This is a genomic window from Isoptericola sp. NPDC019693, from assembly GCF_044389085.1.
Lineage (GTDB): Bacteria > Actinomycetota > Actinomycetes > Actinomycetales > Cellulomonadaceae > Isoptericola.
This window is the reverse complement of the sequence record NZ_JBIRXP010000003.1, coordinates 592,345-649,323: the sequence shown is the minus strand read 5'-3', so window position 1 is coordinate 649,323 and position 56,979 is coordinate 592,345. Positions and strand designations below refer to the sequence as shown.

Below are 56,979 nucleotides of genomic sequence, written 5' to 3'. Positions count from 1 at the left end.
CGACCTGCGGCTTGCCGACGGTGAGCTCGAAGCCCTCGCGGCGCATCTGCTCGACGAGGATCGCCAGGGCGAGCTCGCCGCGGCCCTGCACCTCCCACGCGTCCGGGCGCTCGGTCGGGAGCACCTTGAGCGACACGTTGCCGATGAGCTCGGAGTCGAGGCGGTCCTTGACCTGGCGCGCGGTGACCTTGTGGCCCTTGCCGCCCTTGCCCGCCAGCGGCGAGGTGTTGATCCCGATGGTCATCGAGATGGCCGGGTCGTCGACCGTGATGAGCGGCAGCGGGCGCGGGTCGTCCACGTCGGTGAGGGTCTCGCCGATCATGATGTCCGCGATGCCGGCGACGGCCACGATCTCGCCGGGGCCGGCGGACTCGGTGGGCACGCGGTCGAGCGCCTTGGTCTCGAGCAGCTCGGTGATGCGGACGCTCGTCAGGGTGCCGTCGTGGCGGGCCCAGGCGACCGTCTGCCCCTTGCGCAGGGTGCCGTTGAAGATGCGCAGCAGCGCGAGACGGCCGAGGAACGGCGACGCGTCGAGGTTGGTGACGTGCGCCTGCAGCGGCATGTCCGCGTCGTAGGTCGGCGCCGGGATCTTCTCGAGGATCGTGCCGAACAGCGGCTCGAGGTCCTCGTTCGCGGGCAGCGAGCCGTCGGCGGGCTGGTCGATGGACGCGCGGCCGGCCTTGGCCGACGCGTACACGACGGGCACGTCGAGGATGGCGTCCAGGTCGAGGTCGGGCACCTCGTCGGACAGGTCGCTGGCCAGGCCGAGCAGCAGGTCGGTGGTCTCCCCCACGACCTCGGTGATGCGCGCGTCCGGCCGGTCGACCTTGTTCACGACGACGATCACCGGCAGCTTGGCGGCGAGCGCCTTGCGCAGGACGAAGCGGGTCTGGGGCAGCGGGCCCTCCGACGCGTCCACCAGCAGCACGACGCCGTCGACCATCGACAGGCCGCGCTCGACCTCGCCGCCGAAGTCGGCGTGGCCGGGGGTGTCGATGACGTTGATGGTGATGCCGCCGGGCTCGCCCGCCTCCGCCGCCGACGGGCCGGCGTACCGGACCGCGGTGTTCTTCGCGAGGATGGTGATGCCCTTCTCGCGCTCCAGGTCACCGGAGTCCATCACGCGGTCGTCCACGTGCTGGTGGGCGGAGAAGGCGCCTGCCTGGCGCAGCATGGCGTCCACGAGGGTCGTCTTGCCGTGGTCGACGTGGGCGACGATCGCCACGTTGCGCAGGTCGGAGCGCACAGACATCTACGGGTCTCATTTCCTGGGGGGAGGGAGCGACCCGTCAATCGGGCCGCCGCTATCTTACCCGCCCCGTCCAGACTCTCCGTCCGCCCCCGTCCCGGGTGCGCTGCCCGACCCCTCCGGGGGTGCCGCTCCTGGGGGTTTTCCGCCCGGCTGCGCTCCCGGTTGTGCTCCGGGCTGGCCCTTGGACTCCCGCCGGCGCGGCACCCGCAGCCGCAGCGCCCCCGGGGCGGGTGGCAGGACGTTCTCCCACCGGCCGGCCAGGGTGGTCGCCACCTCCTGGGTGACGTGCTCGGTCAGCCGCTCCCGCGCCGCACGGCGCTCCGCGCGCACGATCTGCCGGTGCTCCACGCTCAGCTCCCGGACGATCGAGACCGCCATCCCGATGAGGACCAGGGAGAACGGGAGCGCGATGAGGATCGCGGCCGTCTGGAGGGCCTGGAGGCCGCCGGCCAGCAGCAGCGCCGCCGCGACGAGCCCCTGCAGCACGGCCCAGAACAGCCGGCTCCACAGCGGCGGGTTCGGGTTGCCGCCGTTCGCCAGCATGTCGACGACGAACGACCCGGAGTCCGACGAGGTGACGAAGAAGACGACCACCAGGACGATGCCGGCCACCGCCAGCCATGTGCCCGCCCCCGGCAGGGACGCGAAGAGCTGGAACATGGCCGTGTCGGTGTTCACCTCGCCGGTCACGGGGTCCAGCATGCTTCCGGGCTGGGTCATCTCCTGGTGCAGGCCCGCTCCCCCGAACACGCTGAACCAGATGGTCGCGACGGCCATCGGCACCGCGAGGGTGCCGAGCACGAACTCCCGGACGGTGCGCCCGCGCGAGATGCGCGCGATGAACACGCCGACGAAGGGCGCCCAGGACATCCACCAGCCCCAGTAGAAGATCGTCCAGCTCGACTCCCACTCCAGCCCCGCCTCGCCCCGGAACGCGAGCGTGTCGAACGTCATCTGCACGACGTTGGCGAAGTAGTACCCGAACGACTGCACCCAGCTGCGCAGCAGGAACAGGGTGGGGCCGAGGACCAGCACGACGGCGAGCACCACCCCGGCCAGCACCATGTTGCCGTTGGACAGCCACTTGATGCCCCGGGACAGGCCAGAGGCCACGGACATCGCCGCGATCGCCGTGATCACGGCGATCAGCCCGATCTCGAGCCCGACGGACGGTTCGACGACGTCCAGGTAGCCCAGCCCGTGCGCGACCTGCAGCACGCCCAGCCCCAGTGACGTCGCCACGCCGAAGACGGTGCCGATGATCGCCACCACGTCGATCACGTGGCCCCACGCGCCCTTGACGCGGTCGCCGAGGAGCGGTTCGAGCGCCCAGCGGATCGACACCGGGCGACCCTTGCGGTGGATCGCGTAGGCGAGCGCCAGGCCCGCGACCACGTAGATCGCCCAGGCGTGGAACCCCCAGTGCACGTAGGTCTGGGAGATCGCCGCCTGGGCGAGGGTCGCGTCGTCGCCGGTCACTCCCGGCTTCGGGCTCACGAAGTGGGACAGCGGCTCGGAGACGCCGTAGTAGACGAGCCCGATGCCCATCCCGGTGGCGAACAGCATCGAGAACCACACCGGCAGCTTGAAGTCCGGCTCGGCGTCGTCGGGGCCCAGCACGATGTCGCCGAACCGGCTCAGCCCCATCCAGACCGCGAAGATGACGAACGCGGCCACCAGGAGCACGTAGTACCAGCCGAAGGCGCCGATCACCTCGCCCTGGAGCGTGTTCATGACGGCCGTCGTGGCGTCTGTGGCGACGACCGCGAGCAGGACGAAGAGCAGGATGATGCCCGCTGCCGGATAGAAGACCCCACGGGTCAGCGTCGACGCCCCTGCCATGCCCCTCACCCTGACGCCGCGCCCGGGCATCGGCAAACGGAGGGAACGGCGCGGGCCGGCGCACGACCAGGGGTCGTGCGCCGGCCCGTCCGGGGCGTGCCTCGGGCGTCAGCCCGCGATCGCCGCGCCCTCCAGCCCCGCGCCGGGGATGGCGGCGAGCAGGTCGCGCGTGTACTGCTGACGCGGGTTGTCGAACACCTCGTCGGTGCTGGCCTGCTCCACGACGCGGCCGTTCTGCATCACGACCACCGAGTCGGCGATCTGCCGCACGACCGCGAGGTCGTGCGTGATGAACAGGTAGGACAGCCCCAGCTCCTCCTGCAGGGTGCCGAGGAGCTCGAGGATCTGCGCCTGGACGAGCACGTCGAGGGCGGAGACGGCCTCGTCGAGCACGATGACCTCGGGGCGCAGGGCGAGCGCTCGCGCGATGGCGATGCGCTGCCGCTGGCCGCCCGAGAGCTCGTTCGGGAAGCGGCGCATCGCCGACTGGGGCAGCGCCACCATGTCGAGGAGCTCGCGCACCCGCTTCTCGCGCTCCTTCTTGCCACCGACCTTGTGGAGGGCCAGCGGCTCCTCGATCGAGCGGTAGATGGAGAACGTCGGGTCGAGCGAGCCGTACGGGTTCTGGAACACCGGCTGGATGCGGCGCCGGAAGGCGAAGGCCTCCTTGGGCGACTGCTTCGCGATGTCCACGCCGTCGAACTCGACGACGCCCGACGTCACGTCCAGCAGCCCCAGCACCATGTTCGCCGCGGTGGACTTGCCCGAGCCGGACTCCCCCACCAGCGCGAGCGTGTGACCGCGCTTGAGGGTGAAGCTCACGTCGTCGACGGCCTTGAAGTCCGTCGACGCCCCGGGACGGCCGCCCCGGATGGTGAAGACCTTCGTGAGGTTCTTCGCCACGACGATGTCCACCTGCGCCGCCTTGGCGGTGGGCAGCGCGACCGTCGCGTCGGCGTCGGGGGCCAGCAGCTCGTCCGACTCCTGGCCCTGCTCGTGGGCCACCTGGATACGGCGGGACGCGAGCGACGGGGCCGAGGCGACCAGGCGCTGCGTGTACGGGTGCTGCGGGTTCGCGAGGATCTGCTGCGCCGGGCCGGACTCCACGACGCGGCCCTTGAACATCACCACGAGGTGCTCGGCGCGCTCCGCCGCCAGGCCCAGGTCGTGGGTGATGAACAGGACGGCGGTGCCGAGCTCCTGCGTGAGCACCTCGAGGTGGTCGAGGATCTGCCGCTGGACCGTGACGTCGAGGGCCGACGTCGGCTCGTCCGCGATGAGGAGCTTCGGCCGCGCGGCCAGCCCGATCGCGATGAGGGACCGCTGGCGCATACCGCCCGAGAACTCGTGCGGGAACTGGCGCGCCCGCCGCTCGGCGTCGGGCAGGCCGGCCTCCTGGAGCAGGCCCGCGACGCGGTCCTTGCGCTCCTTCTTGCCGCCCTCGAACCCGTTGGCCTTGAGGGCCTCCTCGATCTGGGTGCCGATGCGCCACACCGGGTTGAGGTTCGACATCGGGTCCTGCGGGACGAGGCCGATGTCGCGACCGCGCATCGCCTCCATCTCCCCGCGGGGCAGGCCCACGATCTCGCGGCCGTCGAACATGATGCTGCCGCCGGTCACCTTGCCGGTGCCGGGCAGCAGGTCGATGACGGCGTGCGCGGTGGTCGACTTGCCCGAGCCGGACTCACCGACGATCGCGACCGACTGGCCGGGGTACACGGTGATGTCGGCACCGCGGACGGCGTGCACGACGCCCTCGGAGGTGGTGAACGAGACCTCGAGGTCGCGGATCTCGAGCAGGGGCTTGTCCGTCCCTGCCTCGTAGCTGCGGCCGTCGCCCTCACCGACGGGCTGGTTGCCGTTCGTCACTGGGAACTGTGTCGTCATCGCTTCCGTGCCTTCGGGTCGAGGGCGTCGCGCACGACGTCGCCCATCATGAGGAAGCCGAGCACCGTGAGGGCCAGGCCGCCTGCCGGGTAGAACAGGATCTCGGGAGCCTGGCGGATGGACGCCTGGGCCTGCGAGATGTCCCCGCCCCACGAGACCGTGCTCGGCGGGAGGCCGATGCCGAGGAAGCTCAGCGTGGCCTCGGCGACGATGAACGTGCCCAGCGCGACCGTCGCGTACACGATGATCGGCGCGGCCGAGTTGGGCAGCACGTGCCTGAGCAGGATCTGGCCGCGTCCCATGCCGAGCGACCGTGCCGCGGTGACGAACTCGTTGTTCTTCACGGACATCACGGTGCCTCGCGTGATGCGGGCGATGGAGGTCCATCCGAACGAGGCGAGCACCAGGGCCACCGTGAAGCTCGTGCGGTTCGTCGTGATCGACATGATGACGATGGCGGCGAGCACCAGCGGGATCGCGAAGAAGATGTCGGTGATGCGCGAGAGGATCGAGTCCCACCAGCCGCCGTAGTAGCCGGCGATGGCACCCATGAGCGTCCCGAGGATCACGACCATCACGGTGGACATGACGCCCACGAGGACGGACGCGCGCGCGCCGTAGATGGTGCGGGCGAAGATGTCGCAACCCTGCCGGTCGAAGCCGAACGGGTGGCCCGGCTCCGGCCCGGAGAGCGACTTCGGGAGCTCGCACTCGAAGCGCGGGTGGATGTCCGTGAACCACTGCGGGAACGCCGCGACGGTCACGACCAGCACGATGATCGCGCCGGCCACCCAGAACATCGGGCGGCGGCGCATCTCGCGCCAGGCGTCACGCCACAGGCTCGACGGCGCCTCTCCGTCCTTGACGGCGTCGACGGCGCCGAGGCCGCCCTCGTCGACCTCCGCGGCGAAGTGTTCCTGCCCCGGGCGCGGTCGGCGCCCGCCGGGCACGGTCTCGAAACGGTTCTCAGGCATAGCGGATCCTCGGGTCGAGGGCGGCGTAGAGGAGGTCGACGAGCAGGTTCGCCAGGATGTAGACGATGACCAGCACGGTCGTGAGCGAGACCACGGTGATGTTCTCGCCGCGGATGATCGACTGGTAGAGCGTGCCCCCGACGCCGTTGATGTTGAAGATGCCCTCCGTCACGATCGCGCCACCCATGAGGTTGCCCAGGTCGGCGCCCAGGAACGTGACGACGGGGATGAGGGAGTTGCGCAGCACGTGACGGCCGGTGACCTGCGAGCGGCTCAGGCCCTTGGCGCGCGCGGTGCGGACGTAGTCGGCGCTGAGGTTCTCGGTGACCGAGGTGCGGGTCAGGCGGAGCACGTACGCGAAGGACGTCGCCGCCAGCACGATGGCTGGTAGCAGCAGGCTGTAGAAGTTCGGGTCTCGTCCCACCGTCACGGGGAACCAGCCGAGCTTGACGCCCATGACGAACTGCAGCACGAAGCCGATGACGAACGTCGGCACGGAGATCACCAGGAGGCTGATCACCAGGACGGTGCCGTCGAAGATCCCGCCCTTGCGCATCCCGGCGATGAGGCCGAAGGCGATGCCGAAGACGGCCTCGATGACGAGCGCCATGAGCGCGAGCTGGAAGGTGACGGGCAGCGCCTGCGCGATCACGTCCAGGATGTCGCGGCCGCGGAAGTCGACGCCGAAGTCGAGCGTGAAGACGCCCTTGAGGAAGAGCAGGTACTGGACGATGAACGGCTCGTCCAGGTTGTACTGCTGACGAATCTGTTCCTGCACGGCCTCGGGGAGCCCACGCTCCCCACCCAGGCCGGCCACGGGGTCACCGGGCCGCAGGAACACGAGCGCATAGAGCAGGAGGGTCGCCCCCAGGAACACAGGGATCACCTGCAGGAGCCTGCGTCCGAGATACCAGAGCATGCGTGTTTTTCTCCTCGTTCGCTCCGGGGGGTTCCCCGGGCTACGGGTCGTTGTCCGGCCGCCTTTGCCCGGACAGGGGCGGGGGCGGAGCGTGCTTCGTCAGCACGCCCCGCCCCCCTCACAGTCGGGTGGCCGCCCGCGACGCTACAGGACGCGGACGGGAGCCTCCGAATCGGACGACCGGCCCGGGGAGAGCGTCACGGGCGTGCGCCCCACCGTCCCCGGGCCGGTTGACCGGCACAGACCGAGTATCACTCAGCCTTCGTGACCTGGTACAGCAGCGGGTCGCTGTCCCAGCCGAACACCACGTTGTCGACGTCCTCGCCGTAGCCGGCCGTGACGTTCTGGTACCAGAGCGGGATACCCGGCATGTCCTTGAACAGGATCGTCTGGGCCTCCTTGTAGAGCTCGATGGCGGCCTCGGGCGTGTCCGCCCCGTTGGCCTCCTTGAGCTTGGCGTCGAACTCCTTGCTCGAGTAGCCCATGTCGTTCGAGCCGGCGCCCGTGCCGTAGATCGGGCCGAGGAAGTTGCTCATGGCCGGGTAGTCGGCCTGCCAGCCGCCACGGAAGAGGCCCGTCAGGGTCTCCTTGTCACGGGCGTCGAGGAACTCGTCGAACGTCGGGAACGGCGCGAACTCGCACTCGACGCCGAGCACCGAACGGACGTTGTTGCAGACGGCGTCCACCCAGGTCTGGTGGTCGGAGTCGGCGTTCGAGGCGATCGTGATGGGCTTGTCGCCCCACGCCTCGATGTCCTCGGCCTGGGCCCAGAGCTTCTTGGCCTCGTCCGGGTTGTAGGACAGCACCTCGTTGCCCGGGATGTCGTCCGACCAACCGTCGATGACCGGCGACGTGAAGTCGGTCGCCGGGGTGCGCGAGCCGTTGTAGATCGTCTCGGTGATCTGGTCGCGGTCGATCGCCATCGAGATGGCCTGGCGACGCAGGTGGCCGGCCTCGCCGCCGTACTCCGGCAGGTACTCCGGCACGTTGACGACCTGGATGACGGCCGAGGCCTGGTTCACCGCACGGTCGCCCAGGTCGTCCTCGAACGTGGCGAAGGCCGACGACGGGACGTTGGTGACGATGTCCAGGTTGCCCGAGAGGAGGTCGTTGTACGCGGTGTCCTCCTCCGTGTAGGCGATCAGGTCGATGCCACCGTTCTGGACCTTGCGCTCACCCTGGTAGTCCTCGTTCGGGCGCAGCGAGATCTGCTGGTTGTGCTCCCACGAGTCCAGCTGGTAGGGGCCGTTGCCGACCGGCGTCTCGCCGAAGGCCTCCGGGTCGTCGAAGAACGACTCGGGCAGCGGCATGAACGCCGCGTAGCCCAGACGGGTCGGGAAGTCGGACTCCGGCTGCGACAGCTTCACCGTGAACTCGGTGTCGGAGACGACCTTGAGGCCGGTGAGCTCCGAGTCCTCGTCGTACGAGAAGCCCTCGATGGGCTCGAAGAAGTACGACAGGTTCTGCGCGTTCGACAGCTTGGCGCCGTAGTTCCACGCGTCGACGTAGCTCTGCGCCGTGACGGGCGTACCGTCAGTGAACGTCCAGCCGTCCTTGATCGTGATCGTGTACGTCTGCTGGTCGTCCGTGTCGATGGACTCGGCCATCTCGTTGTGCACGGCGCCCTCGGCGTCGTAGTACACCAGGCCGGCGAAAAGGTTGTTGATGACCTTGGACCCGTAGGTCTCGTTGGTCATCGTGGGGATGAGCGGGTTCTGCGGCTCGCCGTTGCTGACGGTCACGATGCCGGTCGTCGAACCGTTCTCGCCCGTGGCCTCGGGGCTGTCGCCCGAGCCCCCTCCGCACGCGGACAGCAGCAGGGCCGAGGCGAGGGTGAAGGCCCCGATGCCTGCAAGTCGTCGTCGAGGTGTCACGTGTCCTCCTGAGTTGAGTCGCTCACCGGCGGGGATCACCCCTCGGTGAGGTGCAGGCGCGTGTGCCCGCGCACTGCACTGTGCGCGGGAGACTCTAGTCACGTTCGGGACCCGCACATACCCTTCGCCCGCTTTGAGCCCGGAACCGTGACCAATCCGGTATCTGGGCGCAACGTCAGGGACACCACCTGTGGCCGGGGCCGGACACCGTCATACCGTCACCGACCTGGCGTCATGGCTGGTCCTCAGCGTCGCCACTCGTACGGGGTGGTGGTGGACACCTTCACCAGGCCCGAGCGCTCCAGGATGGGCCGGGAGAACTCGGTCGAGTCGCTGTGCAGGTAGAGCTTGCCGCGCTCGACGGCGGACCGTGCGCGCGCCGCGGTCAGCGCCCGGTAGATCCCGCGGCCCCGCCACTCGGGCCGCGTCGAGCCGCCCCACAGCCCCGCGAACTCGGTGCCGGGCACGGGCTCGAGGCGGCCGGCGCTGATCACCTGCCCGTCCGCCTCGGCGACCCACAGCTCCATGTCCGGGTCGCGCTCCTGGCGGTGGAGGATCTGGTCGGCGTGCCCGGAGGTCGCCGGGTCGTCGCCGAACACCTCGTCGGCCATCGCGGACATCGCGCGGACGTCCGCCTCCGCGCTGACGCGGCGCAGGGTGACGCCGTCCGGCAGCGGGACGTCCGCGACGAGGAGCCGCGCGTCGCCGATCATGATCGACTCCGGCTCCTGCGGCGCGAAGCCGTGGTCGACCAGCGCCTCGTGCAGGCCGGGAGCGACGTCGTGCCCGCGGGTCTTCCACTCGACGTCCGTGATCGTCGCGTCCTCGTGGAAGTGCGCGAGCGCCGACGCGACGAACCCGCGGACGGTCGCGGCGTCGGCGCCGTCGAGGTCGCGGTAGGTGACGAACCCGCGACCGCCGGTGAACGTGACCAGGCGCAGCGGCCCCAGCCGGGTCACGGCGAGGGCGCCCGGCGTCTCGGCGTCGGTCCGGAGCTGGTCGTCGTAGGCCGCGAGGAGGCGAGCCGGGTCGCCGTCGGCGGAAGGTGCGTTCACGGCGGCCACCCTTGCAGTGCGTGACGTCGCGGGACAACGGATTTCCTGGAGGCGCGAGGCCCACGCGGGCAGAGGTGCGGCCAGAGGTGCGGTCAGAGGTGCGGTCAGAGGTGCCGGGCGACGACGTCCCGTCGGGGCCGGGGCCGCCACCCGAGCCGGTCCGCCTCGACGAGGAGGCGCAGCAGCAGGCCGCCGACGAGCAGCCCGCCCACCAGGTCGCTGATCCAGTGCCAGCCGAGGTAGTAGGACACGGCGACGGCGTTGAGCGCGATCAGGCCGACACCGAGCCGCAGGGCCGCCATGGTGCGCGACGACGCGCTCGTCCAGCGCCCGACCAGGTAGACGGCCGTGCCGTAGATCAGCACCGCCTCGGCCGCGTGCCCCGACGGGAAGCTGATCCCGCTCCAGCCGAGCTCGCGGAGCCCGCCGCCGAACAGGTCGGCGTCGTCCGTCGTGGGGGCCGGCCGCGCGAGGACGACCTTGAGGAGCCCCACTCCCCCGTAGAACGCCAGCTCGGCCATGGCGGCGCACCACAGCGGGCGCCAGGTGCGGTGCCGCCACGACAGGGTGACCGCCACGGCCAGGAGGACGGGCAGGCAGACCGCCTGCCCGGCGATCGGGTCGAGCACGTGCTGGATGAAGGGCTGCAGCCCCGGGGTCAGCGTCCTGGCCCAGTACCCGTGCGCGGCCTCGTCGACCCCCTGGAACGGGCCGGCCGCCAGGAGCGTCACGACGACCAGGCCGGCCAGGAGCACCGGGGCCGACGTGAGCCGGGCGAGGGGGTCGCCCGCCCGCCGCCGCGCACGCACCCCGGGGGTGCCGCGGCGCGAGCCTTCGAGGGCGCGCGCGGGCGCGGTGGGAGCCTGGAGCAACATCGGGCCCAGGGTAAGCAGCCCGGCTGGACCTTGCCTGACCGCTCCCGTGTGGTGTCGCGCACCTCGCCCCGCGCGGCGCTCAGGCGCGCGAGGAGAGCGACGACGCGAGCCACTCGTTGCGGGTGCGCAGCAGCCGCGTCATGTAGCGCGTCAGCACCCACCACTCCACCAGACGGCCCAGCGGGCCCGCGGGGGCGACGAACTCCACCCTGTCCGTCATCCGCGTGCCGCCGGGTACCGGCTCGAACCGGTGCTCGTGCCACCACCGGCGGAACGGGCCGGCCACCTGCTCGTCGACGAACCGGTGCGGCGCGTCGTGAGCGCTGATCCGCGACGTCATGCGGAAGGTGACGCCGAAGTGCCGTGCGCGCCAGGTGACGGTGTCGCCGAGGCCCATCTCCCCGGACGTCACGCCCGCCACCGCGCGCTCCCCCGACCGGCGCATCGACGCCGTGTGCGCGTCGACCGACAGGCTGGCGGCGAAGCACGCCTCCGGCGGCGCGGGGATCTCGGTGGTCAGCACGATCGTCGGCACCCGGCGATCGTAGGCCTGCGCCACCGACGTGAATCATCGTTCACAAGAACCGTGACTTCCGGCCCGTGCGCTGCCACACTCGGGCACGACGACGATCGTGACGAGGCGAGGGAGCCCGAGATGCCGACACCGGTACCGACGACCGCGGCGGTGGCCGCCCTGGTGCGCGAGGCCGGCGAGCCCGCGACCCTCACGGACATCGAGCTGGACGGGCCCGGCGACGGCGAGATCCTGGTGCGCGTCGCGGCGTCCGGCGTCTGCCCCACGGACCTCTTCGGCATGGCGGGGGGCGCCGGCGACAGGTTCCCCGCGGTCTTCGGGCACGAGGGCGCCGGGGTCGTGGAGGCGGTCGGGCCAGGGGTGGCGACGCTGCGCCCCGGCGACCGGGTCGTGCTCAGCTTCGACTCGTGCGGCGCGTGCGAGGCCTGCGCGGACGGCCACCCCGCCTCGTGCGCGCGCTTCGCCGACCTCAACTACCGCCCCCGGTCCCGCGCCGTCGTGGCCGGCGCGGCGGCGACGACCGGCTGGATGGGCCAGTCGTCCTGGGCGACGCACGCCCTCGCCCGCGCGTCCAACGCCGTGCGCGTCGACGACGACGTGCCCTGGCAGGTCGCGGCGCCGCTCGGCTGCGGGATCCTCACCGGCGCGGGCACCGTCCTCAACGTGCTGTCTCCCGGCCCTCGCGACACCGTCCTCGTCGTCGGCGCGGGCACGACCGGGCTCGCGGGCGTCATGGCGGCGCGGCACCGGGGCGTGGGCAAGGTCGTCGTCAGCGACCCGGACCCCGACCGCCGCGCCCTGGCGCTCGCGCTCGGCGCGACCGTGGCCTTCGCCCCGCAGGACGTGCCGGCCCGCACGCTCGCCGCCACGCACGTGCTCGACACCGTCGGGCGGCAGGAGACGATCGACCTCGCGCTGGCCGCGCTGGCTCCGGGTGGCGTGTGCGCGACCGTGGCGCTGCACGCCGGGCCGAACCGCGTCACGGTGTCGCAGACGCAGGTGCTGTGGGGGCGCACGCTGACCGGCGTCATCGAGGGCGACGCCGTCGTGCCCCGCGACGTCCCCACCCTGGTCGCGCTGTGGCGCGCCGGGCGGCTCCCGGTCGAGCGGCTCGTGCGCACCTACCCGTTCTCCGAGGTGGCGACGGCGGTCGACGACGTCCGTGCCGGGCGCACGATCAAGCCGGTGCTGCTGATGGACGAGCACGCCGCCGACGCCCCGGCGCACGACGTCCGCGAGGACGGGGACGACGCGGACGACCTCGTCCAACGGCTCCGCTCGGGCCGGGTCCCGGCGGCCGACCTCCCCGCACTGTGGCGCTCCCTGCCGCCCGTGCGGACGGCCGAGCTGCGCGGGCTGTGGCGCGGCTTCGGCGTGAGCACCGCGCACCGCACCCAGCGGTTGCTCACCCGGACGGGCTGGTTCGGCAAGCTCTTCGGCGCCGACGACGACGTGTCCCCCATCGTGTGCGAGCGCCCCGACGGCACGCTCGTCGCGGACGCGCGCCTCGCCCGCGGGGGCGCGACGTTGCGCACCGTCGTGCACGACGGCGTCGCTACGGCCTCGATGGTCTACGACGGCCAGCCGATCATCGACCACTTCGTGCGCCTCGCGGACGAGGCCGTCCTCGGGGTGATGACGGGGCGGGGTGCCGCCGACGACGGAGCCCTCTACTTCTTCGTCCTCGAGCGCGTCGCCGACCGGGAGGTCGTCGCCGGCGACGCCTGAGCCGGTCAGCCGTGCTGGGCGGCGACGGCCGCGTCGACGGCCCGCAGCGCGGTGAAGTCGCCGACGGCGCGGTTGCGCATGACCGCCACGGCCACGCCGGCGTCGATGTCGGCGTACGCGCCGCAGCCGTTCGAGCCGACCATCCCGAACGTGGAGCCCGGCCGGGCCGGCGCCCCGAGGCGCGCCTGGCTGTAGCCGAGCGCCCACGAGGTCGCCATGCCCATCACCTGGTCGACGCCGGTGAACGCCGTCGCCGCCATCAGCCGGAGCCGCTCCGACGACACGAGGCGGACGCCGTCGACGTGCCCCAGCAGGGCGGCGTACATCCGCGCGACCGCACGCGCCGTCGTCGTCGCCTGCGCGGGGACGTCCGCGCCCAGCACGTCGGCGCGGTTGGCGAAGTCGGCGGTGGGCTGCACGCCCGGGGGGACGGCACGGTCCGGCGGGGACCCGGGCGCGGGCGGCGGCGGGGCCGCGCCGGGCGGACCCTGCCGGGCGACGCGGTCCAGCAGCCGACCGGGCACCCCGAAGTGCAGCTCGTCCTCGATGCCGAGGGGGGCGGCGACCTCGTCGCGGAGCGCCTCCGCCAGGGTCCGGCCGGTCGCGCGCCGGACCGTCTCGCCGAGCAGGAAGCCGAACGTCAGCGCGTGGTAGCCCGTCCGCGTCCCGGGCTCCCACCACGGGCGCTGGTCGGCGACGAACGCGCACACGCGGTCCCAGTCGCCGAGGTCCTCCGGCGTGACCTGCGGCCACAGGCCGGGCACACCGGCCGCGTGCACGAGGACGTCCCGCAGCGTCACCCGGTCCTTGCCGTGCGCGCCGAACTCGGGCCAGACGTCAGCGACACGCATCCCGTAGTCGAGGGCGCCGCGCTCGGCGAGCACGTGCGCGACCGTCGTCGCGACCCCCTTGCCCGCCGACGCCGCGAAGAACAGCGTGCCGGGGTCCACGGGTCTCCCGGTCCGCTCGTCGGCGACCCCGGACACGGCGTCCACCACGACCTCCCCCTCGTGCAGCACGCACATCTGGAGCCCCGTCTCCGCCCCGGTGGCGACCAGCTGGTCGACCGCCGCCTGCACGGACGACTGCAACGACGGGGGCAGCGACGAAGGCGCCGGCGTCATCGCGGGAACGTCCAGGTCGTCTGGCTCGGGTGGTCGCCCTTGCGAAAGCCGAGGCCCCGCACCGGCCGGACCCGGAACACCAGCACCGGGCCGTCGACGTCGGCGTGGACGAAGACGCCGTCGCGCACGACGAAGTGCCAGGTCGCGGTGCCGTACTTCGCGGCGAACGCGGCCGCGACCGCCCGCAGCTCTTCCGCGTCGCCGACGACCTCGGCCCGCCCCTCGATCACGACGTCGAGACCGTCCCCCGCGAGGTCGCTCCGGCCGGTGGTCAGGGCGACCGGGGCGTGATGGGCGAGGTTTCGCGCCTTGCGCTCACCGGGCCCGGTCGTGAACCAGAGCGCGTCGTCGTGCCACACCGCGACGAGCGGCGTGACGTGCGGCCGACCGTCCGGCCGCACCGTGGAGATCCAGAACGTGTCCGCCGCGCGGACCTGCTCGAGCGCCGTCGCCCACGGCACCGGCTCCGCGCCGGGCTCGCTGAACCCGTGGATCTCGGCCGTCACCTCGTCGACCCGGGACATGGGACCCCCTCGCCTCACCCATGAGACCGGGCCCCACGCCGGCACTCATCGGCGAGCAGGTGGCAGCGCTCACACGTTGAAGCGGAACTCCACGACGTCGCCGTCCTGCATGACGTAGTCCTTGCCCTCGACGCGCGCCTTGCCGGCGGAGCGGGCGGCCTGCACGGAGCCGGCCTCGACGAGGTCGTCGAACGAGATGACCTCGGCCTTGATGAAGCCGCGCTCGAAGTCGGTGTGGATGACGCCGGCGGCCTGCGGGGCGGTCCAGCCCTTGCGGATCGTCCAGGCGCGGGACTCCTTGGGGCCGGCGGTGAGGTAGGTCTGCAGGCCGAGCGTGTGGAAGCCGACGCGGGCGAGCTGGTCGAGGCCCGCCTCGTCCTGGCCGGAGTCGGCGAGCATCTCCTTGGCGTCCTCCGGCTCCAGCTCGACGAGCTCGGACTCGAACTTCGCGTCGAGGAAGACGGCGTCCGCGGGGGCGACGAGGTCGCGCAGGCGCTGCTGCATCCCCTGGTCGGCGAGGCCGGCCTCGTCCGTGTTGAACACGTAGATGAACGGCTTGGCCGTCAGCAGCTGCAGCGACGCGACGTCGGCGAGGTCCAGGCCCTCGGCCTTGGCGCCCTGGAAGAGCGTGGTGCCCGACTCGAGGATCTTCTGCGCGGTGGTGGCGGCCGCGAACAGCGCGGCGTCGCCCCGCTTGATCTTGACCTCCTTCTCCATCCGCGGCAGCGCCTTCTCCAGCGTCTGGAGGTCGGCGAGGATCAGCTCGGTGGAGATGGTCTCGATGTCGCCCTCGGCGTCCACCGAGCCCTCGACGCGGACCACGTCGCCGTCGTCGAAGACGCGCGTGACCTGGCAGATCGCGTCGGCCTCGCGGATGTTCGCGAGGAACTTGTTGCCCAGGCCCTCGCCCTCCGAGGCGCCCTTGACGATGCCCGCGATGTCGACGAACGACACGGTCGCGGGCAGGATCCGCTCGCTGCCGAAGATCTCCGCGAGCTTGTCCAACCGCGGGTCGGGCAGCGGGACCACGCCGACGTTGGGCTCGATCGTCGCGAACGGGTAGTTCGCCGCGAGCACCTGGTTGCGGGTCAGGGCGTTGAAGAGCGTGGACTTGCCGACGTTGGGCAGGCCGACGATGCCGATGGTGAGTGCCACGTCGGGAGAGTCTACGTGGCGCCCCTAGCGGCCCTCCCCCTGCGCCCGCTCCTCCAGGGTCGTCAGGTCCCTCTCGACGAACTGCAGGTGCGCCCAGTGCTCACGGGCGACGACACCGAGGCTCTGGTGGACCGCACGCGTGAACCCCTCCGGCGCCCACGGCGGCAGGCGCGGCGCCTCCACCGTCGCGTCGCTGCCCGCCAGGTCGTCGTAGACGGCGCGCACCTCGGCGATGCGGTCGGCGTGCGCGGCCAGCGTCTCCTCCAGCGAGGGCGCGGCCGCCAGGTCCACCCCGAGGGCCGCGACCTCCGGCTCGTACTCGGTGAACGGCAGCCCGGCGTACCAGAACGCGTCGTCGATCCCCCGCAGCCCGTACCGGACCCAGCCGTCCATGGCGAACACCAGGTGGCGCAGCGTCTGCGCCGTCGACCACTCGCCGTCGACCTGCTCGTGGACGGCCGACGGCGAGAGCGCGGCCGCCCGGGCGAGGTGCGCGTCCCAGGCGCGTAGCGCCGCGTCGAGCGAGGCCCGCTGCTCGACGAGGTCCGCGGACCTCGCCTGCTCGCGGCCCGGGTACCGCCGGTCGAGCTCGGCCTCGACGAGCGGCATCACGTCGACGCCGTTGACCCGCAGGCCCGTGATCTCGCCGTCGATGTCCGCGTCCGTGAGGTCGACGCCGCGCATCACCGCCCCCGGCAGGAAGCTCTGGTCGAACCGCACGCCGTCGAGCCGGGCGAGCCGGAACGTCGTCCCCGTCATGTCGGCCTCGACGAACCGCGCGCCCCGCAGCTCGTCGTCGGGCCCGAACCGAGTCATCCCCCGACCGTAGGGCGGGCCCCCGACACCCGCCTCAGACGTCGACGTCCTGGTGCCAGGACTCCGTGACGTACGAGGTCCGCCAGCCCCAGCTCTCGTACAGGGACGCGGCGCCCGTCGGGCTGTCGGCGTCCACCTCGAGGCCGACGCGGTCGCGCCCGCGCGCCGCGGCGTCGCGCACGACGGCGAACAGCAGCGCCGTCGCCACCCCGCGCCCGCGGGCACGCCGGTCGGCGCCGAGGTACTCGATGTAGCTGCCCTCCTTGCCCGAGGGACCCGACGGCAGGACCGCACCGACGAGCGCACCCATCGGCTCGGGTGCCGCGCCGGCGTCCTGGGGGTCGGAGACGAACGCCAGCCACCAGTGGTCCCACCGGTGACCGGGGTCGGAGCGCAGGCGCACCAGGAACTCGCCGAAGCTCTCGCGGTAGGAGTTGAAGTGGTCCTCGAACGCGCTCTCGAGCACGCGGTGGACCGTCTGCAGGTCCGCGGCGACCGGCATCCCGTCGTCGTGCGTCGCGACGCGCCGCACGGTCACGCCCGGGCGCGGGTCGGGCAGCACACCGCGGAGCGCCTCCTCAGCGACCACCGGCCGGGACATCTGCAACCAGGAGCGGGCGCGGGCGTACCCGGCCGCGGCGAGCCACTCCTGCTGGGTCGTGTCGCCGGCGAACGCGCCCGCGTCGAGCTGCGTGCGGCGTACCCCGCGCTGGGCCGCGAGGCTCCGGCCCTGCCGCGCCGCCCAGGCGTAGCCGGCGGCGGCCAGCTCGTCGGCCCGCGGCGTCGCCCGGTCGACGTCGACGCCCACCACGACGCGCCCCGCAGCACGGTCGTGCGCCCAGGCCCAGGCCTGCACCACGCCGTCGGCGTCACGCGCGACGACCTGCCGACGCGTCCAGGACACCGGCCCCGCCACCTCCGCGGCGAGGGCGTCCTGGTTCACGACCGACGACCCCGTGAACGGGGCCGCGACGGCCCCGCGCAGCTCGCCGAGGCGTGGCAGGTCGGCCAGGACAGGGGTCGACGTCGTCCAGCCGTCGGGCAGGGGCAGGTGCTCGGGGTTCGAGGCGTTCACCCGCCCATTGTCGCAAAGCATCCTTGGTGAGCCCATGACCGCCCCGTCACGAACCGCCGCACGAGGCCGCCGGGGCGTCACCCGAAGGCCATCACCTGCTGCAGCAGCTCCGGCAACCGCCGGTCGTAGGTGCGGGCGCCCCACCGCACCCCCAGCAGCAGCACCAGCACCCCCGTCACGACCCCGACCGCGAGCGCCGCCCAGCCGAGCGCCGCCTGCGGCATCAGGATCGCCGGCAGGGCGAGCCCGAGCGTGGGCAGGCTCACCGCGAGCGTGATCCCCATCGCCGCCATCTGGGCGAGCATGGTCGCCATCGTGGCGCCCTGGGGCGACTTGAACGGGCTCTCCCCCGGCTTGGGCACGGGATAGACGAGCCGCGCGGACACCGCGCTCGAGATCCCCAGCGACGCCCCCAGCGTGCCGACCGTCACGCCGAGCAGCGCGGGCAGCGCGTCCCACCGCCCGGCCACGGCGCACCCGACCAGCGCGAACGCCGCGGTCAGCGGCACCCCGGCGACCAGCACGGGCAGCACCCGCCCCCACCGGTCCACCCGCCCGGGGACCCCGGTCGCGACGTGCAGCGCGAACGCGGTGTTGTCGTAGCCCACGTCGTTCGAGATGCCGAAGCCGAGCAGCCACGCGACCAGGGGCGCCATGACGAGCAGGAGCCCGCCGCCGGCGCCGTTGGCCGTGCCGACCGCGAGCAGCACCAGCGGCAGCAGCGGCACCATCGCGACCGAGGCCGCGTACCGCGGGTCGCGCAGCCAGTAGGTGGAGGTCCGTGCGGCCACCGCGCCCAGCGGCGTGGCCGGCAGCCGGCCGAACCAGCCGAGCCCCTTCGCGGCCGCCGCCGACGAGCCGCCGCCGCGCGGCGTCACGAGCTCGCGCGCGAGGGCTCGGTCCCAGACCACCGCCGCGAGCGCGAGCGTCGCGAGACAGATCCCGAGCCTGGCCACCAGCAGGCCCCACTGTCCGGCGTGCACCGCCGACGCCAGCGCCCAGGGCGCCCCCAGCGGCGTCCAGCCGACGACGCCGGCGAGCGACGCGACCGCCGCCCCCAGCGCGTCGGCGTCCGAGCCGCCCGCGGTCACCTCGACGCCGTCGGCGAGCCAGCCGATCGCGGGCCCGACGAGCAGCAGCGGCACGACCGCGGCCACCGCCACCACCTCGCGGTACCGCCGGGAGTCGAGCAGCGGCGCGAGCACCGTCGTCGTCGCGCGGGACCCGACGACGCACAGCGCGGTCGCGAGCACCCCGCCGACCAGCGCCGCGAGGAGCGCCGCCGGCTGGCGCCACCAGGCGAAGGAGACGCCCAGCGCGACGAGCGCCGTCACGGCGGCGGGGATCGACACGAGCCCGGCCAGCGCGAGCCCGGCCAGCAGCGTGCGCCGCGGGATGGCGAAGGTGACGAAGCGGCGGGGGTCGAGCGTCGCGTCGACGCCGAACGTGTAGACCGGCACGACCCACCACGCGAGGACGACCAGCGCCCCGGCCACGGTGACGACCTGGCCCGCCACGACGGGGTCGGCCGTGCCGCCGACCACGGCCGCCGCCACCACCAGGACCAGCACGCCGAGCCCGTACAGGGACCCGATGACCAGCCCGATCGTCTGCCACACGCTCCGGCGGAACGTGTTGGCCAGGAGGGTCAGCTTGAGGCGGACGAGCTGCGCAACCACGCCAGTCCCTCCGTCTCCCGACGGCCGCCGACGAGGTCGACGAAGCGGTCCTCGAGGCTCTGCTCCCCGCGCACCTGGGCCACCGTCCCGGCCGCGAGCACGTGGCCCCCGGCGATGATCGCGACGTGCGAGCACATGCGCTGCACCAGGTCCATCACGTGGCTCGAGACGACCACGGTGCCGCCGTCGTCGACGTAGGCGTGCAGGATGTCCCGGATGTTCGCCGCGCTCACGGGGTCGACCGCCTCGAACGGCTCGTCCAGCACGAGCACGCGCGGGGCGTGGATCATCGCCGACGCGAGGCCGATCTTCTTCGTCATGCCGGCCGAGTAGTCGACGACGAACGTGTCGCGGTCGCCGGCCAGGTCCATCGCCTGCAGGAGGTCCTCGGTGCGCTCCGCGACGGTGGCGCGGTCGAGCCCGCGCAGCAGCCCGGCGTAGGTGAGCAGCTGGGCCCCGGTGAGCCGGTCGAAGAGCCGCACGCCGTCGGGCAGCACGCCGAGCGCGGACTTCGCCTCGTCCGGCCGCGCCCACAGGTCCGTGCCGTGCACGTGCACCGCGCCGAAGTCCGGCCGCAGCAGGCCGGTCGCCATCGACAGGGACGTCGTCTTGCCGGCGCCGTTGGGACCGACGAGGCCGAAGAACGAGCCGGCGGGGACGTCGAGGTCCACGCCCGCGACGGCGATCTTCTGGCCGAAGCGCTTCCACAGGCCGCGCAGGCTGAGCGCGGCGGTGAGGTCGGGCGGAGGGACGGGGGCGGGGGCGGCGGGCGGCGGCCCGGTCTGGTCGCTCACGGGTCAACCGTAGTGGTCGGGGCGCCGCGTGGGGGCTCGGACGTGTCGGTGCTCCGTGACACCGTGTGGCCCATGACGACGAGCCTCGCAGTGACCCTCATCCTCGGCGCCCTCGGCGTGGGAGTGCTGGTGGGCTGGCTGTGGCACGCGACCCGGGTCGCCAAGGCGGGCCGGTCGCAGGAGCTGCAGCGGGTCCAGGAGCACGGTGAGCTCGAGGTCCTGCGGCGCGACGCCGCGGAGCTGCGCAGCCGCCTCGCGCAGGCGGCCGAGGAGAGCGACCGCCGGCTCGCCGAGCAGCGCGCGCAGGCCCGCGACGAGGCGGACCGCCGGGTGACGGAGGCACGCGAGCAGGCCGACCGGTTGCTCGCGCAGGTGCGGGAGCACCTCGAGGAGCAGCTCGCCGAGGCGAAGGGCGACCAGGACGCCGCCGCGCAGCGGTTCCGCGCGCTCGCGAACGACGTGCTCACGGCCAACCAGAAGCAGTTCCTCGACCTCGCGGACGAGCGGCTGCGCCGCAGCACGCAGAAGAACGACGAGACGCTCGCCCAGCGGGAGCAGGCGATCCGCGCGCTGCTCGACCCGATGAGCAAGACCCTGGACAAGGTCAACGCCCGGGTCGACACCGCCGAGCAGGCGCGTCTGCAGGGGCACACGGCGCTCACCGAGCAGCTGCGTCAGCTCGAGACGGTCAACGCGCAGCTGCGGGTCGGCACCAGCGACCTGGTCTCGGCGCTGCGCTCGAACCAGACGCGCGGGGTGTGGGGCGAGCTCCAGCTCAAGCGCGTGGTCGAGGCCGCCGGGATGATGGACCACGTCGACTTCGAGGCCCAGGTGCACCGCACGACGGCGGAGGGCGAGACGCTGATCCCCGACCTCGTGGTCAGCCTGGCGGGCGGCAAGAACATCGTCGTGGACGCGAAGGTGCCGCTCAGCGCGTACCTGCGCGCCCAGCAGGCGGAGAGCCCCGCCGACGGCGACCGGGAGCTCGACGCCCACGCCAAGGACCTCGCCAAGCACGTCGAGGTGCTCGCGGGCAAGGCCTACTGGTCGCAGTTCGACGCCGCCCCCGAGTTCGTGGTGCTGTTCGTCCCCGCCGAGCCCATCCTGGCCGCGGCCGTCGAACGCCAGCCCGACCTGCTCGAGACCGCGATCCGCAAGCGGGTGCTCGTCGCCACCCCCATGACGCTCGTGGCCATGCTGCGCACCGTGGCCTACGCCTGGCAGCAGGACGCCATCGCCGAGGACGCGCAGAAGGTGCTCCAGACGGGCAAGGAGCTGTACGCCCGCATCGTCACCATGACGAAGAGCATCACCAAGCTCGGCCAGTCGATGACCGCCGCCACGAAGCACTACAACTCGTTCGTCGGCTCGCTGGAGACCCGCGTGCTGCCGCAGGCGCGGCGGATGGTCGAGCTCAAGGTCGTGGACGCGGGCCAGGCGATCGAGCCGCTCAAGGCGGTCGAGGACACGACCCGCGCCGTCACCAAGCCGGAGCTGCTGGCCGTCGAGGAGGGGTTCGTCGTCGACCTGGGCACCCTGTCGGCCGACGAGGACCGCACGGGGACGCGCGGCGACTCGGTCGAGTCGCTCGTCGACGCCGCCCAGCGCGACCTCGAGCGCGCGAGCGCGCCCGAGGAGGAGGACGAGTCGGCCGCGGGCTGAGCCCGGCGGCCGCAGCGGCCGCCGGCGTCAGGCGGGCTCGACGGGGAGCGAGGTCCGCGCGCCGCGGCGGGGCCGCTGCTCCTGCTGGCCGGCGGCCTTGAGGCCGCGCGCGAGCTCGCGCGGCAGGGAGAACATCAGGTCCTCGGTCGCGGTGCGCACCTCCTCGACGTCCCCGAAACCGTGGTCGTCCAGGTGGGCGATGACGTCCTGGACCAGGATCTCGGGCACCGACGCGCCGGACGTGACGCCCACCGTGGCGGCGCCGTCGAGCCAGGCATCCTCGATCTCGGTCGCGCGGTCCACCCGGTACGCGGTGCGGGCGCCGGCCTGCAGCGCCACCTCGACCAGGCGCACCGAGTTCGACGAGTTCGCGGAGCCCACGACGATGACGACGTCGCACTCCGGGGCGAGCTTCTTCACCGCGACCTGGCGGTTCTGCGTGGCGTAGCAGATGTCGTCGGAGGGCGGGTCCTGCATCTCGGGGAACCGGACGCGCAGGCGGCGCACCGTCTCCATCGTCTCGTCGACGGACAGGGTGGTCTGGGAGATCCACACGACCTTCTGCGGGTCGCGGACCTGCACCTGGTCGACCTCGTCCGGGGAGTTGACCACCTGGACGTGGTCGGGCGCCTCGCCCGCCGTGCCCTCGACCTCTTCGTGCCCGGTGTGGCCGATGAGGAGGATGTCGTAGTCGTCGTTGGCGAACCGGACGGCCTCCTTGTGCACCTTGGTCACCAGGGGGCACGTGGCGTCGATGGTGTCGAGGCTGCGCGCCGCGGCCGACGCGCGCACCGCGGGCGAGACGCCGTGCGCGGAGAACACGAGCCGGGCGCCCTCGGGCACCTCGTCGGTCTCGTTGACGAAGATCGCCCCGCGGTCGCGCAGCGTCTCCACGACGTGCTTGTTGTGCACGATCTCCTTGCGCACGTACACCGGTGCGCCGTAGGTCTCGAGCGCCTTCTCGACCGCGACCACCGCACGGTCCACCCCCGCGCAGTAGCCGCGCGGCGCGGCGAGGAGCACGCGCTTGGTGGTCGTCGGGGTGGCGGGAGCCGGGCTGGTCACAGTCACGCGGCCAGTCTAGGTGCGCCCGTGTGGACGTCCTGTGACGGGCGCATGACCGTGCGCTGGTGACCGGTCCCGGTACCGGGCTCGTCGGGGGCGTGGGGCATGCTGGACGCCGTGTCGGACACGTCCCAGCAGCCCTCCCATCCGCAGCCCCTGCCCGAGGTCGCCCGCGAGACGACGGCGGAGCGCCCGTGGCCGGTGCGGCTGCTGTCCGCGAAGATCCGGGACTACGTCGCGAGGATGTCGACCGTGTGGGTCGAGGGCCAGGTCGTGGAGCACACCTACCGGCCCCGGGCCGGGATGCAGTTCGTCACGCTGCGCGACACCGACGCCGAGGCGTCCCTGCCCGTGCACCTGCTGTCCCGGATCTACGAGGGCCTGCACCACAAGCCCGAGGTCGGGGACCACGTCGTGGTGCAGGCCAAGCCCGAGTTCTGGGTCAAGACGGGCCGGATGTCGATGCGCGCGACGGCGGTGCGCCAGGTGGGCGTCGGCGAGCTGCTCGCCCGGATCGACCAGCTGCGCCGCGTGCTCGCCGCAGAGGGCCTGTTCGACCTCGACCGCAAGCGCCCGCTGCCGTTCCTGCCCGCCGTCGTCGGCCTCGTGTGCGGGCGCGAGTCGAAGGCGGAGCACGACGTCGTCGTCAACGCCCGCGCCCGCTGGCCGCAGGTGCGCTTCGAGATCCGCGAGGTCGCGGTGCAGGGCGTCGACGCCGTGCGCGAGGTGAGCGCCGCGATCGCCGAGCTCGACGCCCGGCCCGAGGTCGAGGTGATCGTCGTCGCCCGCGGTGGCGGCTCGGTCGAGGACCTGCTGCCGTTCAGCAACGAGGCCCTCGTGCGCGCGGCGGCCGCCGCCACGACGCCGCTGGTGAGCGCCATCGGCCACGAGACGGACACGCCGCTGCTCGACCTCGTCGCGGACCACCGTGCGTCCACCCCGACCGACGCGGCGAAGCAGGTCGTGCCCGACGTCGCCGAGGAACGGCTGCGCCTCGAGCAGGCGCGCCGGCGCATGCGCGCCGCCGTCGCCGGGCGGGTCGAGCGCGAGCAGCACGGACTCGACGCGCTGCGCTCGCGCCCGGCGCTCGCCCGCCCGCAGACGACGATCGACGCGCGCGAGCGCGAGCTCGTCCAGCACCTGCGGCACGCACGCCACTGCCTCGACGCCGCGCTGCTGCGCGCCGCGGGCGAGATCGGGCGCCTGGGCGCCCAGGTCAGGGCGCTCTCGCCGCAGGCCACGCTCGAGCGCGGCTACGCCGTCGTGCAGCGCGCGGACGGGCACGTGGTGCGCACGAGCCGGGACGTCGAGCCGGGAGACCTGGTCCACGTCCGCGTCGCCGAGGGATCGCTGGACGCCGCCGTCACCGCGACGTCCGCACCCGCGCCGCCCGCCTGAGCCGCTCCGCCAGCCGGTCGAACGCCGCGGCCAGCTCCTCCCCCTCGAGCACCTCGACGTCCGTGCCGAGCTGGGTGACCCACAGGGCGAGCCGGTCCGGGTCGTCGCTGCCCACCTCGAGCCGGCACCGGTCCGGGCCGACCTCCTCGACCTCGAGCGGGGAACCGATCCGCGCGACGACGTCCTCGGCCGACGCGTGCACGAGGATCGTGGCGCGGTAGCGCCAGGTCGCCCGCCCCACGCGGGACACGACGTGCCGCAGCACGGCCTCCTCCGGTATCTCGCGCGGGCGGAAGCGGGCGCCCGTCGGCGGCTTCGGCGTGATCCGGTCCACCCGGAAGACGCCCCAGTCGACCCGGTCGAGATCCCAGGCCAGCAGGTACCAGCGCGCGCCCCAGGCCACCACGCGGTGCGGCTCGGTGTGCCGGGACGACTCCGCGCCGTCCCAGCTGGTGTAGCCGAAGCGGAGACGTTCGCCCGCGCGGATCGCGGCGGCGACCGCACCCAGCACCTCGAGGTCGAGGGCCGGGTCACCGCCGGGGACGACGCTCGTCGCCTCCCGGACCGCCTCGACGCGACGGCGCAGCCGCGCGGGCATCACCTGCTCGAGCTTGGCGAGCGCCGTGAGCGCGGTCTCCCCCGCCCCCAACGACGCGCGGGCCGCGGCGCCGAGGCCGACCGCGACGGCGACCGCCTCGTCGTCGTCCAGCACGAGCGGCGGCATCGCGGAGCCGGCGGCCAGGCGATACCCGCCCGCGACGCCGGGTCGGGCCTCGACCGGGTAGCCGAGCGAGCGCAGCTTGCCCACGTCCGTGCGCACCGTGCGGGTGCTGACCTCCAGTCGCTGGGCGAGCTCGCCGCTGGTCCAGTCGCGCTTGAGCTGCAGCAGGGACAGGAGCTGCAGGAGCCGGGCGGAGGTCTCGATCATCGTGCGATCTTCTCAGCGAATGCGGAAGAAAATCGTCCGCGTTTTCAGGGAGTGTGGAGACATGAACGAGAACACCGCGAACGCCGCCCTCGTCCCCTTCCGCGTCGACGTCCCGCAGGCGGACCTCGACGACCTGCGCGACCGCCTCGCCCGCACCCGCTGGCCCCTGCCCGTGCCCGGCCGCGACGACCGCACCGACTTCAGCCGCGGCATCCCGCTGCCGTACCTGCGCGAGCTCGCCGAGTACTGGCGCGACGGCTTCGACTGGCGCGCCCAGGAGGCCGCCCTGAATGTGTTCGAGCAGGTCACGACGGTCGTCGACGGACAGACCTTCCACGTCGTCCACGCCCGTTCGGCGAACCCCGACGCGACGCCGCTGCTGCTGTGCCACGGCTGGCCGGGCTCGTTCGTCGAGTACCAGCGCCTGATCCCGCTGCTCACGGACGCGTTCCACGTCGTCGTGCCGTCCCTGCCCGGGTTCGGCTTCTCCGCGCCGTTGTCCGGAACCGGCTGGGAGGTGGCCCGCACCACCGAGGCGTACGCCGAGATCATGACGCGGCTCGGCCACGACCGGTTCGCCGTGCACGGCACCGACATCGGCGCGGGCACCACCGGCCGGCTCGCCGCGGTGTACCCGCAGCGGGTGATCGGCACCCACGTCGGGAGCGACGGCCGGTCGCTCGGCATGGTGGGCGACGCGTACCCGATGCCGGACGGCCTGACCGACGACGAGGTCGCCCAGCTCGAGGCGGTCCGTGCGGCCGACGCCGACGAGCACGGCTACTTCGAGCTGCAGAACCACCGCCCCGACACGATCGGCGCGGCCCTCAGCGACTCCCCCGTCGGGCAGCTCGCCTGGATCGCCGAGAAGTTCCAGACGTGGACGAATCCGGCGTCCCGCACGCCGGACGAGGCCGTCGACCGCGACCAGCTCCTCACGAACGTCTCGCTGTACTGGTTCACGCGCAGCGGCGCGTCCAGCGCGCAGTTCTACTACGAGGCCGCGCACTCCGGGCTCGACTGGCTGTCGGCCTCCGACGTCCCCTCCGCGTGGTCGGTCTTCGACACCCACCCGCTGATGGCGAAGGTGTTCAACGCCTGGGGCGCCATCGACCAGTGGGTCGAGCACACCGAGGGCGGGCACTTCCCCGCGATGGAGGAGCCGCAGCTCCTGGCGGACGACCTGCGGGCGTTCTTCACCGGCCGGTCCTGACCGGTCACCGTGCGCGGGCGACCCGGCCCTCGTCCCAGACGGGCTCGGGCGTCTCGCGCACGGTCCCGTCCGCGCCGAACACGAGGAACCGGTCGAACGAGCGCGCGAACCACCGGTCGTGCGTCACCGCGAGCACGGTCCCGTCGAACGCCTCCAGCCCGTCCTGGAGGGCCTCGGCGCTGGCCAGGTCGAGGTTGTCGGTGGGCTCGTCCAGCAGCAGCGCGGTGCAGCCGGCGAGCTCGAGCAGCAGGATCTGGAACCGCGCCTGCTGGCCGCCTGAGAGGCGGTCGAACGCGCGGTCCGCGGCGACGGTCAGCTCGTAGCGCCGCAGCACGGACATGGCCGCGCCGCGGTCGCGGGCGTGGTCCTCCCAGAGGATCTGGGTCAGCGTGCGCCCGAACAGCTCCGGGTGGGCATGGGTCTGCGCGAAGACGCCGGGCACGACGCGCGCGCCGAGCCGCCACTCGCCCGTGTGCGCGACGTCGTCCCCGCCGAGCAGGCGCAGGAAGTGCGACTTGCCGGACCCGTTCGACCCGAGGACCGCCACACGCTCGCCGTAGAAGACCTCGAGGTCGAACGGCTGCATCAGCCCGGTGAGGCCGAGCCGTTCGCAGGTCAGCGCCCGCACGCCCGTGCGGCCGCCGCGCAGCCGCATCCGGATGTCCTGCTCGCGCGGCGGCTCGGGCGGCGGGCCGGCCTCCTCGAACTTGCTCAGGCGGGTCTGGGCCGCGCGGTAGCGCGAGGCCATGGCGTCGCTGTTGGCGGCGGCCTGGCGCAGCTCGCGCACCAGGCGCACGAGCTGCGCGTGCTTCTCGTCCCAGCGCCGCCGCAGCTCCTCGAACCGCTCGAACCGCTCGCGCCGCGCCTCGTGGAACGTCGCGAAGCCGCCGCCGTGCACCCACGCGTCCGCGCCGGACGGCGCGGGCTCCAGCGACACGATCCGGTCGGCGACCCGCGCCAGGAGCTCGCGGTCGTGCGACACGAAGAGGACGGTCTTGCGCGTGCCGCGCAGCTGGTCCTCGAGCCACCGCTTGCCGGGCACGTCGAGGTAGTTGTCCGGCTCGTCGAGCAGCAGCACCTCGTCCGGGCCCCGCAGCAGCGCCTCGAGGACGAGCCGCTTCTGCTCGCCGCCCGACAGGGTGCGCACCTCGCGCCACCGCGCCTGCTCGTACGGGACGCCGAGGGCGGCGACGGTGCACACGTCCCACAGGGTCTCGGCCTCGTACCCCCGCGCCTCGGCCCAGTCGGCGAGCGCCTGCGCGTACGCGAGCTGGGCGGGCTCGTCGTCGACCTCCATGATCGCCAGCTCGGCCGCGTCGACGGCGCGCGCCGCGTCGCGGATCCGCGGCGGCGCGACGTCGACGAGCAGGTCGCGCACGGTCGACCCGTCGCGCACCGAGCCGACGAACTGGCGCATGACGCCGAGCCCGCCCGTCACGGTGACGGAGCCCGCCTGCGGCACCAGGTCCCCGGACAGCAGCCGCAGCAGCGTGGTCTTGCCGGAGCCGTTGGGGCCGACGAGCGCGGTGGCGCTGCCCTCGGGGACGCGGAACGAGACGTCGTCGAGCAGCGTGCGCCCGTCCGGCAGCACGTGCTCGACGTGCGCCACCTCCAGATGACCCATGCCGCGCACGCTGCCCGACCCGGGGCCCGGTCGCAAGGCATTTCCGCCCGGTCGACGGACGCCGTTGTGGTGGTGCGAGGGTGGTGCGGTTGACTGTCCCCCGTGACGGATGCGAACCCCACCCCCGATCTCCCCGCCGACGTCGCCGCGCTGAGCTACGAGGAGGCGCGCGACGAGCTCGTCCAGGTGGTCGCCCGGCTCGAGGCCGGCAGCGAGCCGCTCGAAGCGTCGCTCGCCCTCTGGGAGCGTGGCGAGGCGCTGGCCGCCCGCTGCCAGCAGTGGCTCGACGGCGCGCGGGAGCGGCTGGCGGCGGCACAGGCCGCCTCGTCCGCCACCCCGTCCGGCGCCGACGGCACCGACGGCACCGACGAGGACGAGGAGGACGACGCGTGAGCGCCCACGTCCTCGCGGTGGGCGAGGCGCTGGTGGACGCGGTGCACCGCCCCGACGGGACCAGCGAGGAGCACCCCGGCGGCAGCCTGGCGAACGTCGCGCTCACGCTCGGGCGTCTCGGCCGCGACGTCCGGCTCGCGACCTGGCTCGGCCGCGACGCGCGCGGCGACGACGTCCGGTCGTGGCTCGCGGAGTCCCGCGTGGCCCTGGCCCCGGGCAGCGACGGCGCGGCGCGCACGAGCGTCGCACAGGCCACCCTCGACGAGACCGGCGCCGCGACCTACGAGTTCGACCTCGAGTGGCAGGTGCCCGCGGACGCGGGCGCCACCGCCGAGACGCTCGCGGTGCACACCGGCTCCATCGCCGCGATGCTCCCGCCCGGGGACGCCGACGTGCGGGGGCTGGTCGAGGTCGCCCGGGCGACGTCGACGGTGACCTATGACCCCAACGCGAGGCCCGCGATCATGGGCGACGCCGACGTCGTCCGGCCGCGGGTCGAGGAGATCGTCGCGCTCTCGGACGTCGTGAAGGTCAGCGACGAGGACCTGGCGTGGCTCTACCCGGAGCGCGACCCGCTCGACGTCGCCCGGGCCTGGCAGGGCACCGGCCCGGCGCTCGTCGTCGTGACGTTCGGCGGCGAGGGCGCGACGGGCATCACCTCCGCGGGCGAGGTCACGGTCACCGCCCCGCGCGTCGACGTCGTGGACACCGTCGGCGCGGGCGACTCGTTCATGGGCGCCCTGCTCGACGGGCTGTGGTCCGCCGGGCTGCTGGGCGCCGGGCGCCGCGAGGCGCTGCGGGCCCTCCCCGTCGCCGACACCGAGGCCCTGCTGGCGCGGTGCGCCGCGGTGGCCGCCGTGACCGTCTCCCGAGCGGGCGCGAACCCTCCGTGGGAGCGCGAGCTCGTCGCCCGGAAGGGCGTCGCCCAGGCCGCGGCCGACGCCCGCACCACACCGAAGGAGCAGGAATGACCCTCACCCCCACCGAAGCCTGGGCCCGGCTGCGGGCCGGCAACGGCCGCTTCGTGCGCGACGCGCCGGAGCACCCGGACCAGGACGCCGTCCGCCGCCACGAGCTGCGCACCGTGCAGCACCCGCACACCGTGATCTTCGGGTGCTCGGACTCCCGGGTGGCGGCCGAGATCATCTTCGACCAGGGCCTGGGCGACGTCTTCGTCGTGCGGACCGCGGGCCACGTCGTGGACACCACGGTGCTGGGCTCCATCGAGTACGGCACGGAGGTGCTGCACACGCCCCTGGTGGTGGTGCTCGGTCACGACTCGTGCGGCGCGGTCGCGGCGACGGCGCACACGCTCGCGACGGGCGAGCAGCCCCCGGGCTTCGTGCGCGCGGTGGTCGACAAGGTCATCCCGTCCGTCGCGGAGCTCACGAGCCGCCAGGGCGTCACCGGCCCGATCGACCCGGACGTCCTGCGCACCGAGCACGTCAAGCACACCGTCGCGCTGCTGCGCGGCTACTCGGCCGCGATCGCCACGGCCGTCGACGAGGGCCGTCTCGCCGTGGTCGGCGTCGTCTACGACCTCGACGACGGCAGCGCGCGGCTCGTCGCGGTCGACGGCGAGGTCGGCGAGCAGCCGGCCGCCGCCTGACCCCCCGTCCGCTCGGGACGCCCGTGCTCAGGCCCGTGCGGCGGCCGCCAGCAGCCGCCGCACGGTGCCGAGGGTGCGGGTCGTGGCGACCCCGCCCGTGAGGCGCTCGACCAGGGAGTTCGGGTCCGCCCAGGTGCCGGGCCCACCGCGCACCACGCCGAGCACCACACCGGGCCGCGCCGCCACGAGGTCGAGCAGGTCGCGCGGGTCGGTCCACGGCAGGTCCAGGGGCAGCGGCTCGCCGCCGTCCACGAACGTCAGGGTCTCGCGGTAGGTCCGCTCGTCGCGGGTGACGGCGAACGGGTCGCCGTCGATCGCGGCACCGACGTCGTCGAGGGACCGGACCAGCGCCGCGTGGCCGTATCCCGCGCGCTCGGCCAGCAGCGGCGCCGCGTCGCGGACCACGGCCGCCGCGTCGCCGTCGGAGGCGCTCCCGACGTCGAGCAGCACCGTGCCGTTCGTCTGGAACGAGCGCACCGCCCGGGCACCGGCCTCGAGCAGCGCCCTCTCGAGCACGTCGCGCACCGGGCTGCCGCGGTGCCCGAGGTTCATCGCGCGGTAGAGGGCCGCGTGGGTGAAGGTCACGGCCCCATCCTGGCGTGCGGCACCCACACCGGCGTGACCCGCCTCACGACCGACCGGTCTCGACGGTGCGGCACGATAGAGGCATGACTTCCGACACCGTCGTCCCCGGCGCGTCCGGCGCGCCCGAGACCGAGTACCGCATCGAGCACGACACGATGGGCGAGGTGCGCGTGCCGGCGCACGCGCTCTACCGCGCGCAGACGCAGCGGGCCGTGGAGAACTTCCCCATCTCCGGCACCACGCTCGAGCGCGGGCACATCGAGGCCCTGGCCCGCATCAAGAAGGCCGCCGCCCGCGCCAACGCGGAGCTGGGCGTGCTCGACCAGGACATCGCCGACGCGATCGTCGCCGCGGCCGACGAGGTCGCCTCCGGCGCCCACGACGCGCACTTCCCGATCGACGTCTTCCAGACCGGCTCGGGCACGTCGTCGAACATGAACACCAACGAGGTGCTCGCCACCCTGGCGACGCGCTCGCTCGGCAAGGACGTGCACCCGAACGACCACGTCAACGCCTCGCAGTCGTCCAACGACGTCTTCCCGACCTCGGTGCACGTGGCCGCCACCGCCGGCGCGATCCACGACCTGGTCCCGGGCCTGACGCACCTGGCCGACGCGCTGGCCGCCAAGGCCGACGAGTTCGCGACGGTCGTGAAGTCCGGCCGCACGCACCTCATGGACGCCACCCCGGTGACGCTGGGTCAGGAGTTCGGCGGGTACGCCGCGGCGATCCGCTACGGCATCGAGCGCGTGGAGGCGGCGCTGCCCCGCGCGGCCGAGGTTCCGCTGGGCGGCACCGCGGTCGGCACCGGGATCAACACCCCGGCCGGCTTCCCGCAGCGCGTCATCGAGCTGCTGCGCGAGGACACGGGCCTGCCGCTGACCGAGGCCCGGGACCACTTCGAGGCGCAGTCGGCGCGCGACGGACTCGTCGAGCTCTCGGGCGCGCTGCGCACCATCGCCGTGTCGATCACGAAGATCTGCAACGACCTGCGCTGGATGGGCTCGGGCCCGAACACCGGCCTGGGCGAGATCGCGATCCCCGACCTGCAGCCGGGCTCGTCGATCATGCCGGGCAAGGTCAACCCGGTGATCCCGGAGGCCGTGCTCATGGTCGCGGCACGCGTGGTCGGCAACGACGCCACCGTCGCGTGGGCCGGTGCCAGCGGCTCGTTCGAGCTCAACGTGCAGATCCCCGTCATCGCGCAGGGGGTGCTGGAGTCGGTCCGCCTGCTCGCCAACGCCTCGCGCGTCCTGGCCGACAAGACCGTCTCGGGCATCACCGCCAACGTGGACAAGGCCCGCGCGTTCGCCGAGTCGTCGCCGTCGATCGTCACGCCGCTCAACCGTGTGATCGGCTACGAGGCCGCCGCGAAGGTCGCGAAGCACTCGGTCAAGCAGGGGCTCACCGTACGCGAGGCCGTGATCGACCTCGGCTTCGTGGAGCGCGGGGAGGTCACCGAGGCCCAGCTCGACTCGGCCCTCGACGTCCTGAAGATGACCAAGCCCCCGCAGGCCTGACGTCCCTGTCCCGCGACGGCGGTGCTCCCCCACGGGGAGCGCCGCCGTCGGCGTCTCCGGGGACGACCACATCTCGACCCGGGGGTTGGTAAGGCTTACCTCACCTGCTACTGTCGGCGTACGCGGGGAGGCGCCCCTCGGGGCGCGGGGCTGGGGGGTTCCACCTGAGACGTGCGGCGCCTCCCCGCGATCAGTAGTCCTTCGGGTCCAGTCGGCGCAGGACGACGGCGAGCAGCCGGCCGAGCTCGGCCCGCTCCGCCTCGGACAGGTCCACCAGGGCCGCACGCTCGTGCTCGATCTGGCGCGGGAACAGCTCGTCGACGACCTCCTCCCCCTCGGCCGTCAACGCCACCAGGACGCCACGCTTGTCCCGCTCGTGGACGGCGCGCTCCACCAGCCCCGCCCGCTCCAGCCGGTCGAGGCGCTTCGTGATCGAGGCGCCGGGAGACCCGGTCATCGTCGTGATCTCCCCCGCCCGCAACGGCCGGCCCGACCGGCGCAGCGCGGTGAGCAGGTCGAGCTCGGGCCGCGTCAGGTCGCCGTCGGCGAGATCGTCGGCGAGCTCCGCCTCGAGCAGCGCGGCGATCCGGCGCACCCGCGCGCCGACCTCGGCCGGGGACGTGTCGACGCCGGGCAGCCGCTCGGCCCACTGCGCGCGCACGCGCTCGATGTAGTCCACGCGGACCAGGATAGAGGTCACACCCGGCACTTCTTCCCAGATGATTTACCTGTGAACTATCATGGTCCGCAATGCCTCCCCTGCCTGTCTCCTCCCCCGTGAAGTCCTCCGTCCGGTCCAGCGCCCGTGACGTGCTCGACCCCGCTCACCTGCGCGCGGCGCTGCGGGTGAACCCCGCCGACGCCACCGTCGCTGCCGCCCTGCGTTGCGGCGCCGCGGTCGCGCTCGCCCTGGCGGCCTGCGCCGCACTCGGACGCCCCGACCTCGCCGGGTTCGCCGCGCTCGGGGCGCTGACCTCCCTCTACGGCCGGTACGAGCCGTACCGCCGGCGGGCCGCCCTGGTCGCGGGCGCGGCGGTGTTCCTCGTCGGCTCGTTCGTGATCACGGCAGCGCTCACGACGGCCGGTGCGCCGCTCCCCCTCACCCTCGTCGTGGTGGCTCTGATCGCCAGCGCGGCGACGGTGGCGTGCCTGCTCGTGCGGACCGGTCCGCCCGGGGCCACGATCGTCGTGTTCACCGCCGCCGGCGGGCTCGCCGCTCCGCCCGTGTGGGGCACCGTCGCCGCCCAGGCCCTCGCCTGCGCCGCCGGGGCAGCCCTCGCCTGGGCCGTCGCGATGAGCGGTTACCTGGCCCGGCCCAGCGGACCGGCGCGGCTCGCGGTGCGGCGCGCCGCCGACGCCGTCAGGCGCGCCGTCGCCCCGGGCGCGCCCGAGGCCGCCGTCCCCGCCGCCCGGGCAGCCGTCGCCCGCGCCGAGGCCGTGCTGGCCGACGACCTCTCCCACCGCCGCACGCGGGACACCGCCCGGGTGCTCGCCGCCGACCTCGCGCAGATCGCCGCACGTCTCGACCCCCCGGCCGGCGCCGGCACGGACACCGGGGCGGAGCCCGGCCCCGGCACGGCAGCCACCGCGGGCCCTGCCGCCGCGCTGGCTCCCCGCGAGCGGCTGCGGGACACGGCCCGCGCCACGTGGCACGCGCAGCCGTGGCGCCTCGCGTCCGCGCGCGTCGCGATCTCGAGCCTCGTGGCGGGCGCGGTCGCGCTCGTCGCCGGGCTGGGCCACCCGGCGTGGGCGCAGATGGGCGCCACCGCGACCCTCCAGGGCTCGACCACGCACCACGCCGTGGTGCGCGCGCTGCAGCGCGCGGGCGGGACCGCCCTCGGCGCGCTGCTGGCCTGGCCGCTGCTGGCGGCCCACCTGAGCTTCGCCGCCACCTGCGTGCTCGTGGTGGCGCTCCAGGTGGTCACCGAGATCGTCGTGGGCCGCCACTACGGCCTCGCGATGCTCACGATCACGCCGATGGCGCTGCTGATGACGTCGCTCGGCGGGGCGGCGGACCCGGCCGGGATGGCCGCGTCCCGCGCCCTCGACACCGTGCTCGGCGCCGCGCTCGGCGTGCTCGCCGTCGTGCTGGTGCACCCGCGCCGCCGGCCGGCCGCGCCTGCGGCGGCCTGACCGGCGGCGCGGCGCGTCAGATCTCCAGCGACTCCAGCATCTCGGTGACCAGCGCCGCCACGGGCGACCGCTCGGACCGCGTGAGAGTCACGTGGGCGAAGAGCGGGTGGCCCTTCATCGCCTCGATCACGGCCGCGACGCCGTCGTGCCGACCCACCCGCAGGTTGTCCCGCTGCGCGACGTCGTGCGTGAGCACCACCCGCGAATCCTGGCCGATGCGGGACAGGACCGTGAGCAGGACGTTCCGCTCGAGAGACTGGGCCTCGTCCACGATGACGAACGCGTCGTGCAGCGAGCGCCCGCGGATGTGCGTCAGCGGCAGCACCTCGAGCATCTCGCGGTCGATCACCTCGTCGACGACGTCGGGCGAGACCAGCGCACCGAGCGTGTCGTAGACCGCCTGGGCCCAAGGGTTCATCTTCTCGGACTCCGACCCGGGCAGGTAGCCGAGCTCCTGGCCGCCCACGGCGTACAGGGGGCGGAACACGATGACCTTGCGGTGCTGCCGGCGCTCGAGCACCGCCTCCAGCCCCGCGCACAGCGCGAGCGCGGACTTGCCGGTGCCGGCGCGCCCGCCCAGGGAGAGGATCCCGACCTCGGGGTCGAGCAGCAGGTCGATGGCGATCCGCTGCTCCGCGGAGCGGCCATGGACGCCGAACACGTCCTGGTCGCCGCGCACGAGGCGGACCGTCTTGTCCGGCGTCACGCGCCCGAGGGCCGACCCTCCCGGCGAGTGGATCACCAGCCCGGTGTGGCACAGCAGCGGGGACGCGGCCTCGACGACGGCCGGGTCGAGGGCCGCGAGCTCCAGCTCCCCGCCCTCGTAGAGGGTGCCGACCTGCTCGTCGGCGACGTCGATCTCACGCATCCCGGTCCAGCCGGAGTCGACGGCCAGCTCGTGGCGATACTCCTCCGCGCGCAGGCCGACGGCCGAGGCCTTGACCCGCATCGGCAGGTCCTTGGAGACCACGGTGACGTCCCGGCCCTCGGCCGCGAGGTTGGCGGCGACCGACAGGATCCGCGTGTCGTTGTCGCCGAGCCGGAACCCGGCGGGCAGCACCTGCGGGTCGGTGTGGTTGAGCTCCACGCGAAGCGTCCCGCCGGCGTCGCCCACGGGGATGGGGGCGTCGAGGCGCCCGTGCTTGACGCGGAGGTCGTCGAGCATCCGCAACGCGCTGCGCGCGAAGTAGCCGAGCTCGGCGTGGTGCCGCTTGGCCTCGAGCTCCGTGACGACGACGACCGGCAGGACGACGTCGTGCTCGGCGAAGCGGTGGATCGCCCGTGGGTCGGACAACAGCACGGACGTGTCGACGACGAACGTGCGCGGGGTGGCGCCGTCCGGGTCGGTGGCGTCGACGGTGTCGCGCTCAGGGGTGGGTGCGGTTCGGGCCACGGCGAGCTCCCTCCAGGTGGTCGGGCGGCCGCCCCGGGGGCGTCGTGCGGCGCCCGGCCGGAGCCGGCCCTCCCGCACGGAGCGTGAACCCCATCGGCTGGCCTCCCCGAGGACGGCTGGACGCCGTCCCTGCCGCCAAACTACGACGCTGTGATTCGCGCCACCACCCCCGCGTCGGCGGGTCGGGAAGTTGTCACCCGGCGTTCACGCCCCGGACCCCGCCGCGACGCACGCCGGAAGGGCGCGCACCATGGAGCGGTGACCCCGACGCCCTCCCGGTCCACCGACGACGACGCGACCGCCTGGGTCGTGCTGCTGCGCGGCGTCAACGTCGGAGGGAACCGCCGCGTGAGCTCCGCCGACCTGCGCGAGGCCGCTGCCTCGGCCGGCCTGACGGACGCCCGCACCTACGCCAACAGCGGCAACCTGGTCGCCGTGGGAGCCGCGGGCGACGCCGACGTCGCCGAACGGGTCACCGCCGCGCTGGCCGCGCAGCTCGGTGGCGACCTGCGCGCGGTGGCGCTGACGGCGGGGCGCGTGGCCGCCGTCCTCGCCGCCGACCCGTTCCCGGACGCGGTCGCGGACCATCCCTCGCACGTGCAGGTGCACGTCTCCCCCGAGCCGGTGGACGCCGACGCGGTCGCACGGCTGGTGGCGGACCGCCCGGAGCGGGTCGCCGTCGTCGACGGCGTGCTCTACGTGGACTATGTGGCGGGCATCGGCCGGTCGAAGCTCACCCCCGCCCTGGTCGACCGTGCCGCGGGCACCTGGACCACCGCGCGGAACTGGAACACCCTGACCAGGCTGGTCGCGATGGCCCGCGAGGCGACCTGACGGACCACGGAGACGGCACCCGCCACCGGACGTTAGGCTTGCCCGCGGTGAGCCGGGAAGTCTGGTCGGTGGCACCGGCTGCGACGCCGGGATCGCGACGACCCCACGACCGGACAGGAGAGGCGCCCTGACCTCCGAGACCGCCACCCAGCCCATTGGCACCCGCCTGCGCCGCTTCGCCTCGCGCGAGACCACCGGCGGGGCGCTCCTCATCGGCGCCGCCCTGCTGGCGCTCCTGCTGGCCAACTCCGCCTGGCGGCAGTGGTACCTCGATCTGTCGGAGACCGTCCTCGGCTTCGCGTACCTCGGCCCGCTCCACATCCACCTGGACCTCTCGGTCGCCGCCTGGGCGGCCGACGGCCTCCTGGCGATCTTCTTCTTCGTCGTCGGGCTCGAGCTGAAGCACGAGTTCGTCGCCGGCAGCCTGCGCAGCCCCAAGGAGGCGGGCGTCCCCATGCTCGCCGCGGTCGGCGGCATGGTGGTCCCGGCGGTCATCTACTCCGTCGTCGTGCTGACCCTGGGCGACTCGAGCGCGCTGGAGGGGTGGGCGATCCCGACCGCCACCGACATCGCCTTCGCGCTCGCCGTGCTCGCCGTCTTCGGCAAGGGTCTCCCCGCCGCGATCCGGACCTTCCTGCTCACGCTCGCCGTGGTGGACGACCTGCTCGCGATCGTCGTCATCGCCGTCTTCTACACGGCCGAGCTGCAGTTCGGCTACCTCGCGGCGGCCCTGGTCGTGATCGCACTCTTCGGCTGGTACGTGCGCTCCCGCAACCCCCGGTGGTGGCTGCTCGTCCCGCTCTTCGTCGTCGCCTGGGCCTTCATGCACGCCTCGGGCGTGCACGCGACCGTCGCCGGCGTGCTCATGGGCTTCACCGTCGCGGCGCGCCCGGTGCACGGCGAGGACGACAGCCGCACGCACCGCTACGAGCGCGCGGTCAAGCCCTGGTCGCAGGGGCTCGCCCTGCCGATCTTCGCCTTCTTCGCGGCCGGCGTGGACCTGCGCGACGGCGGCGGCGTCGCCGAGGTGCTCGACCAGCCGGTCGTGCTCGCGATCATCGCCGGCCTGGTCCTGGGGAAGCTGCTCGGGGTGCTGGGCACCACGTGGCTCGTCACGCGGCTCACCCCGCTGCGCCTGGCGCAGGGCATCGGCGTGCGGGACCTGCTGCCGATCGCGCTGCTCGCCGGCATCGGGTTCACCGTGTCGCTGCTCATCACCGAGCTGTCGTTCGGCCACGAGTCCGAGCACACCCTCGGCGCGAAGTCCGCCATCCTGCTCGCGTCGCTGATCGCCGCGATCCTGGGCGCCCTGATGCTGCGCTGGGACGCCCGGCGTGCGCGCACCTCCGACATGAACCTCGACGGCGTCGACGACGCCGTCGCCGACTTCATCGGGGACGAGAAGGACCGCAGGGAGCACTGAGCGCGGTGGCGCCGCGGGCGGGGATCCGCGGGGCGGCGCCGCCCGTGAGCGCCGGCTCCCGCTGGGCCACCGACGTCGTCCGCGGCGCCAGTGCGGTGCGACGGCCGCGGTCCGCCCAGGCGGTGAGGACCCGGTCGACGACGAACCCGAGCACCGTGCCCACGACGATGCCGACGACGACCGCGAGCAGCGGGTGGTCGCCCAGGGGCTGGGCGGCCACCACCCCGAGCAGCACGGACCATGTCGCCCATGCCAGGGACGCGACGGCGGACAGTGCCATGAAGCGCCGGCGGGAGAACCCGACGGCGCCCGCGGTGACGTTGACCGCCATCCGCCCGACGGGCACGAAGCGCGCCCCGAGGACGACCGACGCGCCGCGCCGCTCGAAGGAGCGGGCGGCCCAGGCGACGGCACGCTGCCCGCGCGGCCCGCGCAAGAAGGGGACCCGGGACGTGCCGAGCGCGCGGCCAAGGGCGTAGGCCACCTGGTCGCCGCACCACGCGCCGAGGGCGGCGACGAGGATCACGAGCGCGAGGTTCACGGCCTGCCCCGTCTCGGCGCCCACCGCCATCATGATGATCACGGTCTCGCCGGGCACGGGCGGGAAGAAGCCGTCGGCCGCGGTCGCCCCGAACAGGGCGGGGAACGCCCATGCGGAGGACACGAGCGCGAACAGCGTGCTCTCCAGCTGCCCCCAGAGCGAGGCGATCGCGTCGATCATGCTTCCACCCTCCGGCGCCCGACGGACCCGGCGCCATGGGGTGTCCCCCCGGTTCGACCCTGGGGGAACCCTGAGCGGTTGCCCCGGCCGCGGCCTCCGTCCGTCCCGGAACGCCGTCTCCCTCCGGAGCGAGTGGCTATGCTCCGGCCGTGACGTCGCCGGAAGTTCGCCTGGTCCGCGCACGCGTCGGCCTGGTCGCTGGACTCGTGGCCATCGCGCTGTTCGCGGTAGGCGTGCTCGCCCTGGCCGCCGACGGCTCCATCGAGACGTACCGCGTGACGCACGGGTCCGGCATGGAGGGAGTGTTCACCCCGGAGCGCCAGCACTGCGATTACGGCCACGGCCGGCGATCGTGGGCCTCCGAGCACTGCAGCTGGCGCGGGACATTCACCGCCGACGACGGGAGCATCGTGCTGGTGGACGCCCTGCTGCGCGACGACCTCGGAACATCACGCGGGGACGGCCGTCCCCCACCCGTGAGCCCCGCCTACGTCGCCGACAGCCCGGACGCGGACGTCGTCCACCAGGCGACCGACTGGTGGGACGGCCCCCTCCTCGCAGCCCTCGTCGTCCTCGTTGTGGCGGCCGTCCTGGCCCTCAGGCTCCTGCGCTGGTATCGGAGGTCGTCCCGCCCTGCCGCGTCGCGGCAGGGCGCGGGCGCTCTCCCGTAGCTCAGACGGCCCGGCGCGACCGCGCCGCGAGGACGAGCGCGACCACCACGCCCACGACACTCGCCGCGGCCGCGACCCAGAACGCCGCGGAGTAGGCGCCGGCCGGGTCGGTCGCGCCGGTCGCGAGGAGGGCGGTGACGACGGGCGCAGCCGCCGCCGATCCGGCCGTCCGCACCACGCTGTTCAGCCCCGTCGCGGCACCGGTCTCGGTGGGCGGCGACCAGGAGACGACGAGCTGGGCGCAGATCGCGTACCCGATGCCGTTGCCCAGCCCGAGGACGGAGAAGGCCACGACCACAGCCCAGGGCGTGGACGGCCAGAGCGCGAGCCCGACCGCGCCGAGGAGCATCACGCCCGCGGCGACCGCTCCCGTGCCGCCCGGGCCTACGCGCCGCACCAGCGCCGGGGTGGCGCGACCGCCGAGGAAGACCAGGACGGCGCTGGGGAGCATCGCCAGCCCGGAGACCGTCACGCTCATGCCGTGGCCGTACCCCGTCTCCGCGGGCGCCTGCATGAGCAGCGGCAGCGCGACGTAGCAGACGTACGGCACGAAGCCCACCGCCACCGTCAGCAGGCTGACGAGCACGATCGGCCCGTGCCGGAAGGTGCGCACGTCGACCACGGGCGCGGCGGTGCGCCGCTCGACGATCACCAGCACGGCGAGAAGCACGAGACCGACCACGCCGACGAGGACCGTCCGCCGCGAGCCCCAGCCCCACGTGCCGCCCTGCGAGACGGCCAGCAGCACGCCCACCAGGCCGCCCGCGAGCAGCGCGATGCCGGCCCAGTCGGTCCGGCGCCGCACGGCGGGCGCGCCGCCACGCGGCACCCACACGGCGACCAGCGCACCCGAGGCGAGGATCAGGACGGCGCCCAGCACGAAGAGCCACCGCCAGCCGAGGGCGTCGACGACCACGCCACCCACCACGAGCGCGGCACCCGCGCCGAGGCCGATCATGCCGGGGATCCAGCCGAACGCGGCCGCGAGCCGGGGCCCCGCCAGGAGCGAGCGCGCCAGCGCGAGGGCGAGCGGGAACGTCGCGGTGCTCACCCCCTGCACGACGCGTGCGGCGAGCAGCACGCCGAGGTTCGGCGCGCCCGCGGCGACGAGCGTCGCGACGGCGAACACGAGGAGCGTGCCGAGCAGCACGCGCCGGTGCCCGAACCGGTCCCCGAGGTTCCCGACGACGGGCGCGAGGACCGCCCCGGAGAGCAGGAACGCGGTGAGGATCCAGCCGGTCCCCTGAGCGCTCGCGCCGAGCTCCCGGCCCAGCGTCGGCAGGGCGGGGACGACGAGCGTCTGCATCAGCGAGAACGCCAGCACGGCGGCGCTGAGGGCGAAGGTCACGCGGCCGGGCTGGCGCACCACCCCGCTGTCGGGACGGTCGGGCTCCCCGGTGGGCGCGGCGGGACTGGTCGGAGGCACGGGGTGCTCGCTCTCTGTCGGTGCGGTGTGGCTGCGCCTCGTCGCGCGGCGTCGATCCAATCGGAACGGAATGCTCGTTCCGATTCACCCTAGCACCGGGGCGGCGGCTACCGTGAGGCCATGCCCTCCACCTCCGCCGCCGACGACCGCCCGCTCCCCGGCCGCCTGCGCGAGGCGCGCGCCAACGACACCGCGGTGCTGGCGGCCGCCCGCGAGGTCTTCGCGGCCCAGGGCCACGGCGCCTCGATGGCCGACGTCGCCCGGCACGCCGGCGTCGGCGTGGGCTCGGTCTACCGCCGCTACCCCACCAAGGAGGCGCTGGTCGAGGCGCTGCACGTCCAGGCGGTGCGTGAGGCGGCACGGCTGGCGACCGAGGTCGCGGACGAGCACGGCTCCGACGCTGCGGCCGGCCCCGGACTCGACGTCGAGGGCGCGGTGGGGACCTTCCTCGCGCGGCAGATCACGGAGGCCTCGGGCCCGCTGCTGCGCCCGCCAGGATCCGGCGGGCCGCTCCCGGCAGACCTCGCCGCGGCCACGCGCGACCTGCGGGCCGGGCTCGAGCGCCTGGTCGCGTACGACCGCGCCGCGGGCGTCCTGCCGGACGGGTTCACGCCGGCCGACGTCATGCAGCTCCTGCTGCACCTGCGCCCCGCGCTCCCCTTCCCCCGCGTCGAGGCGGACACCCTGCACCTGCGGTACCTCCGGCTCGTCCTGGCCGGGCTCCGCACCCGGGCGCGCGACGACGACGGCCTGGCCGACGGCCCGAGCTGGGACGACTGGGTCGGCGCCTGGCACGACTGAGCGTCGCCCCGCCCGCCGGACCGGTCACTCCGTCGGCGCGTGCCGCTCCAGGAACTCGTAGACCTCGGTCGTGTCGACGCCGGGGAACGCGCCGGACGGCATCGCGGCGAGCATCGACGCGTGCGGGCGGGCGCTCGGGAACGCGTGCCCGCCCCAGCGGCGGGCGAGCGGCTCGGCCGGCCGCCGGCAGCAGCTCTCGTCGGGGCAGCGCGACGTGCTGCGCGCCGTCGTCTCCCGGCCCAGGAACCACTTGACCTGCGCGTAGGGCACGCCGACGCTCACGGAGAAGCGCCCGTCGGGGGTGTCCTGCACGCGCGACGTGCACCAGTAGGTGCCCGTGGGGGTGTCGGTGTACTGGTAGTACGGGCTGAGCCGGTCCGCGATGCCGAACACGACGCGGGCGGTCCAGTGCCGGCACACGTGCTGCCCCTCCACGGTGCCGAGGGGGTCGGCCGGGAAGCGCACGCCGTCGTTCTCGTACGCCTTGTGGATCGCGCCCGACTCGTGGATCTTCATGAAGTGCACCGGGATGCCGAGGTGCCGGGTCGCCAGGTTGGTGAAGCGGTGGGCGACCGTCTCGTAGGAGACCGCGAACGCGTCGCGCAGGTCCTCCAGCGAGATCGACCGCCGCTCCTTGGCCTCACGCAGCTGCTTGACCGCGTCACGCTCGGGCACCAGCAGGGCCGCGCACAGATAGTTGGCCTCGACCCGCTGGCGCAGGAACTCCCGGTAGTCGCGCGGCTCGGCATGCTCGAGGACGTGCGAGGCGAGCGCCTGCAGCACGGCGGAGCGCGCCTCGGACCGCCCACGGATCCCGTTGCTCGGCAGGTAGACGCGTCGGTGGAGCTGGTCGATGACGGCCCGCGTGGACTGCGGCAGGTCCGGCTCGTAGTGGATCGAGAAGCCGAGGTGGGCGGCCAGCTCCCCCACCGCACGCTGCGGCAGCGGGCCGCGACCGTGCCCCACGTCGTCGAGCAGGCCGCGCGCGACGATCTCGAGGTCGGGGAAGTAGTTGTCCTGCGCGCGCATGTCCGCGCGCAGCTCGGTGTTGGCGCGACGCGCCTCCTCCGGGGTGAGCGCGCGCTCGGAGTGCAGGCGCTCCAGCTCGCGCTGGAGCCCCACGATCGCCTCCAGCGCATCCGTGGGCAGCGACTTGCCCACCTTCACGGGGTGCACGCCGAGCGCGGAGAAGAGCGCCCCCCTTTGCACCCGCTCCAGCTCGATCTCGAGCGCGTCACGGTGCGAGGGCGGCTGGGCGGAGAGCAGGTCCTCGACGCTCGCGCCCAGGGCGCGGGCCACCGCCTGGAGGCGCGCGATGGTGGGCTCGCGCTTGCCGTTCTCCAGCATCGAGACCTGTGACGGGGCACGTCCGATGGCCTCTCCGAGTTGTTCCAGCGTCATGCCGCGGCGCGTCCGCAGATGCCGGATGCGGCGGCCGATCGTGAGCGCGTCGGCCTCCTGGTCGATGGGCAGCGTCGCGTCGTCCCGGGTACCGGGCCGGTTGTCGGTCGAGATGGCCATGGTCGAGGGTGACACGCGACACACCTTCCGTCCAGGAGAAGAACCCGAGAATTTCTTCTCGGAATTCCTGGCCGAGGGGTGGCGCGTCACGCCAGGGTCGTGACCAAGGACGACGGCCCCCGCCGTCGTCGCCGCACGACGAAAGACGAAAGAGGCACGACATGACCGCCACCCTCGACCCCCGCACCACCGCCGCCGGCGACCAGACGCAGACCGCCGCGGAGCTGGCCGAGCAGTGGGCGACCGACCCCCGCTGGGCGGGCGTCGAGCGCACCTACACCGCCGAGGACGTCGTCGCGCTGCGCGGATCGGTCGGCGAGGAGTACACGCTGGCCCGGCGCGGGGCCGAGCGGCTGTGGCGTCAGCTCCACGAGGAGGACTTCATCAACGCCCTCGGCGCGCTGACCGGCAACCAGGCCGTGCAGCAGGTGAAGGCCGGGCTCCAGGCCATCTACCTGTCGGGCTGGCAGGTGGCCGGCGACGCGAACCTCGCGGGCCAGACCTACCCAGACCAGTCGCTGTACCCGGCGAACTCCGTGCCCGCCGTCGTGCGCCGCATCAACAACGCGCTGCTGCGCGCCGACCAGATCGACGTCTCCGAGAACGGCGCCCCGACGCGCGACTGGCTCGCCCCGATCGTGGCGGACGCCGAGGCCGGCTTCGGCGGCCCGCTCAACGCGTACGAGCTGATGCGGTCGATGATCGCGTCGGGCGCCGCGGGCGTGCACTGGGAGGACCAGCTCGCCAGCGAGAAGAAGTGCGGCCACCTGGGCGGCAAGGTGCTGATCCCCACCCAGCAGCACGTGCGCACGCTCAACGCGGCGCGGCTCGCGGCCGACGTCTCCGACGTGCCGAGCGTGGTCATCGCCCGCACGGACGCCGAGGCGGCCACGCTGATCACGTCCGACGTCGACGAGCGCGACCGCCCGTTCCTCACCGGCGGTCGCACGGGCGAGGGGTTCTACGAGGTGCGCAACGGCATCGAGCCGTGCATCGCCCGGGCCAAGGCCTACGCCCCGTACGCCGACCTCATCTGGATGGAGACCGGCACCCCCGACCTCGAGCTCGCGCGGTCGTTCGCCGAGGCCGTCAAGGCCGACTTCCCCGACCAGATGCTGGCGTACAACTGCTCGCCGTCGTTCAACTGGAAGAAGCACCTGGACGACGACACGATCGCGAAGTTCCAGCGCGAGCTGGGCGCCATGGGCTTCCGGTTCCAGTTCATCACCCTCGCCGGCTTCCACGCCCTGAACTACTCGATGTTCGACCTCGCCCACGGCTACGCCCGCGAGCAGATGTCCGCCTACGTGCGGCTGCAGGAGGCCGAGTTCGCCGCCGAGGAGCGCGGCTACACCGCGACCAAGCACCAGCGCGAGGTCGGCACCGGCTACTTCGACCGCGTGTCGACGGCGCTCAACCCCGACGCCGCCACCCTCGCGCTCGCCGGCTCCACCGAGGCCGCGCAGTTCTGAGCCGCACGGCTCGCCCCTCCCCCACCCGCACCGCCCGACCAGCCCCGACAGACCGGAGGCACGCCATGACCACGCTCACGTCCCCGACCACCGCCCCCGTGCCCGCCGTCGGCACGCCGCTCGCCGACACCGCGACCGACCCGTTCGTCTGGGGCGGGACGTCGCTCGCGGAGGGGCACCTCACGGTCACCGCCCCGCTCGGGGCGCGCGACGAGGAGATCCTCACCCCGGAGGCGCTGGCGTTCCTGGCGATGCTGCACGACCGGTTCGCCGACGACCGCACCGAGCTCCTGCTGGAGCGGCAGCGCCGCATGCGGCGCATCGCGGACGGCGACGACCCGGACTTCAACCCGGCCACCCGTCCCGTGCGCGACGACCCGTCCTGGCGGGTCGCCGGCGCGGCCGGGGCGCCGGGGCTGAGCGACCGGCGCGTGGAGATCACGGGCCCGACGGACCCGAAGATGACGATCAACGCGCTGAACTCGGGGGCCCGGTGCTGGCTGGCCGACGCCGAGGACGCGCAGTCCCCGACGTGGCGCAACGTGGTGGAGGGGCAGCTCGCCCTGCACGACGCGATCCGGGGCACGCTGACGTTCACCAACCCGGCGGGCAAGGAGTACGCGCTCCGGTCGACGGACCTCACCGAGCTGCCGACGATCGTCTTCCGGCCGCGCGGCTGGCACCTGTTCGAGTCGCACCTGGCCTACACCGGCCCGGACGGGTCGACGCAGCCGGCGTCGGGCTCGCTGGTCGACTTCGGGCTCTACCTGTTCCACAACGCCCACGAGCTGGTCGCCCGCGGGCGCGGGCCGTACTTCTACCTGCCCAAGCTGGAGGGCTACCGCGAGGCCCGGCTGTGGAACGAGGTCTTCGAGGCGGCGCAGGAGGCGCTCGGCCTCCCCCGCGGCACGATCCGCGCGACGGTGCTCATCGAGACGCTGCCGGCCGCGTTCGAGATGGAGGAGATCCTCTACGAGCTGCGCGACCACTGCGCCGGCCTCAACGCCGGCCGCTGGGACTACCTGTTCAGCGTGATCAAGTGCTTCCGCAAGCGGGGATCGTCGTACGTGCTGCCCGACCGCGGCCAGGTGACGATGACCGCGCCGTTCATGCGGGCGTACACGGAGCTGCTGGTCGCCACGTGCCACAAGCGCGGGGCGCACGCCATCGGCGGCACGAGCGCCTTCATCCCCGACCGTCGCTCCCCCGAGGTCACCGAGCGCGCCGTCGGCCAGGTCTGGTCCGACAAGACGCGCGAGGCCCACGACGGCTTCGACGGCACCTGGGTGGCGCACCCCGACCTGGTCGAGGTGGCGCGCGGGGCCTTCGACGAGGTGCTCGGCGAGCGCGAGAACCAGGTGGACCGGCTGCGCGACGACGTCGAGGTGGGCCAGGCGGAGCTGCTCGACGTCGCCTCGGCACGGCGCGAGGGCGCGACCGTGACGGCGGCGGGGCTGCGGACGAACGTGTCCGTGGGGCTCCGGTACATCGAGTCGTGGCTGCGGGGCACCGGTGCGGCGGCGATCGACCACCTCATGGAGGACGCCGCCACCGCGGAGATCTCCCGGTCGCAGGTGTGGCAGTGGGTCGCGTCGGGCACGACGACGGACGACGGTCTGCCCATCACCCGCGTGCGCTGCGAGGCCGTGCTGCGCGACGTCCTGCGCGGCCTGCCCCGGTTCCCCGGCGACCGCTTCGAGGACGCCACGGCGCTGTTCCGCGAGGTGGCGCTGGGCGAGGAGTTCCCGCCGTTCCTCACCACCGGCGCGTACGCCCGCTACCTGGCGGGCTGAGCGCCCTTCGGTCGGTCGCCGAACAGGCGGTTGACACCGTTATCAGGCCCGATGGGTCGCGATAACGGTGTCAACCGCCTGTTCGGCGTCACCTCGGGCAGGATCGGGGGATGGCGACGACGCTGCGCGAGCTCCTGCTGGGCCAGGTCGAGTTCTACTGGGACGTCCACCTGTGGCCGCGGCTGCAGGGGCTGACCGACGACGAGTACCTCTGGGAGCCGGTCGACGGCGCGTGGAGCCTGCGGCGCGACGACGACGGCACCGTCCGGATCGAGCTGACGCCGGTGGACCCGCCCGTGCCGCCGGTGACGACGATCGCGTGGCGCACCGCCCACCTGGGGCGCGACGTCTGGGGCAAGCGCGGCCGGGCGCTCTTCGGCCCCACGCCCGCCCCCGCGGACGCCGACATGTTCGACGCGCGGCACTGGCCGGAACCCCTGCCGCTGACGGCCGCCGGCGGACTCGATCTCCTGCACGAGGGCTACGAGCTGTGGCGCGACAACCTGGCCCGGCTCGACGACGACGCCCTCGCCACGCCGCTCGGGCCGCGCGGCGGGCCGTACCGGGAGGACTCCCTCGGTGCCCTCGTGGCGCACCTCAACCGCGAGGCGATGGCGCACGGCGCCGAGATCTGCCTGCTGCGCGACCTCTACCGCGCGCGGCGCCAGCGCCGCGACCCTGTCGTCGCCGTGGCGCTCGGCGGCAGCGCGGTCGACCTCGAGCGGATGCTCCGGCTCGACGGCGGGCTGGGCGACCTGCCCGCACGGCACCCGACCCTGCTCGTCGAGCTGGCCGGACTCGGGCGCTGGGACGCGGTGCGGTCGCTCGTCGAGCGCGGTTTCCCGGTCACGGCCTCGGCCGACGACGGCTCCACGGCTCTGCACTTCGCCGCGACCACCGGCACCCCGGACGACGTCCGGCTGCTGCTCGACCGCGGCGCGGACCCCACCGCCGTCGACGGACGTTTCGGGGCGACGCCGGCCGGCTGGGCCGAGTTCCTGGGACGCACCGAGCTGGCCGGGCTCCTCGCTCCCTGACTGCCGAACAGGCGGTTGACACCGTTATGGGCCCCGTGAGAACGCGATAACGGTGTCAACCGCCTGTTCGGCAGTCAGGGCTTGGCGGCCTGTGGATAACGCCCGCGCGCGGTCGCCCGGGTGCGGCAGGGTGACGGCGCATGGACACCACCACCCCGTTCCGCCCGGGCGACGAGATCGCCGACGACGCCGAGCTGCTGCAGCTCGCCCACTTCCTCGCGGGAGGCGTGCGCCCTCGGGGGCGCACCCTCACCGTGACCTGGCTGGACGCCGACGACCGGCTCCTCGGCCTCGCCCTGCCGATCGAGGACGTGCCCCTGCGACCCGACGCGGCCTCTCTCGTCGGCCTGGGCACCGTGCTGCGCAGCGTCGTCGACGACGAGGCGCCCGGCGGCTGCGCCGTCGTCGTCCTCGAGCGACCCGGGGACTCCACCGTCACCGCTGACGACCGCACCTGGAACCGCGAGCTGCGCGAGCAGGCCGACGGCCAGGGCGTACGGCTGCGCGGGTTCTTCGTCGCCGCCGGCGGGCAGGTGCGGCCGCTGGCCCTCGACGACGCGTGACGGCGCCTCAGCCGTCGAGCCGCACGGACTGCTGCCCGTCGACGACGTCCGCGGTGCCGTGCCGCAGCGGCCGCGGCTCCAGCTCCAGGAACACGAGCCCGGAGTCGCCGAGCCGCGACCGTGCGACGGCGAACCCGGACGGGGACGCGCCGTCGTCGAACAGGCGGGCGCCGGAGCCCAGGACGACGGGGGCGACGACGAGCCGGTAGAGGTCGACGAGCCCCAGGTCGTGCAGGGTGCTCGCGAGGCGCGCGCTGCCGTGCACCTGGAGCTCGCCGTCGGGGCCGTCCTTGAGCGCCTGGACGTCGGCGGCGAGGTTGCCCGGGTCGATCACGGTGGTGCGGGCCCACTCCGGGTCGCGCAGGGTCGAGGAGACGACGTACCGGGGCCCGGCGTCGATGCGGGCGGCCAGGGCGTCGTCCGGGTCGGTGACCTGGCCCCACGACGCCCAGAACATGTCGTAGGTGGTGCGGCCCAGCAGGAACGCGTCGACCTCGGCGAACCAGCCCTCGACGACCTCCCCGAACACCGGGTCCGAGGTGAACGGCACGAACCAGCCGCCCTCCGCGAAGCCTCCGCGGGTGTCCTCCTCGGGCCCGCCGGGCCCCTGGACCACCCCGTCGAGCGAGGTGAAGACGTTGACGCTGAGCCTCATGCGGTCCTCCGTCGGTCGGTGCTGACGGAGGGTGGACGCTGCGGGGATGTCGTTCTCATCGCCTCCCCGACCGGCCATTGCCCTGGACTTCCGCGCCCCGGCGGCATATTTTCACCTCGGCAGCATCCTGTGACCGGATTCACACGGCATGCCGACCGGCCGGACCGACGGGGTGGAGGGAGCGGAGCCATGGCCGACGTCCTGGTGCTCAACGCGGGCTACGAGCCCCTGCACCGCGTGTCGGTCAAGCACGCCATCACGATGCTGGTCCGCGAGGTCGCGGTGGTCGAGGAGGCGGTGGAGGGCCACCGCTTCGGGCCGTACCCCATGCCCCGCGTGCTGCGCCTGGTGCGGTACGTCGCGATGCGCTGGCGGTACCGCAGCGCCGGGCGGCCGGCGGTCACCAAGGAGGGCGTGAAGCGTCGCGACGGCGCGTGCGCCTACTGCGGCGGCCCGGCGCAGACGGTCGACCACGTGATCCCCCGCTCGCGCGGCGGCGACTCGTCGTGGCTGAACCTCGTCGCCGCGTGCGAGGCGTGCAACGGCCGCAAGGCCGACCGCACGCCGCTGGAGGCCGGCATGCCGCTGCTGCTCGCGCCGTTCGTCCCGCCCGCGGAGCACGGGCTCGTGCGCCGGCGACGGCGCGCCGCCGCGCCGGCCGCGGCCTGAGCTCAGGCCGCGGGCTCGTCCTCCGGCAGGTCCGGCACCACGGTGAGCGACCCGGTCGCCGGCAGGGCGTTCGCGCCGCCCCGGTCCGCCGGCGTGAGGGCGCGCGAGGCGATGACGCTGCTCGCGAAGTTCGCGTGGCACTCGGTGCAGTACCACTCCGGCGTCGGCACGGGCACCTCGAAGCCGCCGTAGACGACGTCCGGCTCGGCGTTCATCACGTCGTCCTGGAACGTCATGCCCCACACGATCCGCTTCGTCTTGCCACGGGCCCCGCACCCCGGGCACTGCGGGCGCATCCGTGCACGCTGGGACGCCACGGTGTGCGCGTGCAGCAGGTCGTGGCACTGGCCGCACAGCAGGTGCACGTCGCGCACGAGCTGCTCGAGGGTGCGCCCGCCCGCGGTGGTGGTGCCGAGCCGCACGGCGCCGTCGTCGTGGGCCTGCATGCGGTGCACGTCGACGAACCGCTCGCAGGTGGCGCAGCGCTCCTCGCGGCGCATCGACCAGCCCGTCACGGCCCGGTGGCCGAGGATGCGCAGGGCGTGCACGTCGGGCGCGGTGGCGCCGGCACCGCAGTCGCCCGGGTCGAGGGTGTGCACGGGGCCGGCGCGGAACTGCTCCGCGACACCGTCGAGCACGAGGCGGGCGTGCTCGGGCGGCAGCCAGCCGGACGTGCCCGTGTACGAGTCGGCGCCCTCGAACAGGTCGGCCCAGACGATCGGCCGGTCCGGGCCGAACAGGTCGTCGCTCACCCAGCTCTCGCCGTCGGTGGCCCCCATGAGCTCCACTGCAGCGACCACGCCGGCGTCGCCGAGCACGGTGACGACCACGTCCCCCCGCTGCGGGCCGTCCGGGCCGGCCGGCAGCCGGTGCTCCGGTGAGCGGGTCGCGATCGCGACGGACTCGGTCAGCCAGTCGGCCGACCAGTGCAGGAACACGGAGGGCACGAGCCACGCGGGCAGTGCCGACAGGGAGGGGAGGGTCTCTCGGGTCACCGGGAGAACATATCGGGCACCGACCCTCCGACACCACGGGCGTGGTCGTTCCGGTCGCCACGTCGGCGCGCTAGGTTCCGAGCAGGCACGACGGCGTCGCCGCTCCGCCCTGGCCCCGCCGTCACCCTGCCGACGAGCTGCTGCCGCGAGGAGGCACCGGATGAACATCGGGCTGTGGGTCGCCGCCGGGCTGCTCGCCCTGCTCTACCTGGCGGTGGGCTTCGTCAAGCTGACCCGCAGCCGCGAGCGCCTGCGCGCGTCCATGGGGTGGGTGGAGGACTTCCCGGTGCTCGTGGTGCGCCTCATCGGCCTCGCGGAGATCGCCGGCGCGCTCGGCCTGGTCCTTCCCCTGGCGACCGGCGTCGTGCCGTGGCTCACCCCGGTGGCCGCGACGTGCCTCGTGGTGCTGCAGGCGCTGGCGATCTCGGTGCACGTGCGACGCCGCGAGCTCGCGCAGCTGTGGGTCAACGTGCTCCTGCTGCTCGCCGCCGCGTTCGTGGCCGTGGGGCGCTTCGCCGGCTGGTAGGCGCGCCGGCGACCGTCAGCAGACGCTGTCGCGCGGCGCGGGGACCCGGAGCCCGAACAGGGGGCGCAGGCGCAGCCCCACCCAGGTGCCGAGCAGGGCGACCGCACCCCAGATCCAGCCGTGCGCCGACCCGGACGCGATGCCGGCGAGGTAGGCACCGATGTTGCAGCCACCGGCGATGCGGGCGCCGATCCCCATGGCGACGCCGCCCAGGACCGCGCCGAGCGCCAGCCGCGCGGGCACCCGGGTGTGCAGCTTCCACACGCCGGCGGCCGACGCCGCGAGCGCCGCGCCCACGATGATGCCGATGTCCGTGAGGCTCGTCTTGTCGGTGAGCACCGGTCCTGCGAGCGCCGCGGCCTGCGGCTCCGGCTGGAAGTACGCCCAGGCCGCGGGGTTCCCGCCGAGCAGCCCGACGAGCTTCGAGCCCCACAGCGCGAAGGCGCTGGTGATCCCCCAGGCTCCCCCGGAGACGAGCATCACCAGGCCGCCGAGCACCGCGAGCACGAGGGCGCCCACCACCAGCGGCCACGACCCGCGCACGACGCGGGCCCACGGGGTGCGGGCCGACGGGACGGCGCCCTCCGGCGGCGGGGTGCGACGCGCCTGGACGACGCGCGACGCGGCCCACACCAGGGACAGCAGCGCGAGCGTGACGGCGAGGGAGCCTGCCCACGCCCAGCCGCTGCCGCCGAACCAGTCGGCGAAGAGCACCGGCTCGAACGCGGGCAGGTCCTGCCACAGCGGCGCCTGCCACGCGGCGAGCGTCGACCCGACGACGAACCCGCCGAGCGTGAGGACGATGGACGTCTGCCCCGACCCGACCGCGAACAGCGTGCCCGACGCGCACGCGCCGCCCACCTGCATGCCGATCGCGAAGAGGAAGGAGCCGAGGAGCAGGCCCACGCCGATGTCACCGGCGCTGGGCGCCGGTGCGGAGCCGAACAGCCCGGCGCCCGAGCCGATGATCAGGGCGAACAGCACCGCCGTGGCGCCCAGGAGCACGGTGTGCGCGCGCAGGCCGGCGCCGTTCCCGACAGCCACGAGGCGCCGCCAGGCGGACGTGAAGCCGAACCGCGAGTGGAAGAGGGCGACGCCCAGGCCGATCCCGAGCAGCAGGAGCACGGCCGGCTTGGCGCCGTGCTGCGTGGCCGTCCAGGCGACGAGCGCGACGCCGACGACGGAGGCCACGGTCAGCGGGACGCGCGACACCGGGGGCGCGGGCGGCGCCTTGGGGGTGGGCACGCTGGTCGGGGGCGGCGCGAGCAGGGAGCGCTGCGGACGGGCGGGGGCGGCGGTGGTCACGACGGATTCCTCGGGACGTGGGTGCGGGCGGTCGGACCGTACCCCTCGGCAACCGTCGATCTCTAGGCCCGAGCCGCCTCGTCCTGCATCATGAGACGGCCGACGTCAGCGCAGGGCTCCCCACTCGGCGTCGGTCAGCAGGCGCGACCGGATGAGGAACCGCACGCCCTCGGGAGCCTCGACGCTGAATCCGGACCCGCGACCGGGCACGACGTCGATCGTGAGGTGCGTGTGCTTCCAGTACTCGAACTGCGCGCGACTCATCCAGACCGCCACGGTGAACGACTCCCCCGTCGCCCCGGGGGCGTCCGCCGGCCCGTCGGTGAGGTGCAGGTCGCCCAGGTGCACGTCGGCGTCGCCGAGCAGGAAGTCGCCGTCCGGGTAGCACATCGGGCTGGAGCCGTCGCAGCAGCCGCCGGACTGGTGGAACATCAGCTCGCCGTGCTGACGCCGCAGCCGGGCGAGCAGCCCGGCCGCGGCGTCGGTCACGGCGACACGGGAGATCGTGTCGTCGGTCATCGCGTGCGGACCTCCTAGAAGAACCCGAGCTTCTGGCCCGAGTAGCTGACCAGGAGGTTCTTGGTCTGCTGGTAGTGGTCGAGCATCATCTTGTGGTTCTCGCGCCCGACGCCGGAGCCCTTGTACCCGCCGAACGCCGCCGCGGCGGGGTACGCGTGGTAGCAGTTGGTCCACACCCGCCCGGCCTCGATCGTCCGGCCCGCGCGGTACGCCGTCTCGCCCTGGCGGGACCAGACGCCGGCGCCCAGCCCGTAGAGGGTGTCGTTGGCGATCTTCATCGCGTCGTCGAAGTCGGCGAAGTCCGTCACCGACACGACGGGCCCGAAGATCTCCTCCTGGAAGATCCGCATCGAGTTCTTGCCCTCGAAGACGGTGGGCGTCACGTAGTAGCCGCCCGCGAGGTCGCCGTCGAGCTCGGCCCGGTGCCCGCCCGTGAGCACCTTGGCGCCCTCGGCCTTGCCGATGTCGATGTACGACAGGATCTTCTCGAGCTGGTCGTTGCTCGCCTGGGCGCCGATCATCGTCTCGGTGTCCAGAGGGTTGCCCTGCTTGACCGCCTTGGTCCGCTCCAGCGCGTCGCCCAGGAACTGGTCGTAGATGTCGGACTGGATGAGCGCGCGCGACGGGCAGGTGCACACCTCCCCCTGATTGAGGGCGAACATCGTGAAGCCCTCCAGCGCCTTGTCGTAGTAGTCGTCCCGCGCCGACGCGACGTCCGAGAAGAAGATGTTCGGGCTCTTGCCGCCCAGCTCCAGCGTCACCGGGATGATGTTCTGCGACGCGTACTGCATGATCAGGCGGCCCGTCGTCGTCTCGCCGGTGAACGCGATCTTGCGGATGCGCGAGCTCGACGCGAGCGGCTTGCCCGCCTCGACGCCGAACCCGTTGACCACGTTGACGACACCCGGGGGCAGCAGGTCGCCGATGAGGTCCATGAGGAACAGGATCGACGCCGGGGTCTGCTCGGCCGGCTTGAGCACGACGGCGTTGCCCGCCGCGAGCGCGGGCGCCAGCTTCCACGTGGCCATGAGGATCGGGAAGTTCCACGGGATGATCTGCCCGACGACGCCGAGCGGCTCGTGGAAGTGGTAGGCGATCGTGTCCTCGTCGATCTCCGAGATCGACCCCTCCTGCGCACGGATCGCGCCGGCGAAGTAGCGGAAGTGGTCGATGGCGAGCGGGATGTCCGCGGCGAGCGTCTCGCGGACGGGCTTGCCGTTCTCCCACGACTCGGCGACGGCGATCTTCTCGAGGTTCGCCTCCATGCGGTCGGCGATCTTGTTGAGGACGTTCGCCCGGTCGGTGACGGACGTGCGCCCCCACGCGGGCGCCGCGCCGTGGGCGGCGTCGAGGGCGCGCTCGATGTCGTCGGCGTTGCCGCGCGCCACCTCGGTGAAGGTCTGCCCGGTGACCGGGCTCGGGTTCTCGAAGTACTGCCCGCTCGCGGGCGGCACGTACTCGCCGCCGATCCAGTGGTCGTACCGGGCGCGGTACTCGGCGATCGCCCCGGGCTGACCGGGGGCTGCGTAGACGGTCATGCTGCCTCCTCGCACGTGCGGCGCCTCGTCGCGCCGCGATGTGGCGAGGGTAGGACCGCGAAGGTTGCAGCCCCGTTGCAGCGCGCGGCCGGGCGGCCGTCGCTACCCGAGCTCCGCGTCGAGCAGCGTGAGGCGGGCCCGGGCGCGCACGGCCTGCGGGCTTCCGGCGGGCGCGACGGCGAGCAGGCGGCTCCAGGCGGCGTGGTCGTCCGCCCCGTCGACGCCGGCCACCCAGGTGTCGAGCGCGCCGCCGTCCCCGGACGCGAGGACCGCGGCCCGCACCTCGGCCGACAGCTCCGCCCTCAGCTGCTCGACGCCGGGGGCGACGGACCGCGGCAGCAGCGGGGCGTAGGCGTCGACGGCGGCGCCCACGTCGCCCGCGGCGAGGGCCTCGCGCACGCCGTCCGCGTCGGTGCTCAGGGGGCGGGCGAGCCGGTAGGGCCGCGACCCCGCGAGCAGCGCGCCCACGACGTGCCGCAGCCGGGAGACCTCGGCCCGCACGGTGACGTCCGACAGCTCGCCGGGGTGCAGCAGCACGGCGAGCTCGTCAGCAGACAGGCCGCGGGGGTGCTCCGCGAGCAGCAGCAGGATCTCGGCGTGCCGCAGGGACAGCCGGCGCTCGCCGTCCGCGCCCCGCAGGACGGGCCGGCCGAGGACGCGCAGGTCCGCCGGGGCACCCGGCGGGACGGCCGCCGCCCGCGTCGCGAGCTCGCGCTCCACCGTCGCGACGGTGGCGCGCACCAGCGACAGCACGACGTGCGTCGCCGCGGCGCGCCGCCCGGTGACGTCGAGGACGCCGAGCACCCGCCCGGTGCCCGGGTCCCGGATCGGGGCGGCCGCACAGCTCAGCTCCTGCACGGGGCGCGAGAAGTGCTCGGCGCCGAGCACCTGCACCGCGCGGCGGGTGGCCAGCGCCGTGCCGGGGGCGTTGGTCCCCACACTCTCCTCGCCCCACACGGCGCCCTCGACGAACCCGACCCGGTCGACCGCGCCGCGCAACCGACGGTTCCCCTCGACCCACAGGAGGCGGCCGATCTCGTCCGAGACGGCCACGACCAGTCCGTCGTCGGCCGCGCCGTCGACCACGAGCTCACGCACCACGGGCATGACCCCGGCGAGCGGGTGGGCGGCGCGGTAGGCGGCGAGGTCCGCGTCGGCGAGGGCGACCTGCGGGTGCGGGGTGTCCGGGTCCACGCCGCTGCGCAGGGACCGCCGCCAGGAGTCGGCGACGACGGGGTCGATGCCCCCGGGCGGCTCGCCCGTGCCGAGGAACCGCTCGTACGCGGCGCGCACGGTGCGCGGGTCACGACGCACGCCGGCCGCGCGGGACCCGTGCCCGCGTGCGACCGGGGCAGCTGAGCGGTCCACCACGACCTCCCGACGTCGTCGTCCGGTGCGTGCGGGCCAGTCTAGGGGGCGGTCGGTGCCGAGAGGTCGCCCACGACGGACAGCAGCCGCAGCCTCTCGTGGCTCTCGCTGCCCGGGACGGCGGTGTAGACGAGCAGCGAGTGAGACTGCTCGGGGTCGAGCATGGTCTGGCAGTGCAGCTCCAGCGACCCCACCTCGGGGTGCAGGAAGCGCTTGACCTGCCGTGGCAGGACGCCGATCTCGTGCTCCTTCCACAGGGCACGGAACTCGGCGTCGCGCGCGGCGAGCAGCTCGGCGAGGTGCTCCGCGCGCGACCCGGGCCCGCGCAGGGTGAGCACCCGGCGCAGCCCGGAGACGTACATGCGCGAGTAGAAGTCGTGGTCCTCGGGCGGGTACAGCGCCCGGGTCGCGGGGTCGGTGAACCACCGGTAGCCGATGCTCCGCGCCGGCCCGGTGTACCGGGTCAGGTCCCCGACCAGCGCGACGCCGAGCCGGGTCTGGCGCAACGTCTCCCCCAGCTCGGTGACGACCTCCGCCGGGGTGTCGCCCAGCCGGTCGATGATGCGCAGGACGCCGGGGCTGAGGTGGTCGCCGCCCGCCCCGGGCGCGGGCGGCTCGTGGCCCGCCAGCCGGAACAGGTGGTCGCGCTCGGGTCGTGTCAGGTGCAGACCCTGCGCGATCGAGGCGATCATCTGGGCCGACGGGTGCGGGCCACGGTGCCGCTCGAGGCGGGCGTAATAGTCGGCGGACATGTGGCACAGCGCGGCGACCTCCTCGCGCCGCAGCCCGCCCGTCCGGCGCCGGCTGCCCCGCGGCAGGCCGACGTCCTCCGGCTGCAGCGCCGCACGGCGGGTGCGCAGGAACCCGGCGAGTCCGGCTCGATCGATCATGCCCGTCATCCTCCCGTCCCGCGGCCGGCTCAGCCACGGATCGTCAGGCCGTGGATGGCCTGCGCGGAGCGGGGGACGCTTGTCCTGCCGGCGCCGGGGGCGCCACCACGAGACGGGAGCGGACCATGCCACGCAGGGAGCACGACCTCACGATCCCCGACCTCACCGGGTCGAGGGCGCTCGTCACGGGCGCGAGCGACGGCGTCGGGCTGCGGATCGCGACGCGGCTCGCGGGCGCGGGCGCGGAGGTGCTCATGCCGGTGCGCAACCCGGCGAAGGGCGAGGCGGCGGCCGCGCGCGTCCGCGAACGCCACCCCGACGCGCGGCTGACGCTGCTGGACCTCGACCTGGCCTCCCTCGCCTCGGTCGCGGCACTCGGGGAGAAGCTGACGGCCGAGGGCGCGCCGATCCACCTGCTCGTCAACAACGCGGGCCTCATGACGCCGCCCGAGCGGCGCACGACGGCCGACGGCTTCGAGGTGCAGCTCGGCACGAACCATCTGGGCCACTTCGCGCTCACCGCCCGGCTGCTGCCGCTGCTGCGGGCCGGGCGCGCGCGGGTGGTCTCGCAGACGAGCGTGGCGGCGCGCCGTGGGCGGATGCGGTGGGACGACCTGAACG

The 56,979-nt window shown here is 73.9% G+C and carries 52 protein-coding genes (2 of these 52 cut by a window edge); 20 read left to right on the top strand and 32 right to left on the bottom strand.

Annotation, left to right across the window (positions count from 1 at the left end; genetic code table 11):
• The 9 genes from typA to ACH436_RS12015 all read right to left on the bottom strand — a co-directional run.
• A protein-coding gene (gene typA, locus ACH436_RS12055) for a translational GTPase TypA (protein ID WP_430560419.1) crosses the window boundary here: on the bottom strand, positions 1-1,252 show its 5' portion. It extends 659 nt beyond the left edge of the window; 1,252 of the gene's 1,911 nt are visible here — the first part of the coding sequence; its start codon is at positions 1,250-1,252; the stop codon falls past the left edge of the window.
• A 57-nt stretch (positions 1,253-1,309) separates the two neighbouring features.
• Positions 1,310-3,094, bottom strand: coding sequence for a BCCT family transporter (locus ACH436_RS12050; protein ID WP_430560418.1), 1,785 nt, complete (start codon positions 3,092-3,094; stop codon positions 1,310-1,312).
• A 108-nt stretch (positions 3,095-3,202) separates the two neighbouring features.
• Entirely contained in the window at positions 3,203-4,981 is a 1,779-nt protein-coding gene (locus ACH436_RS12045; RefSeq protein ID WP_430560417.1) for a dipeptide ABC transporter ATP-binding protein, read from the bottom strand.
• Positions 4,978-5,955, bottom strand: a complete 978-nt coding sequence (locus tag ACH436_RS12040; protein WP_430560416.1) for an ABC transporter permease — start codon at positions 5,953-5,955, stop codon at positions 4,978-4,980. The genes ACH436_RS12045 and ACH436_RS12040 overlap by 4 nt, the downstream gene beginning before the upstream one ends.
• A complete protein-coding gene (locus tag ACH436_RS12035) occupies positions 5,948-6,874 on the bottom strand; it encodes an ABC transporter permease (RefSeq protein WP_430560415.1) in 927 nt (308 codons plus the stop codon). Before ACH436_RS12035 ends, ACH436_RS12040 begins: the two co-directional genes overlap by 8 nt.
• A 251-nt stretch (positions 6,875-7,125) precedes the next feature.
• Complete coding sequence (locus ACH436_RS12030) at positions 7,126-8,748, bottom strand: ABC transporter substrate-binding protein (protein WP_430560414.1); 1,623 nt, start codon at positions 8,746-8,748, stop codon at positions 7,126-7,128.
• A gap of 245 nt (positions 8,749-8,993) precedes the next feature.
• Positions 8,994-9,803, bottom strand: coding sequence for a GNAT family N-acetyltransferase (locus ACH436_RS12025; RefSeq protein WP_430560413.1), 810 nt, complete (start codon positions 9,801-9,803; stop codon positions 8,994-8,996).
• 104 nt (positions 9,804-9,907) lie between these two features.
• Positions 9,908-10,678, bottom strand: a complete 771-nt coding sequence (locus tag ACH436_RS12020) for a phosphatase PAP2 family protein (protein WP_430560412.1) — start codon at positions 10,676-10,678, stop codon at positions 9,908-9,910.
• Positions 10,679-10,757: 79 nt separating this feature from the next.
• On the bottom strand, positions 10,758-11,213 hold the full coding sequence (locus ACH436_RS12015; protein WP_430560411.1) for an SRPBCC family protein: 456 nt from the start codon (positions 11,211-11,213) through the stop codon (positions 10,758-10,760).
• A 120-nt stretch (positions 11,214-11,333) separates the two neighbouring features.
• Here ACH436_RS12015 and ACH436_RS12010 point away from each other — a divergent pair, with 120 nt between their 5' ends.
• The gene (locus ACH436_RS12010; protein WP_430560410.1) at positions 11,334-12,941 is read left to right on the top strand and encodes an alcohol dehydrogenase catalytic domain-containing protein; all 1,608 of its coding nucleotides are present in this window, start codon (positions 11,334-11,336) and stop codon (positions 12,939-12,941) included.
• A 5-nt stretch (positions 12,942-12,946) separates the two neighbouring features.
• Here the strand turns inward: ACH436_RS12010 and ACH436_RS12005 are convergent, their stop codons facing one another.
• The 7 genes from ACH436_RS12005 to ACH436_RS11975 form a co-directional block, all read right to left on the bottom strand.
• Positions 12,947-14,065 carry a serine hydrolase domain-containing protein gene (locus ACH436_RS12005; protein ID WP_430560409.1) on the bottom strand — a complete coding sequence of 373 codons (1,119 nt, stop codon included), beginning with the start codon at positions 14,063-14,065 and terminating at the stop codon, positions 12,947-12,949.
• Positions 14,062-14,589, bottom strand: coding sequence for a pyridoxamine 5'-phosphate oxidase family protein (locus tag ACH436_RS12000; RefSeq protein ID WP_430560408.1), 528 nt, complete (start codon positions 14,587-14,589; stop codon positions 14,062-14,064). Before ACH436_RS12000 ends, ACH436_RS12005 begins: the two co-directional genes overlap by 4 nt.
• A gap of 69 nt (positions 14,590-14,658) precedes the next feature.
• Positions 14,659-15,744 (bottom strand): redox-regulated ATPase YchF, encoded by a 1,086-nt coding sequence (ychF, locus tag ACH436_RS11995; RefSeq protein ID WP_430560407.1) that lies wholly within the window; start codon positions 15,742-15,744, stop codon positions 14,659-14,661.
• A gap of 24 nt (positions 15,745-15,768) precedes the next feature.
• Positions 15,769-16,560, bottom strand: coding sequence for a DinB family protein (locus ACH436_RS11990; protein WP_430560406.1), 792 nt, complete (start codon positions 16,558-16,560; stop codon positions 15,769-15,771).
• A 34-nt stretch (positions 16,561-16,594) separates the two neighbouring features.
• Complete coding sequence (locus ACH436_RS11985; protein ID WP_430560405.1) at positions 16,595-17,635, bottom strand: GNAT family N-acetyltransferase; 1,041 nt, start codon at positions 17,633-17,635, stop codon at positions 16,595-16,597.
• A 77-nt stretch (positions 17,636-17,712) separates the two neighbouring features.
• On the bottom strand, positions 17,713-19,314 hold the full coding sequence (locus tag ACH436_RS11980; RefSeq protein WP_430560404.1) for a hypothetical protein: 1,602 nt from the start codon (positions 19,312-19,314) through the stop codon (positions 17,713-17,715).
• Positions 19,284-20,108, bottom strand: a complete 825-nt coding sequence (locus tag ACH436_RS11975; RefSeq protein ID WP_430560403.1) for an ABC transporter ATP-binding protein — start codon at positions 20,106-20,108, stop codon at positions 19,284-19,286. The genes ACH436_RS11980 and ACH436_RS11975 overlap by 31 nt, the downstream gene beginning before the upstream one ends.
• A 72-nt stretch (positions 20,109-20,180) precedes the next feature.
• On the opposite strand from ACH436_RS11975, the gene rmuC reads away from it, so the two are divergent.
• Positions 20,181-21,770, top strand: coding sequence for a DNA recombination protein RmuC (rmuC, locus tag ACH436_RS11970; RefSeq protein WP_430560402.1), 1,590 nt, complete (start codon positions 20,181-20,183; stop codon positions 21,768-21,770).
• Between the two features lie 27 nt (positions 21,771-21,797).
• Here the strand turns inward: rmuC and ACH436_RS11965 are convergent, their stop codons facing one another.
• Positions 21,798-22,841 (bottom strand): 4-hydroxy-3-methylbut-2-enyl diphosphate reductase, encoded by a 1,044-nt coding sequence (locus tag ACH436_RS11965; RefSeq protein ID WP_430560401.1) that lies wholly within the window; start codon positions 22,839-22,841, stop codon positions 21,798-21,800.
• A gap of 99 nt (positions 22,842-22,940) precedes the next feature.
• Between ACH436_RS11965 and xseA the strand changes: the two genes are divergently transcribed.
• Positions 22,941-24,233: an exodeoxyribonuclease VII large subunit gene (xseA, locus tag ACH436_RS11960; RefSeq protein ID WP_430560400.1), complete on the top strand. Its 1,293-nt coding sequence runs from the start codon at positions 22,941-22,943 to the stop codon at positions 24,231-24,233.
• On the opposite strand, the gene ACH436_RS11955 is transcribed toward xseA, so the two are convergent.
• Positions 24,199-25,161, bottom strand: a complete 963-nt coding sequence (locus tag ACH436_RS11955; protein WP_430560399.1) for a helix-turn-helix transcriptional regulator — start codon at positions 25,159-25,161, stop codon at positions 24,199-24,201. The genes xseA and ACH436_RS11955 overlap by 35 nt on opposite strands.
• A 61-nt stretch (positions 25,162-25,222) precedes the next feature.
• On the opposite strand from ACH436_RS11955, the gene ACH436_RS11950 reads away from it, so the two are divergent.
• On the top strand, positions 25,223-26,374 hold the full coding sequence (locus ACH436_RS11950; RefSeq protein WP_430560398.1) for an epoxide hydrolase family protein: 1,152 nt from the start codon (positions 25,223-25,225) through the stop codon (positions 26,372-26,374).
• Positions 26,375-26,378: 4 nt separating this feature from the next.
• Here the strand turns inward: ACH436_RS11950 and ACH436_RS11945 are convergent, their stop codons facing one another.
• On the bottom strand, positions 26,379-27,998 hold the full coding sequence (locus tag ACH436_RS11945; RefSeq protein WP_430560397.1) for an ATP-binding cassette domain-containing protein: 1,620 nt from the start codon (positions 27,996-27,998) through the stop codon (positions 26,379-26,381).
• 102 nt (positions 27,999-28,100) lie between these two features.
• Here ACH436_RS11945 and ACH436_RS11940 point away from each other — a divergent pair, with 102 nt between their 5' ends.
• Genes ACH436_RS11940 through ACH436_RS11930 form a run of 3 tightly spaced genes read left to right on the top strand, consistent with a single transcriptional unit; the run spans position 28,101 to position 30,000 of the window.
• Complete coding sequence (locus ACH436_RS11940; RefSeq protein WP_430560396.1) at positions 28,101-28,391, top strand: exodeoxyribonuclease VII small subunit; 291 nt, start codon at positions 28,101-28,103, stop codon at positions 28,389-28,391.
• Positions 28,388-29,362 (top strand): carbohydrate kinase, encoded by a 975-nt coding sequence (locus tag ACH436_RS11935; protein WP_430560395.1) that lies wholly within the window; start codon positions 28,388-28,390, stop codon positions 29,360-29,362. Before ACH436_RS11940 ends, ACH436_RS11935 begins: the two co-directional genes overlap by 4 nt.
• Positions 29,359-30,000: a carbonic anhydrase gene (locus tag ACH436_RS11930; RefSeq protein ID WP_430560394.1), complete on the top strand. Its 642-nt coding sequence runs from the start codon at positions 29,359-29,361 to the stop codon at positions 29,998-30,000. The genes ACH436_RS11935 and ACH436_RS11930 overlap by 4 nt, the downstream gene beginning before the upstream one ends.
• Positions 30,001-30,027: 27 nt before the next feature.
• Here the strand turns inward: ACH436_RS11930 and ACH436_RS11925 are convergent, their stop codons facing one another.
• Positions 30,028-30,585 (bottom strand): DUF1697 domain-containing protein, encoded by a 558-nt coding sequence (locus tag ACH436_RS11925; protein ID WP_430560393.1) that lies wholly within the window; start codon positions 30,583-30,585, stop codon positions 30,028-30,030.
• 83 nt (positions 30,586-30,668) lie between these two features.
• Here ACH436_RS11925 and ACH436_RS11920 point away from each other — a divergent pair, with 83 nt between their 5' ends.
• On the top strand, positions 30,669-32,105 hold the full coding sequence (locus tag ACH436_RS11920) for a class II fumarate hydratase (protein WP_430560392.1): 1,437 nt from the start codon (positions 30,669-30,671) through the stop codon (positions 32,103-32,105).
• Positions 32,106-32,295: 190 nt separating this feature from the next.
• Here the strand turns inward: ACH436_RS11920 and ACH436_RS11915 are convergent, their stop codons facing one another.
• Positions 32,296-32,805, bottom strand: a complete 510-nt coding sequence (locus ACH436_RS11915) for a MarR family winged helix-turn-helix transcriptional regulator (RefSeq protein ID WP_430560391.1) — start codon at positions 32,803-32,805, stop codon at positions 32,296-32,298.
• A 50-nt stretch (positions 32,806-32,855) separates the two neighbouring features.
• Here ACH436_RS11915 and ACH436_RS11910 point away from each other — a divergent pair, with 50 nt between their 5' ends.
• Positions 32,856-34,238, top strand: coding sequence for an FUSC family protein (locus ACH436_RS11910; RefSeq protein ID WP_430560390.1), 1,383 nt, complete (start codon positions 32,856-32,858; stop codon positions 34,236-34,238).
• A gap of 16 nt (positions 34,239-34,254) precedes the next feature.
• On the opposite strand, the gene ACH436_RS11905 is transcribed toward ACH436_RS11910, so the two are convergent.
• The gene (locus ACH436_RS11905) at positions 34,255-35,538 is read right to left on the bottom strand and encodes a PhoH family protein (RefSeq protein WP_430560535.1); all 1,284 of its coding nucleotides are present in this window, start codon (positions 35,536-35,538) and stop codon (positions 34,255-34,257) included.
• Between the two features lie 351 nt (positions 35,539-35,889).
• Between ACH436_RS11905 and ACH436_RS11900 the strand changes: the two genes are divergently transcribed.
• Together ACH436_RS11900 and nhaA are read left to right on the top strand one after the other, a co-directional pair.
• On the top strand, positions 35,890-36,465 hold the full coding sequence (locus ACH436_RS11900; protein ID WP_430560389.1) for a DUF1697 domain-containing protein: 576 nt from the start codon (positions 35,890-35,892) through the stop codon (positions 36,463-36,465).
• Between the two features lie 61 nt (positions 36,466-36,526).
• Complete coding sequence (gene nhaA / locus ACH436_RS11895) at positions 36,527-37,888, top strand: Na+/H+ antiporter NhaA (protein WP_430560534.1); 1,362 nt, start codon at positions 36,527-36,529, stop codon at positions 37,886-37,888.
• Here the strand turns inward: nhaA and ACH436_RS11890 are convergent.
• Positions 37,854-38,609: a DedA family protein gene (locus ACH436_RS11890; protein ID WP_430560388.1), complete on the bottom strand. Its 756-nt coding sequence runs from the start codon at positions 38,607-38,609 to the stop codon at positions 37,854-37,856. The two genes, nhaA and ACH436_RS11890, sit on opposite strands and share 35 nt — an antisense overlap.
• Positions 38,610-38,758: 149 nt before the next feature.
• Here ACH436_RS11890 and ACH436_RS11885 point away from each other — a divergent pair, with 149 nt between their 5' ends.
• Positions 38,759-39,280 carry a hypothetical protein gene (locus ACH436_RS11885; RefSeq protein WP_430560387.1) on the top strand — a complete coding sequence of 174 codons (522 nt, stop codon included), beginning with the start codon at positions 38,759-38,761 and terminating at the stop codon, positions 39,278-39,280.
• A gap of 1 nt (position 39,281) precedes the next feature.
• Here the strand turns inward: ACH436_RS11885 and ACH436_RS11880 are convergent, their stop codons facing one another.
• Entirely contained in the window at positions 39,282-40,706 is a 1,425-nt protein-coding gene (locus ACH436_RS11880) for an MFS transporter (protein ID WP_430560386.1), read from the bottom strand.
• A 120-nt stretch (positions 40,707-40,826) separates the two neighbouring features.
• Here ACH436_RS11880 and ACH436_RS11875 point away from each other — a divergent pair, with 120 nt between their 5' ends.
• Positions 40,827-41,507, top strand: a complete 681-nt coding sequence (locus ACH436_RS11875) for a TetR/AcrR family transcriptional regulator (protein ID WP_430560385.1) — start codon at positions 40,827-40,829, stop codon at positions 41,505-41,507.
• 24 nt (positions 41,508-41,531) lie between these two features.
• On the opposite strand, the gene ACH436_RS11870 is transcribed toward ACH436_RS11875, so the two are convergent.
• Complete coding sequence (locus ACH436_RS11870; RefSeq protein ID WP_430560533.1) at positions 41,532-43,028, bottom strand: helix-turn-helix domain-containing protein; 1,497 nt, start codon at positions 43,026-43,028, stop codon at positions 41,532-41,534.
• A gap of 161 nt (positions 43,029-43,189) precedes the next feature.
• Between ACH436_RS11870 and aceA the strand changes: the two genes are divergently transcribed.
• The 4 genes from aceA to ACH436_RS11850 all read left to right on the top strand — a co-directional run bounded on the left by aceA (position 43,190) and on the right by ACH436_RS11850 (position 47,893).
• Positions 43,190-44,500, top strand: coding sequence for an isocitrate lyase (gene aceA / locus ACH436_RS11865; RefSeq protein WP_430560384.1), 1,311 nt, complete (start codon positions 43,190-43,192; stop codon positions 44,498-44,500).
• Between the two features lie 65 nt (positions 44,501-44,565).
• Positions 44,566-46,293, top strand: coding sequence for a malate synthase A (gene aceB, locus ACH436_RS11860; RefSeq protein WP_430560383.1), 1,728 nt, complete (start codon positions 44,566-44,568; stop codon positions 46,291-46,293).
• Positions 46,294-46,403: 110 nt separating this feature from the next.
• Positions 46,404-47,330, top strand: a complete 927-nt coding sequence (locus ACH436_RS11855) for a DinB family protein (RefSeq protein ID WP_430560382.1) — start codon at positions 46,404-46,406, stop codon at positions 47,328-47,330.
• Positions 47,331-47,470: 140 nt separating this feature from the next.
• Positions 47,471-47,893: a hypothetical protein gene (locus tag ACH436_RS11850; RefSeq protein ID WP_430560381.1), complete on the top strand. Its 423-nt coding sequence runs from the start codon at positions 47,471-47,473 to the stop codon at positions 47,891-47,893.
• 7 nt (positions 47,894-47,900) lie between these two features.
• Here ACH436_RS11850 and ACH436_RS11845 read toward each other — a convergent pair whose 3' ends face one another.
• Positions 47,901-48,548, bottom strand: a complete 648-nt coding sequence (locus ACH436_RS11845; protein ID WP_430560380.1) for a dihydrofolate reductase family protein — start codon at positions 48,546-48,548, stop codon at positions 47,901-47,903.
• A 189-nt stretch (positions 48,549-48,737) separates the two neighbouring features.
• On the opposite strand from ACH436_RS11845, the gene ACH436_RS11840 reads away from it, so the two are divergent.
• The gene (locus tag ACH436_RS11840; protein ID WP_430560379.1) at positions 48,738-49,217 is read left to right on the top strand and encodes an HNH endonuclease; all 480 of its coding nucleotides are present in this window, start codon (positions 48,738-48,740) and stop codon (positions 49,215-49,217) included.
• Positions 49,218-49,219: 2 nt separating this feature from the next.
• On the opposite strand, the gene ACH436_RS11835 is transcribed toward ACH436_RS11840, so the two are convergent.
• Positions 49,220-50,212 carry a hypothetical protein gene (locus ACH436_RS11835; RefSeq protein WP_430560378.1) on the bottom strand — a complete coding sequence of 331 codons (993 nt, stop codon included), beginning with the start codon at positions 50,210-50,212 and terminating at the stop codon, positions 49,220-49,222.
• Between the two features lie 160 nt (positions 50,213-50,372).
• Here ACH436_RS11835 and ACH436_RS11830 point away from each other — a divergent pair, with 160 nt between their 5' ends.
• Entirely contained in the window at positions 50,373-50,738 is a 366-nt protein-coding gene (locus ACH436_RS11830) for a DoxX family protein (protein WP_430560377.1), read from the top strand.
• Between the two features lie 15 nt (positions 50,739-50,753).
• On the opposite strand, the gene ACH436_RS11825 is transcribed toward ACH436_RS11830, so the two are convergent.
• The 5 genes from ACH436_RS11825 to ACH436_RS11805 form a co-directional block, all read right to left on the bottom strand.
• Complete coding sequence (locus tag ACH436_RS11825) at positions 50,754-52,043, bottom strand: YeeE/YedE family protein (protein ID WP_430560376.1); 1,290 nt, start codon at positions 52,041-52,043, stop codon at positions 50,754-50,756.
• A gap of 105 nt (positions 52,044-52,148) precedes the next feature.
• Entirely contained in the window at positions 52,149-52,562 is a 414-nt protein-coding gene (locus ACH436_RS11820; protein ID WP_430560375.1) for a DUF779 domain-containing protein, read from the bottom strand.
• 14 nt (positions 52,563-52,576) lie between these two features.
• Positions 52,577-54,100, bottom strand: coding sequence for an aldehyde dehydrogenase family protein (locus ACH436_RS11815; RefSeq protein ID WP_430560374.1), 1,524 nt, complete (start codon positions 54,098-54,100; stop codon positions 52,577-52,579).
• A 102-nt stretch (positions 54,101-54,202) separates the two neighbouring features.
• Positions 54,203-55,468, bottom strand: a complete 1,266-nt coding sequence (locus ACH436_RS11810; RefSeq protein ID WP_430560373.1) for a GAF domain-containing protein — start codon at positions 55,466-55,468, stop codon at positions 54,203-54,205.
• A 41-nt stretch (positions 55,469-55,509) separates the two neighbouring features.
• Positions 55,510-56,358: a helix-turn-helix transcriptional regulator gene (locus ACH436_RS11805; protein ID WP_430560372.1), complete on the bottom strand. Its 849-nt coding sequence runs from the start codon at positions 56,356-56,358 to the stop codon at positions 55,510-55,512.
• A 125-nt stretch (positions 56,359-56,483) separates the two neighbouring features.
• On the opposite strand from ACH436_RS11805, the gene ACH436_RS11800 reads away from it, so the two are divergent.
• On the top strand, positions 56,484-56,979 hold the 5' portion of the coding sequence (locus tag ACH436_RS11800; protein ID WP_430560371.1) for an SDR family oxidoreductase. It continues 443 nt past the right edge of the window; 496 of the gene's 939 nt are visible here — the first part of the coding sequence; the start codon lies at positions 56,484-56,486; its stop codon lies off the right edge, out of view.

Bases quoted from the DNA above. Each gene is read 5' to 3' on its own strand.
- ACH436_RS12010 (WP_430560410.1), top strand. From the start codon at position 11,334: ATGCCGACACCGGTACCGACGACCGCGGCGGTGGCCGCCCTGGTGCGC.
- ACH436_RS11910 (WP_430560390.1), top strand. From the start codon at position 32,856: ATGCCTCCCCTGCCTGTCTCCTCCCCCGTGAAGTCCTCCGTCCGGTCC.
- ACH436_RS11820 (WP_430560375.1), bottom strand. From the start codon at position 52,562: ATGACCGACGACACGATCTCCCGTGTCGCCGTGACCGACGCCGCGGCC.
- ACH436_RS12035 (WP_430560415.1), bottom strand. From the start codon at position 6,874: ATGCTCTGGTATCTCGGACGCAGGCTCCTGCAGGTGATCCCTGTGTTC.
- ACH436_RS11930 (WP_430560394.1), top strand. From the start codon at position 29,359: ATGACCCTCACCCCCACCGAAGCCTGGGCCCGGCTGCGGGCCGGCAAC.
- xseA (WP_430560400.1), top strand. From the start codon at position 22,941: ATGCTGGACGCCGTGTCGGACACGTCCCAGCAGCCCTCCCATCCGCAG.
- ACH436_RS12000 (WP_430560408.1), bottom strand. From the start codon at position 14,589: ATGTCCCGGGTCGACGAGGTGACGGCCGAGATCCACGGGTTCAGCGAG.
- aceB (WP_430560383.1), top strand. From the start codon at position 44,566: ATGACCACGCTCACGTCCCCGACCACCGCCCCCGTGCCCGCCGTCGGC.
- ACH436_RS11950 (WP_430560398.1), top strand. From the start codon at position 25,223: ATGAACGAGAACACCGCGAACGCCGCCCTCGTCCCCTTCCGCGTCGAC.
- rmuC (WP_430560402.1), top strand. From the start codon at position 20,181: ATGACGACGAGCCTCGCAGTGACCCTCATCCTCGGCGCCCTCGGCGTG.
- ACH436_RS11875 (WP_430560385.1), top strand. From the start codon at position 40,827: ATGCCCTCCACCTCCGCCGCCGACGACCGCCCGCTCCCCGGCCGCCTG.
- ACH436_RS11990 (WP_430560406.1), bottom strand. From the start codon at position 16,560: ATGACTCGGTTCGGGCCCGACGACGAGCTGCGGGGCGCGCGGTTCGTC.
- ACH436_RS12020 (WP_430560412.1), bottom strand. From the start codon at position 10,678: ATGTTGCTCCAGGCTCCCACCGCGCCCGCGCGCGCCCTCGAAGGCTCG.
- ACH436_RS11945 (WP_430560397.1), bottom strand. From the start codon at position 27,998: ATGGGTCATCTGGAGGTGGCGCACGTCGAGCACGTGCTGCCGGACGGG.
- ACH436_RS11870 (WP_430560533.1), bottom strand. From the start codon at position 43,028: ATGGCCATCTCGACCGACAACCGGCCCGGTACCCGGGACGACGCGACG.
- ACH436_RS11830 (WP_430560377.1), top strand. From the start codon at position 50,373: ATGAACATCGGGCTGTGGGTCGCCGCCGGGCTGCTCGCCCTGCTCTAC.
- ACH436_RS11920 (WP_430560392.1), top strand. From the start codon at position 30,669: ATGACTTCCGACACCGTCGTCCCCGGCGCGTCCGGCGCGCCCGAGACC.
- aceA (WP_430560384.1), top strand. From the start codon at position 43,190: ATGACCGCCACCCTCGACCCCCGCACCACCGCCGCCGGCGACCAGACG.
- ACH436_RS12040 (WP_430560416.1), bottom strand. From the start codon at position 5,955: ATGCCTGAGAACCGTTTCGAGACCGTGCCCGGCGGGCGCCGACCGCGC.
- ACH436_RS11815 (WP_430560374.1), bottom strand. From the start codon at position 54,100: ATGACCGTCTACGCAGCCCCCGGTCAGCCCGGGGCGATCGCCGAGTAC.
- ACH436_RS12050 (WP_430560418.1), bottom strand. From the start codon at position 3,094: ATGGCAGGGGCGTCGACGCTGACCCGTGGGGTCTTCTATCCGGCAGCG.
- ACH436_RS11855 (WP_430560382.1), top strand. From the start codon at position 46,404: ATGGCGACGACGCTGCGCGAGCTCCTGCTGGGCCAGGTCGAGTTCTAC.
- ACH436_RS11850 (WP_430560381.1), top strand. From the start codon at position 47,471: ATGGACACCACCACCCCGTTCCGCCCGGGCGACGAGATCGCCGACGAC.
- ACH436_RS11955 (WP_430560399.1), bottom strand. From the start codon at position 25,161: ATGATCGAGACCTCCGCCCGGCTCCTGCAGCTCCTGTCCCTGCTGCAG.
- ACH436_RS11845 (WP_430560380.1), bottom strand. From the start codon at position 48,548: ATGAGGCTCAGCGTCAACGTCTTCACCTCGCTCGACGGGGTGGTCCAG.
- ACH436_RS11840 (WP_430560379.1), top strand. From the start codon at position 48,738: ATGGCCGACGTCCTGGTGCTCAACGCGGGCTACGAGCCCCTGCACCGC.
- ACH436_RS12045 (WP_430560417.1), bottom strand. From the start codon at position 4,981: ATGACGACACAGTTCCCAGTGACGAACGGCAACCAGCCCGTCGGTGAG.
- ACH436_RS11890 (WP_430560388.1), bottom strand. From the start codon at position 38,609: ATGATCGACGCGATCGCCTCGCTCTGGGGGCAGCTGGAGAGCACGCTG.
- ACH436_RS11805 (WP_430560372.1), bottom strand. From the start codon at position 56,358: ATGATCGATCGAGCCGGACTCGCCGGGTTCCTGCGCACCCGCCGTGCG.
- ACH436_RS12005 (WP_430560409.1), bottom strand. From the start codon at position 14,065: ATGACGCCGGCGCCTTCGTCGCTGCCCCCGTCGTTGCAGTCGTCCGTG.